Origin of the sequence: Stenotrophomonas maltophilia group sp. Smal17, from assembly GCF_030237045.1 — a bacterium.
In the GTDB taxonomy this organism is placed as follows: Bacteria; Pseudomonadota; Gammaproteobacteria; order Xanthomonadales; family Xanthomonadaceae; genus Stenotrophomonas; species Stenotrophomonas forensis.
Genome location: NZ_JASJSU010000039.1, coordinates 1 through 41,706 on the forward strand (window position 1 = coordinate 1; position 41,706 = coordinate 41,706).

32 protein-coding genes are annotated in these 41,706 nt (G+C 64.4%); 10 read left to right on the top strand and 22 right to left on the bottom strand.

Going from position 1 to position 41,706, the window contains the following annotated elements; genetic code table 11:
• The 5 genes from QRO93_RS12015 to rhlB all read right to left on the bottom strand — a co-directional run.
• The coding region (locus QRO93_RS12015; RefSeq protein ID WP_285304223.1) for a uracil-DNA glycosylase at positions 1-444 on the bottom strand (444 nt) is incomplete at its 3' end.
• Positions 441-1,283, bottom strand: a complete 843-nt coding sequence (locus QRO93_RS12020) for a response regulator (RefSeq protein ID WP_006473442.1) — start codon at positions 1,281-1,283, stop codon at positions 441-443. The genes QRO93_RS12020 and QRO93_RS12015, both read right to left, overlap by 4 nt.
• A 7-nt stretch (positions 1,284-1,290) precedes the next feature.
• A complete protein-coding gene (gene ftsX / locus QRO93_RS12025) occupies positions 1,291-2,238 on the bottom strand; it encodes a permease-like cell division protein FtsX (protein ID WP_180879897.1) in 948 nt (315 codons plus the stop codon).
• A 3-nt stretch (positions 2,239-2,241) separates the two neighbouring features.
• Positions 2,242-2,928, bottom strand: coding sequence for a cell division ATP-binding protein FtsE (ftsE, locus tag QRO93_RS12030; RefSeq protein ID WP_006473446.1), 687 nt, complete (start codon positions 2,926-2,928; stop codon positions 2,242-2,244).
• Between the two features lie 132 nt (positions 2,929-3,060).
• Positions 3,061-4,782, bottom strand: a complete 1,722-nt coding sequence (gene rhlB / locus QRO93_RS12035; RefSeq protein ID WP_053510650.1) for an ATP-dependent RNA helicase RhlB — start codon at positions 4,780-4,782, stop codon at positions 3,061-3,063.
• 511 nt (positions 4,783-5,293) lie between these two features.
• Between rhlB and trxA the strand changes: the two genes are divergently transcribed.
• The 3 genes from trxA to QRO93_RS12050 all read left to right on the top strand — a co-directional run bounded on the left by trxA (position 5,294) and on the right by QRO93_RS12050 (position 8,983).
• A complete protein-coding gene (gene trxA, locus QRO93_RS12040) occupies positions 5,294-5,623 on the top strand; it encodes a thioredoxin (RefSeq protein ID WP_285304224.1) in 330 nt (109 codons plus the stop codon).
• Positions 5,624-5,851: 228 nt separating this feature from the next.
• A complete protein-coding gene (gene rho, locus QRO93_RS12045; RefSeq protein WP_164086858.1) occupies positions 5,852-7,597 on the top strand; it encodes a transcription termination factor Rho in 1,746 nt (581 codons plus the stop codon).
• Between the two features lie 153 nt (positions 7,598-7,750).
• The gene (locus tag QRO93_RS12050; protein WP_285304225.1) at positions 7,751-8,983 is read left to right on the top strand and encodes a tyrosine-type recombinase/integrase; all 1,233 of its coding nucleotides are present in this window, start codon (positions 7,751-7,753) and stop codon (positions 8,981-8,983) included.
• An 870-nt stretch (positions 8,984-9,853) separates the two neighbouring features.
• Here the strand turns inward: QRO93_RS12050 and QRO93_RS12055 are convergent.
• The 5 genes from QRO93_RS12055 to QRO93_RS12075 are packed head-to-tail and all read right to left on the bottom strand — an operon-like array spanning position 9,854 to position 17,623.
• Positions 9,854-10,564 (bottom strand): SprT family zinc-dependent metalloprotease, encoded by a 711-nt coding sequence (locus QRO93_RS12055; protein ID WP_285304226.1) that lies wholly within the window; start codon positions 10,562-10,564, stop codon positions 9,854-9,856.
• Between the two features lie 2 nt (positions 10,565-10,566).
• Complete coding sequence (locus QRO93_RS12060; RefSeq protein ID WP_285304227.1) at positions 10,567-13,851, bottom strand: type I restriction endonuclease; 3,285 nt, start codon at positions 13,849-13,851, stop codon at positions 10,567-10,569.
• The gene (locus QRO93_RS12065; RefSeq protein ID WP_285304228.1) at positions 13,848-14,741 is read right to left on the bottom strand and encodes an OST-HTH/LOTUS domain-containing protein; all 894 of its coding nucleotides are present in this window, start codon (positions 14,739-14,741) and stop codon (positions 13,848-13,850) included. The genes QRO93_RS12060 and QRO93_RS12065 overlap by 4 nt, the downstream gene beginning before the upstream one ends.
• 9 nt (positions 14,742-14,750) lie before the next feature.
• Complete coding sequence (locus QRO93_RS12070) at positions 14,751-16,010, bottom strand: restriction endonuclease subunit S (protein ID WP_285304229.1); 1,260 nt, start codon at positions 16,008-16,010, stop codon at positions 14,751-14,753.
• The gene (locus QRO93_RS12075) at positions 16,007-17,623 is read right to left on the bottom strand and encodes a class I SAM-dependent DNA methyltransferase (RefSeq protein WP_285304230.1); all 1,617 of its coding nucleotides are present in this window, start codon (positions 17,621-17,623) and stop codon (positions 16,007-16,009) included. Before QRO93_RS12075 ends, QRO93_RS12070 begins: the two co-directional genes overlap by 4 nt.
• 292 nt (positions 17,624-17,915) lie before the next feature.
• Here QRO93_RS12075 and QRO93_RS12080 point away from each other — a divergent pair, with 292 nt between their 5' ends.
• Positions 17,916-18,482 (top strand): recombinase family protein, encoded by a 567-nt coding sequence (locus QRO93_RS12080; RefSeq protein ID WP_285304231.1) that lies wholly within the window; start codon positions 17,916-17,918, stop codon positions 18,480-18,482.
• Here QRO93_RS12080 and QRO93_RS12085 read toward each other — a convergent pair.
• Positions 18,472-18,903 carry a helix-turn-helix transcriptional regulator gene (locus tag QRO93_RS12085; RefSeq protein WP_285304232.1) on the bottom strand — a complete coding sequence of 144 codons (432 nt, stop codon included), beginning with the start codon at positions 18,901-18,903 and terminating at the stop codon, positions 18,472-18,474. The genes QRO93_RS12080 and QRO93_RS12085 overlap by 11 nt on opposite strands.
• 850 nt (positions 18,904-19,753) lie before the next feature.
• Here QRO93_RS12085 and QRO93_RS12090 point away from each other — a divergent pair.
• Positions 19,754-19,930 (top strand): hypothetical protein, encoded by a 177-nt coding sequence (locus QRO93_RS12090; protein WP_285304233.1) that lies wholly within the window; start codon positions 19,754-19,756, stop codon positions 19,928-19,930.
• Between the two features lie 168 nt (positions 19,931-20,098).
• A complete protein-coding gene (locus QRO93_RS12095) occupies positions 20,099-20,935 on the top strand; it encodes a hypothetical protein (protein ID WP_285304234.1) in 837 nt (278 codons plus the stop codon).
• A 386-nt stretch (positions 20,936-21,321) separates the two neighbouring features.
• On the opposite strand, the gene QRO93_RS12105 is transcribed toward QRO93_RS12095, so the two are convergent.
• Entirely contained in the window at positions 21,322-23,853 is a 2,532-nt protein-coding gene (locus QRO93_RS12105; protein ID WP_180879891.1) for a glycoside hydrolase family 3 protein, read from the bottom strand.
• A gap of 341 nt (positions 23,854-24,194) precedes the next feature.
• Here QRO93_RS12105 and QRO93_RS12110 point away from each other — a divergent pair, with 341 nt between their 5' ends.
• Positions 24,195-25,202 carry a LacI family DNA-binding transcriptional regulator gene (locus tag QRO93_RS12110; RefSeq protein WP_180879889.1) on the top strand — a complete coding sequence of 336 codons (1,008 nt, stop codon included), beginning with the start codon at positions 24,195-24,197 and terminating at the stop codon, positions 25,200-25,202.
• A gap of 17 nt (positions 25,203-25,219) precedes the next feature.
• Here the strand turns inward: QRO93_RS12110 and QRO93_RS12115 are convergent, their stop codons facing one another.
• The gene (locus QRO93_RS12115) at positions 25,220-26,416 is read right to left on the bottom strand and encodes a sugar MFS transporter (protein ID WP_285304235.1); all 1,197 of its coding nucleotides are present in this window, start codon (positions 26,414-26,416) and stop codon (positions 25,220-25,222) included.
• A gap of 488 nt (positions 26,417-26,904) precedes the next feature.
• On the opposite strand from QRO93_RS12115, the gene QRO93_RS12120 reads away from it, so the two are divergent.
• The 3 genes from QRO93_RS12120 (at position 26,905) to QRO93_RS12130 (ending at position 32,665) form a co-directional block, all read left to right on the top strand.
• The gene (locus QRO93_RS12120; protein WP_180879887.1) at positions 26,905-29,895 is read left to right on the top strand and encodes a TonB-dependent receptor; all 2,991 of its coding nucleotides are present in this window, start codon (positions 26,905-26,907) and stop codon (positions 29,893-29,895) included.
• A gap of 64 nt (positions 29,896-29,959) precedes the next feature.
• Entirely contained in the window at positions 29,960-30,976 is a 1,017-nt protein-coding gene (locus tag QRO93_RS12125) for a cupin-like domain-containing protein (protein ID WP_180879885.1), read from the top strand.
• Positions 30,977-31,090: 114 nt separating this feature from the next.
• Positions 31,091-32,665 carry a sensor domain-containing diguanylate cyclase gene (locus QRO93_RS12130; RefSeq protein ID WP_008265935.1) on the top strand — a complete coding sequence of 525 codons (1,575 nt, stop codon included), beginning with the start codon at positions 31,091-31,093 and terminating at the stop codon, positions 32,663-32,665.
• A 34-nt stretch (positions 32,666-32,699) separates the two neighbouring features.
• Here the strand turns inward: QRO93_RS12130 and QRO93_RS12135 are convergent, their stop codons facing one another.
• The 9 genes from QRO93_RS12135 to QRO93_RS12175 form a co-directional block, all read right to left on the bottom strand.
• A complete protein-coding gene (locus QRO93_RS12135; RefSeq protein ID WP_053450973.1) occupies positions 32,700-33,590 on the bottom strand; it encodes a TonB-dependent receptor in 891 nt (296 codons plus the stop codon).
• Between the two features lie 61 nt (positions 33,591-33,651).
• The gene (gene aceK / locus QRO93_RS12140) at positions 33,652-35,382 is read right to left on the bottom strand and encodes a bifunctional isocitrate dehydrogenase kinase/phosphatase (protein WP_180879883.1); all 1,731 of its coding nucleotides are present in this window, start codon (positions 35,380-35,382) and stop codon (positions 33,652-33,654) included.
• Positions 35,383-35,528: 146 nt separating this feature from the next.
• Positions 35,529-35,888, bottom strand: a complete 360-nt coding sequence (locus QRO93_RS12145; RefSeq protein WP_006473505.1) for a hypothetical protein — start codon at positions 35,886-35,888, stop codon at positions 35,529-35,531.
• Between the two features lie 54 nt (positions 35,889-35,942).
• Positions 35,943-36,359 carry a roadblock/LC7 domain-containing protein gene (locus tag QRO93_RS12150; protein WP_049456706.1) on the bottom strand — a complete coding sequence of 139 codons (417 nt, stop codon included), beginning with the start codon at positions 36,357-36,359 and terminating at the stop codon, positions 35,943-35,945.
• Positions 36,352-36,900: an ATP/GTP-binding protein gene (locus tag QRO93_RS12155; protein ID WP_180879881.1), complete on the bottom strand. Its 549-nt coding sequence runs from the start codon at positions 36,898-36,900 to the stop codon at positions 36,352-36,354. The genes QRO93_RS12150 and QRO93_RS12155 overlap by 8 nt, the downstream gene beginning before the upstream one ends.
• A complete protein-coding gene (locus tag QRO93_RS12160; protein ID WP_053450976.1) occupies positions 36,893-37,858 on the bottom strand; it encodes a hypothetical protein in 966 nt (321 codons plus the stop codon). Before QRO93_RS12160 ends, QRO93_RS12155 begins: the two co-directional genes overlap by 8 nt.
• 282 nt (positions 37,859-38,140) lie before the next feature.
• Positions 38,141-40,363 carry an NADP-dependent isocitrate dehydrogenase gene (locus QRO93_RS12165; RefSeq protein ID WP_180879878.1) on the bottom strand — a complete coding sequence of 741 codons (2,223 nt, stop codon included), beginning with the start codon at positions 40,361-40,363 and terminating at the stop codon, positions 38,141-38,143.
• A gap of 347 nt (positions 40,364-40,710) precedes the next feature.
• Positions 40,711-41,223, bottom strand: a complete 513-nt coding sequence (locus tag QRO93_RS12170) for a hypothetical protein (protein ID WP_006473548.1) — start codon at positions 41,221-41,223, stop codon at positions 40,711-40,713.
• 46 nt (positions 41,224-41,269) lie between these two features.
• Positions 41,270-41,563: a LysM peptidoglycan-binding domain-containing protein gene (locus QRO93_RS12175; RefSeq protein ID WP_006473550.1), complete on the bottom strand. Its 294-nt coding sequence runs from the start codon at positions 41,561-41,563 to the stop codon at positions 41,270-41,272.
• Positions 41,564-41,706 lie beyond the last annotated feature (143 nt).

Here is a 41,706-nt window from a genome sequence, read left to right on the forward strand (position 1 = left end):
CCGCCCCTGGTGCGCGCCGGCCTTGCCCTCTTCCACGGTCAGCACCGCATTGAGCAGCAACACGCCGCGCTGCGCCCACGGGATCAGGCAGCCGTGGTCCGGACGCGGGATACCGAGATCGCTCTCGATCTCCTTGTAGATGTTCAGCAGCGACGGCGGCACCGGCACGCCCGTCGGCACCGAGAAACTCAGGCCATGGGCCTGGCCACGGCCGTGATACGGGTCCTGGCCGAGGATGACCACCTTCACCTGCTCGAACGGCGTGGCGTCGAACGCAGCGAAGATCTGCGGGCCGGGCGGGAATACCGCGGCACCACTCGCCTTGCGCTGGCGCAGGAAGCTGGACAGCTCGCGCATCTGCGGTTGCAGCAGGTAATCACCGACGTGCTGCTTCCAGCTCGGTTCCAGCTGGATCGTCGGGGTGTCGGCTACTTCATCCATCATCGAATCAGGGGTCCATCGTTCAATCGGGCCAGCCGCAGCTGGAACAGCACCTTGGTAACCAGCAGCCGTTCTTCGATCGGCTTGAGCACCAGGTCGTTGGCGCCGGACTGCAGCAGCCCGGTCTGGTTGTGCGGATTGCCGTCACCGGTCATCACCAGCACCGGCAGGCGGCGCTTGCCGTAGCCGAAGTCCACGCGCACACGCTGCACCACGTCGCGGCCGCTCAGTTCACCCTTCAGGGTGACGTCGGTCAGCACCAGGTCGATGCGGTGGCGGCTGCGGCCCAGCGACTCGGCGGTGAGCAGGGTGAACGCCTCTTCCGCGCTGACCACGTGCAGCACGTTCAACTGCTGGCGTTCGAGCATGCGCTTGGTGGCCTCGGCCACCACGCGGCTGTCCTCGATGTAGAGGATGGTCGCGCCGGGAATGGTCTGCGGCTGCACGTAGCCGCGGATGAAGGTCGCCAGCGCCTCGTGGCCCAGCGCCTTGTCGAAATAGTCGGTGACGTATTCGGTGAAGCGGCGCTGCTCCAGGTGCTGCTGGGCATCACCGGACACCACGATCACCGGCACATAGGCCTGGCCCACGGCGTCGCGGACCATCCGCGCCAGGGCCAGGCCATCCCCGTCGCGCAGGGTCAGCGACGTGGTCACCAGGTCCACCGGGCCCTGCGCCAGCGCCTGCTGTGCATCCTCAATGCTGTCGCAGCCGATCACCTCCACGCCCGGCAGCTCACGGGTCAGGACGTCGGCAATCAGCTTGCGCACCAGCTTCGAGCCATCGACCACCATCACCCGCGTCGCGGGCCCATCAAGGTGCTTCAGCGCTTGCGGTTGCATGCCGGTCTCAGGTGTCGGTCGGACGGGTCTGGCGGAGGAAGTGGCCGGTGACCAGCCAGGCCCCCAGCCAGCCCAGCAGCAGCGTGCCGAGCAGGACCAGGCCCCCATGCAGCAGGTCCAGGCCATGCAGCACGAACGGGCTGCCGTAGCTGCGCGAGAGTTCGGCCAGCGGCATGCGCAGTGCGGCGCCGGCGGCGGCGATCAGGGCCAGCGCCACCACACCGGCACCGAGGCCGTACCAGGCGCCCAGGTACAGGAACGGACGGCGGATGAAGCCGTCGCTGGCACCAAGCAACTGCAGCACACCGATCTCTTCGCGGCGGGCCTGGATATCCAGGCGCACGGTGTTGCCGACCACCAGCGCGGCGCCGGCGCCGAGCAGCACCGACAGCACCTGTACCAGCCGTGCCCCGAACGCCAGCCAGGCATCCAGGCGCTGGCGCCACAGCGCATCGTGCTGCACCAGGTCGGCCTCGGGCAGGCTTTCCAGCGCACGTGCCAGGCGCGCATCGTCCATGCCCTGGCCCGGGGTGATCACCAGCAGCGAGGGCAGCGGGTTGTCGTTGAGCGCGTCGATCGCCTCGCCCAGGCCAGCATCGCGCAGTTCCTGCAGGCCCTGTTCGGGCGTGCGCACGTTCACTTCGGCGACGTCGTCGCGGTCGCGCAGCTGGCCGGCCAGGCGCAGCGCGCCGGGGCCATCGACATTGCCCTTCATGAACACATTGATATCGCGCGACTGCTGCACGCTGCCGGCGAACTGCTTGAGGTTGTCCAGCGCGATCGACAGGCCCAGTGGCAGGGCCAGCGCCAGCGCCATGACCATCACCGTCAGCAGCGTCGCCCACGGCTTGCGGCAGGCGCGGCCCAGGCTGAACACCACGCTGTGCACGTGGTGCTGGAACCAGACGCCCACCCGCGAGGGGGCGGCGGCTTCGCTGTTTTCGTTCTTCGCCATGCGTTACTCCGCCAGGTCCTGCGGCGAGATGTCGTCCGCCAGCCGGCCGTGGTCGAGGATCAGCACACGCTTGCGCATGCGACGCAGCAGCGGCAGGTCATGGCTGACCACCAGCACGCTGGTGCCGCGCGAGGGCAGCTCGGCGAACAGGGCCATGATCTCCGCCGCCAGGGTCGGGTCGAGGTTGCCGGTCGGCTCATCAGCCACCAGCAGTTTGGGCTCGCCGACGATGGCGCGGGCGATGCCGACGCGCTGCTGCTCGCCGGCCGACAGCTGCGAGGGCAGCGCCTTCTCGCGATGGCCCAGGCCCATCCGTTCGAGCACCGAGCGCACGCGCTTGCTGATGTCGCCGCGGCGGGTACCGCGCAGGATCAGCGGCAGCGCCACGTTCTCGGCGATCGAGCGGTCCATCAGCAGGCGATGGTCTTGGTAGACCGCCCCCACCGCGCGTCGGTGGCGCGGCACATCGCCGCCACGCACCTTCAGCAGGTTGCGCTCGTCGAACACCACCGCGCCACGGCTGGGCCGCTCGTCGAGGTGGATCAACTTGAGCAGGGTGCTCTTGCCCGCACCGGAATGGCCGGTGACGAACAGCATCTCGCCCGGCGCGACCTCGAAGCTGACGTCGATCAGCGCCTCGTGGCCACCGGCGTACTGTTTGCTGACATTGTCGAAGCGCAGGACACTCATGCCCCGATTATGCAGGAGCGGCGCGACGACGTGGAGATGGCCACATGATCGGTCGTGCCGGCCGCTGGCCGGCACGACCTTTAAGGCCACCCGACCAACGGTCGGGTGCTACCCGCTGGTCGGCAGCGCCGATCAGCTGCCCGACAGCATCCGGCGGATCTTGCGGCCGATGCGGGTCAGGAACGAATCGCCGGTATCGGCGGCGGTTCGCACCGGCTTGGCCACCACCTGCACCGGGGTGACCGGGCTGGCGCCGTTGCCGGCGGTGTTCTGCACGCCCTCGGCGCCTTCGACCGGACGGCCGTGGCGACGACGACGGCGCTTGCGCGGCTTGCGCTCGCCCTCCACCGCCCCTTCCGGTGCGCCTTCGGCACGCGGCGGGCGCGGCGGACGCGGGGCCTGTGCCACGGCGGCCTCGGCACCTTCAGCCGGCGCGGCGGACGCCTGCTCGCCTTCCACGCGCGGCTTGCGCGGGCCACGCGAACGGCGCTCGCCGCTGCGCTCACCGTCGCGACGCTCGCCACGACCACCGCCGGAGCGGCCGCCACTGCGGCCACCACCACGACGCTCTTCCTCGGCGGCGCGGGCTTCGCGCGCTTCACGGAAGATCTGGCCGACGCTCTCGTTCTCCTCGCCTTCCTCGCCAGCGGCCGGGGCCGGGCGTTCCGGGCGCGGCAGCGGGGTCAACAGTTCCTTGGTCACCGGCTCGGACGGAATCTTCTGCTCGATGTAGGCCTCGATGTCCGGCAGGCCCATGGCGTAGCGCTCACAGGCGAAGCTGATCGCATCACCCTCTTCGCCCAGGCGCGCGGTACGGCCGATGCGGTGCACGTAGTCTTCGGCATCGAACGGCAGGTCGTAGTTGTAGACGTACTTGATGCCGTCGATATGCAGGCCGCGGGCGGCCACATCGGTGGCCACCAGGATTTCCAGCTGGCCCTTCTGGAAGCGGTTGAGCAGGCTCTCACGCTTCTTCTGCGGCACGTCGCCAGACAGCACGCCGACGCGATAGCCGGCCTTTTCCAGCGAACGGGCGACGCGCTCGACGAACACCTTGGTATTGACGAACACCATGGTGCGCGCGCCTTCGCTGCGCGACAGCAGGCCCAGCAGCAGCGGGATCTTTTCGTCGTCGGCCGGGAAGTAGATGCGCTGGCGCACGCGCGCGGCGGTGATGGTCTCGGCTTCGACCACCAGCTTCTGCGGCTCGTTCATGTGCTCGTAGGCCAGCTCCAGCACGCGGTGGCTGAGGGTGGCGCTGAACAGCAGGGTCTGCCGGATGGTGCGCTCGGGCATGCGGCGCAGCAGGAAGCGGATGTCCTTGATGAAGCCCAGGTCGAACATGCGGTCGGCTTCGTCCAGCACGCAGATCTCGCAGGCGTGCAGCGAAACCACCTTGTGCTGCTTGACGTAGTCGATCAGGCGGCCCGGGGTGGCGATGATCACGTCCACGCCCTGCTGCAGCAGTTCGCGCTGCTTGTCGTAATCCACGCCGCCGTAGACCAGCGCGAAGCGCAGGCCCAGGTCGGAACCGAACTTCACCGCATCCTTGTGGATCTGGATGGCCAGTTCACGGGTCGGGGCGAGGATCAGCGCGCGCGGATCTTCCGGCTTGCGGTCGGCCAGGGCCGGGCGGGTCAGCAGGCGGTTCACGACAGCGACCAGGAAGGCCAGGGTCTTGCCGGTGCCGGTCTGCGCCTGGCCGGCGACATCACCACCGGGAAGCGCGACGGGCAGGGTCAGCGCCTGGATCGGCGTGCAGCGGGTGAATCCGGCTCCTTCAAGACCAGCCTGCAGGGCCGGATGCAGCTCGAAGGAGGAGAAGGTCAAATCGGTCAGCGGTTTGTCGCTCATGTGTCCGTCTTGGTATGGCCGCCGGCCCGTGGGGCGGCTGGCACTTCAGCGTCTAGGGGCACCGTCGCAAACTGCGGCCCCTGCGGCGGGTTGGCAGGCTGGGACCACCCGGTCCGCGCGCCGCACAATGCCCCAGTTTAACGCACTCGGGCGGGCAAACCGGAATGGGCAGTCTCAATAGACTGAGAGACGGCCGGCCTTCACCCAGCCACACCGGACTTGAACGGCCTGGCCAGGGTCGCTGGTGTCGCCCACTGCCAGCCCCATGTACAGGAAGACAGTGAAATCCGACACATACCGGGCATCGAACCGATCACGATACGCTGGGTTCCAGCCGGCGCCTGTCCCTGCCCTGCGATAGGGGTACACTGCCGGCCGTGAGCGTCCAGGCATTCCGCCGAACGCACCGCGGCAGTGCGCCGCGAGGCAACGACGAGGGTCGCGCCACCGGGCATGGCCCAGTTCACCCACCTCCGGCATGGCCGGGTGCAATCCAAGACGAGAAACCAAGATGAGCGACAAGGTTGTACATGTCGGCGACGCCGACTTTGATAGCGCAGTGCTGAATTCCAAGGAACCGGTGCTGGTCGATTTCTGGGCCGAGTGGTGTGGCCCGTGCAAGATGATCGCCCCGGCGCTGGACGAACTGGCCGATGCCTACCAGGGCCGCGCCAAGATCGCCAAGGTCAACGTCGACCACAATCGTGCGCTGGCCGCCAAGTACTACGTGCGTTCGATTCCGTACCTGGTCGTGTTCAAGGACGGCGAAAAGGTCGGCGAGCAGATCGGTGCGGTCGGCAAGGCCCAGCTGGCCGGCCTGCTGGACAAGGCCCTGGCCTGATCCTGTGGTTCCCCGGCAGCCGCCGCCCGCGGCTGCCGGCGGGCGCCACGCGCCCATGATGAATGCTGTTCCCGGCGACCCTTGCACGGCGCCGCTGGCCGATGATAGTGTCGGCACATCCGGCCGCGTTCGCGTGTCGCACCTTCTGGACGCAGTGTCTTCCAGACCCATTCCCAACGTTCGCCGCCCCAGCCGGGCGCTCGCACCTTCAAGCGAGGAATAACGCTCTTGTCCGATAACACTTCCGAAACCGGCAGCGCCGATGCGCCCGCCGAAAAGCGCGTGCGCAAGCCCCGCGTAGCCAAGGCTGCCGCTCCGGCCGCCGCCGAAACCAGCGCCGCGCCGGCGCAGCCGACCCTGCCGCTGGCCGCCGCGCCGGAAGCACCGGCGCCGGCAGCCCCTGCGCCGAGCGCGCCCGCCGCCGAGGCCCCTGCCAGCAGTGGCGGCGGCGAAGGTGGTGAGGGCCGCGAATCCGGCCAGCCGCGCCAGCAGAATCACCAGGGGGGTGGCCAGAACCAGGGCCAGAACCCGTACAACCAGAACGGCCAGCAGGGCCAGGGACAGGGTCAGGGCAACCGCCGCGACCGCTTCCGCAACCGCCGCGACCGTGACCGCAACAACCGCTTCCGCGACGATGGCATGCCCAACGACGGCGGCGAGCAGCAGCCCTTCGTGCCGCGCCCGCACGCCAACGTGCCCGAGGGCTTCCCGGTCTACTCGCTGAGCGACCTCAAGCGCATGCCGGCGCAGAAGCTGCTGGAAATCGCCGAGCAGCTGCAGATCTCCGAAGGCGTCGCCCGCGCCCGCAAGCAGGACGTCATCTTTGCCCTGCTGAAGGTGCTGACCCGCCACGGTGACGGCGTCGCCGCCGACGGCGTGCTGGAAATCCTGCCTGACGGCTTCGGCTTCCTGCGCGCGGCCGAAGCCAGCTACCTGGCCGGCCCGGACGACACCTACATCTCGCCCAGCCAGATCCGCCGCTTCAACCTGCGTACCGGCGACCACATCTCCGGCCGCATCCGCTTCCCGAAGGATGGCGAACGCTACTTCGCGCTGAACATCGTCGACACCATCAACGGTGAGCCGATCGAAGCATCGAAGAACAAGGTGCTGTTCGAGAACCTGACCGCGCTGTTCCCGCGCCGTCGCTTCACCCTGGAGCGCGGCAACGGTTCGTCGGAAGACATCACCGGCCGCATCCTCGACCTGATGGCACCGCAGGGCAAGGGCCAGCGCTCGCTCATCGTCTCCCAGCCGAAGGCGGGCAAGACGATGATGATGCAGCAGGTCGCCACCGCGATCACCACCAACCACCCGGACGTGCACCTGATCGTGCTGCTGATCGACGAGCGCCCGGAAGAAGTGACCGAAATGCAGCGCACCGTGCGCGGCGAAGTCATCAGTTCGACCTTCGACGAGCCGGCAGCGCGCCACGTGCAGGTGGCCGAGATGGTCATCGAGCGCGCCAAGCGCCTGGTCGAGCACAAGAAGGACGTGGTGATCCTGCTCGACTCGATCACCCGCCTGGCCCGCGCCTACAACAACGTGGTGCCGAGCTCGGGCAAGGTGCTGACCGGTGGTGTCGACGCCAACGCCCTGCACCGCCCGAAGCGCTTCTTCGGTGCCGCGCGCAACGTGGAAGAAGGCGGCAGCCTGACCATCATCGCCACCGCGCTGGTCGACACCGGCTCGAAGATGGACGAGGTGATCTACGAAGAGTTCAAGGGCACCGGCAACAGCGAAGTGCACCTGAGCCGTCGCATTGCTGAAAAGCGCGTGTTCCCGGCCATCGACATCAACCGTTCGGGCACCCGCCGCGAAGACCTGCTGATCGAACCGGAACTGCTGCAGAAGATCTGGATCCTGCGCAAGCTGCTGCATCCGATGGATGAAATGGCCGCGATGGAATTCCTGCTGGACAAGATGAAGAACACCAAGTCCAACGACGAGTTCTTCGGTTCGATGAAGCGGTAAACCATCGAAAAGCACGTGAGAACAGGGCCTTTGGATTTCCGGAGGCCCTTTTTCTTGGCGGAATGCACAGGGTTGAGGGCATGGCGAAATCCATGACTCTGACCACCAACCTTGACCACCAGACAGCTCAATGCCCCTCCATCAGGACGGGATATGAGCAAGAATCGCTATCTGCAACGCCTTGGGCACTCCTGGTACGTCCGTATCAAGGTTCCAACCGCACTACGCGGAATCGTAAAAGGCACACACATCCGGCGTGCGCTGAACACACGCGACCTGGATGAGGCAAACCGCAGGAAGTGGGTGGTCATCTCTCAGGTGCATGAGCACTTCCAAGCGCAGGCCAGTAATCCGAACCTTGGTCTGGCTCTTGTCGTATCTCCCTCTAGAGCTATTGAGCAAGACGCGGCCCCATCTCCCGCGCAGGCCAACTCGCAGAATCTCCGCCCCTCAGCCGGTCTGGATGCGCTTTCACAGGAATGGGCCGCAACTAGCAACCTCAAGACTGTTCGGTTTCAACGACAGCAGGCTTACAAAGAGTTGCGCTGCTACTTGGGTAACAACCGAAGCCCTACGGCTGTCACCGGCGTTTTGGCAGCCTCGTATGTCGATGAATGCCTACTTGAATCCAAGGACAGCCCCAGTACTCGTAGACGCAAGCTCAGCGCCCTAGCGGCATTCTGGGAATGGATGAGCAGTCGATGCTATCTGCCCAAGGGTACGAATCCTTGGAAGGGCTTCCGCATCCGCGCGGAGGGCGCATCAAACACGCCCAAGAAGCGTCCGTACACAATGCCAGAGCTGGTCCAGCTCTTTTCAGGAGAACCTAGCTACCCTGCACTGCGGGAGGTGATGGTACTCGGCCTGTATACGGGCGCCCGAATTGATGAAATCTGCTCAATCAAACGCGGGGATGTTCGTGTGGAAGATGGCTTCGTATACATCCATATCGGCAAGAGCAAAACAGCCGCCGGTACACGCACGCTGGCAATCTGGCATCCCATTGCCAAAGGACTGCTGATGCGACGCCTTAAGCGAAAGGAAGCAAAGGCAGCCCAGCTATTTCCTGAACTGAAGGGTGGAGGCTATGACAACAAGCTCTCTTGGCGTGTGGGTCAAGCTTTCCGCTATCACCGTAACGGACGCGGATTAACCGGGGCAACCGATTTCCACTCGCTACGCAGAACCTTCATCACTCGCCTGGAGAACCTCGGCATAGACCAGGTCCGCATTGCGAGGTACGTGGGACACTCGCTACCTACCCTCGCCTTCCAGCTCTATAGCGGAGGCGCTACGGAGGCCACACAGGCAGCGACAGGGCAAATGATTGCGTATCCCGAGGAAGTCGAACAGGCAATTGCAGCCTTCATCGATGGCCTTGAGTAGGGCCGAGTTGTCTACATTGAATACCAATGAATCTACACGCTCCGCAAACAGCCCTACATACTCTAAGGCGAGATGCTTTTCTGCCTCCTGCAGTCATGGCCTTTGGCGTGGTTCTTGTACATCGAATCCTATGCGAATCAGCAACATGGGATTCTTTTACCGTGTCCAATGTTCCCAGCCACACCTGAACAACAATAGCAAAATCACTTAACGGGAAACATATTTTGAACATTGAACAACGCACGCGACTAGCTGATGGATACATTGCACACCTCTCGAACATGAAACCCGAGTACTTCGTCACTTTGACCTATCGACAGCCCCAAAAAGACCAAGCTGCCGAGATAGGCATGAGAGGATTCGTGCTCAAGCTGCTCAATAGATTGCCGAAACGCGTTCGAAAGAACTTTGGAGGACTGGTCTGTGCTGAGCGCCATACCGATACCAAGTTCGAGGGCACGTACCACTTCCACTTCCTACTCTGGGGCCTGGACGATGCGATGACCGAACCACTTGATTGGCTCCAAGAGAACGTGCGAAGAGCTGCCTCAGAGCTCTATCCAAGACTTCCAGGTCCAAAGTGCGATTGCGAGGAAGCGGCAAGGAACAAGCGCCCCAAGACATGCGGAGGAGGACTGAGTTGCCGTGGGCCTCAGTTGTCAGGACCCAACTGGGTCAATGTCCAACGAATCGAATCCACACCTGAAAACGCGCATGCATACGTCATTGCAGACATCCTTAGAGTGGACAGGCCCGTTGGCGCTCAGCTCCTAGACATCGGCCCAAGCGGGGTCACGGGAACTCTTCTTCCATATGAGTGAAAGCACCCAAGCAAGAAGCAAGAAGCAAGTTTGCCACCCACTGACGTAATCACCGGCGGCCCTTCGACCAGCCAAGCTCTAGCGCCCCATGATGGCGCTCCCAGTCCGGCATATGCAGACCCACGAGTGCCCAGAATGCCTTTGTATGGCCTTTTTCGACTGTGTGGCACAGCTCGTGAACGATGACGTAATCCTGCAAGCTGCCGGGCAACTCCATCACCCGGGGATGGAACTCGAGAGTGTTATTCGCATCGCAGCTAGCCCAACGGCTCCGGAACATCCGAACACGAGCACCCTTAGCCTGCAAGCCTATTTTGCGCTCCCAAAAGCGCACCCGGACCAATAGCCTTTCATTTGCACGCTCCCAGTAGAATCGCTCGATAAGGGGAACGAGAGCGTCCTGCTGGATGCTCAAGCCCTCAGGACTCTCAATGATGAAGCGCGACGCAGTGAAGGTGAGCCGAGGATTGTCCAAGCCTGGGTGGTGCCTGACCTCGGTAAAATAGCTCCTGCCGCAGTAGCGCAAGCGACTGCCGGTAACAATGACGTCATTGGCCTGCGACTGATTGACCAACAACAGCTTCTCGCGAATCCAGCGTGCACGACGCCGGACTAGAGCCTCTTGCTCCGCTACAGCCACTACCGGCCCACGTAACAACACCGGCCGCGCTCGCTCGACGGTGACGTAGTGCCGTTTCAGCTTGGCATCGGGCTGAAACTTCCATTCAATGATGGTTTGACCGTACTGGAGCAGCGGCATCGTCAGTTCTTCAGGAGAATGTCCAGGATGCGCTTGGCATGGTCGCGGGCTACCGAGCGCTCCCAACCCGCCAGCGGAATCAGCAGCTTGTGCAGCAGTGCGCGCAACTCGGGATGCAGGTCGTGCATCTGCTTCCAGTTGGCTGCGGCCATGGTCCGGCTCAGGTCGGCATCCTCGAACAGCTTGGTCGTCGCAATGCGGCCCGTCTCCTCACTGAGCAGCGAAGCCAGATAGTGATAGACCGCCGAATGGGCCGGGTGCTCGAAACCGGTCTTGTCCTTGTCCGCGATGCGTTGCCCGAACAGGTCGAGTTGCTCCAAGAATTGTGCCTGACTGATGCGTCCCGCAGCCTCCTCAGCAAGCAGCTTTTCAAGCTCATCAGCCAGCTTGTCGAAGAAGGCTGGGTCCTTGTCTCTGCCGGTCGCAATCGTGTGCTTCAACTGGTTCTTCATGACCAACGCCTGACTTCCGGGACTGGCCAGCTTTTTCAGACGAGCCATGTCGCTGGCGTCCAGAATGGACACCTCTTTGCCCAGTAGGCTCTTGGCCGGGCTGGCGTCGATGTACTCGTCCAGCAATTGCTGCAGCAGCGCTGATTCCAGTCGCGTGATGCGCTCGCGATGGGTCGCACCGGGCAGCTTATCGCGCAGCATCAGCCGGATTTCCGCGAACAGCGTGAAGTAGGGCTTGAAGGGCACACCCCGCACATCCGGCAAGATGATGTCGATGCTCCGGTTGAATCGCTTCACCAAGTCGAGGAAGTCCTCTACTGCATCCAACCGCGTGGCGGGGTCGAGGAAACGCTCGGCATCGTCCTTATAGTCCTCGCGCTGGCTGACCGGGTCGTGCTTCTTGGGTAGCAGGGTCAGGATGCGGTCGAGGGTAGCCTGCAGCTTGGGCAACTCGCTTTCCACCCCCTCCCACACTTGGGCCGATTGAACCTCGCCACCGTAAATCTTCAGCGCGTGGTCAAGGTGCTCCACCACACCGTGGTAGTCAACGATGTAGCCCGCGTTCTTGCCTGCCATCGTCCGGTTCACCCGTGCAATGGCCTGCAGCAGCGTGTGCTCCTTCAGCGGCTTGTCGAGGTACAGGGTGCCCACGATGGGGGCGTCCCATCCCGTTAAGAGCATGTCGGACACTATACAAAGGCCGATGTTGTTCGCATGCGGCTGCCCGTCCTTGCCCTTGGACTCGTCGCCGTAGGGCAGCGGGAACAGCTTGGAAACGAAGTTGGCAATCTGCTCCGAAGGCAGCGCGACGGGTTGTTTGCCTGCCTTGATTTCAGCCTTGACCCGCTCCTCGATGGACTGAATTTGTTCTGGGCCGAGCTTGTACTCGGCCGCCGCCTCCAGTACCGAAGCTCCGGTGCGTGATACCGTGGCACTAGCCAGCGAGATGACGACGCGGCTCTCGAAAGTCGGCAAGCCCTTGGCCTTTCGCTCCTGCATCAGCCCATCCAGCAGGTCCTTGTACCGAATCGCCATGTCGCGGCCGTCGCAAACCAGCATGGCTTTCAGGCCCTTCGCTTGCACGTTAGTGATGAAGTGCTCCACCAGATGCGCCGCCACCTGCTCCATGCGGTCCCCGGCCTGCCGCCACCGGGCCAGCAGTTCCTTCTTCAGCGCCTGCTGTCTGGCCTCGTCTTCCTGCGCGAACTGGTCCTTGAAGGCTTGGTCCAGCTTGCTGCTGGGCGCGAGCTTCACCCATGCGTCTTGGTACTTGATGGGCAGCGTGGCGCCGTCAGCGACAGCCTCGTGCAGGCGGTATTCGTCGATGTAGGTGTCGCCACCGAACTCGGCCAGAGTGTGCTTGTCGTCGTTCAGCAGCGGCGTGCCGGTGAAGGCGATGAACTTGGCATTGGGCAGGCTGGCCCGCATGAAGGCCGCTAAGAAGTCGTACTGGCTTCGGTGCGCCTCATCCACCAGCACATAGAAGTTCGGCTTGGCGCTCAGTACCCGGAAGCTCACCTTCTCCCTGCTGACCTCCTCCCACTTGGTGTCCAGCAGCACGCCGTCCTCATCGTGCAGGCCATAGTTGGCGTTGCGCTCTTCCAGCATGAAGAAGTCCTTGCCCTCGCGCACCCGCCTGTGCCGGGTGGCTTGCAGGAGGTCATCTTCCTCATCCGCTGCGCTCTCGCTGGCATCAGCAGCAGGTTCGTTCTCTTGGAACTTCTGCACCGTGCTGGTGAACACGCTGCCGTAGTCATTGCCCAGCAGCTTCACCAAGCCATCCACCGACACTGCCTGAATGGCCTTGATGCCCACCGCATGAAAGGTGTCGAAGATTTGCTTGTCTAGGTCTTTGCGGTCGGTCAGCACCAACACGGTCGGGTTGTTCAGGCCCGTGCTGTCGGCCCGCAGCATCCGGGCCAGAAGTGCCATGGTGAGCGACTTACCACTGCCCTGCGTGTGCCACACCACCCCGCCAATGGGCTGGGCTGCCGTCAGCCGGGCGATGGTCTTACGCACCGCCCGCCACTGCTGATAGCGCGGCAGCTTCTTGACTGTCCTGCCGTCGCGGGTCTCAAACAGGACGAAGTGCGTAATGAGTTCCAAAAACCGGCCCGGCTCGAACAAGGCCCACAGCAGTTGGTCCTGCTCACTCGAGTCAGCACCCAGCACGGCAGTCACCGCAGCCAGTTCCGCGTCCTGCAGCCGGTAACGTGCATAGAAGGCGGGCTTGGTCAGGATGGCGCCATACAAACCCTGCCTGCGGTTGAGACCCACGCAGACTTGATTGAACACAAACTGAGCCGGGAAGCTAGCTTGGTAGCCATCGAGTTGTGCCAGCGCTTCATCCAGCCGGTGATGGCTGGCTTTGCATTCGATGGTCGCCAGCGGCAGGCCGTTGACGAACAGCAGCAAGTCCGGCCGGAACAAGTCGCCATCGGCGTTCCTGCCGACGTACTGGTCCACCACAAGGAAATCGTTGTGGGTGACCGTGCCCGCGTCGAAGAAGCGCACACTGCGCAGTTTGCCCTCGGCATCCTTCACCTGAATGTCCGAACGGTGCACCACCTGCTCCCAGAACGCCTTGTTGGCCGGGAGCAGTTCGTCGTTGACCCGCTTGCGCAGTTCAATCAAGGCCGCATCCACCCCACCGGGCGCCGTGGCCAGCCACGGGTTCAGAGCCAGCAGCCGGGGCCGCAGCACATCCTCAAGCACCGGGGCGAGGTGGCGGTGCTCCACCTGCACCGCATGGCCCGGCAAATGGGTGTAACCCAGCTTGAGCAGCGACTCGATGGCAGGCGTTTCGACGCCAGTCTTTTCAGGTGACTGGCTCATGAGCTTTTCTTCCCTTGCATGCTGGCTTCCTCCTGACGGCTGCGATACCAGACCTCGCCGCAGCCTAGTTCTATGTCCACCGTCCTGCGAATCTCGAATTGCCGAGACTCGTGAATCACTTGCCGCCAACTGCCGCAGCCGTAGCGCTGGGGATACTGGTCAGGGTGTTGTGCTCGAATCCATGGGGTCGCGGTGTTGAGCAGGGTCCAACCCTCGGTAGCGAAACGGGTCTCGGCTTCGCGCAGGCAGCGCACGGCCCCGCTGGCAGGCCAGTCCACCGTGCCGTCCGGTGCAATGCCATTGACCAGCAGGTCCTCAAACGCCGCCGTACTCATGAACGAGGCCATCGCCGCACGGGCCTCATCCATGCCCTGCACCCAGCCGCGCAAGGTCAGGTAGTGGCCATCGGTGGTCTCGTAGCTGGCGTCCAGATAGGCATCGGCGGCCATGCAACCCTGCGGCTCCCAGATGTTGAAGCGCTGCAGGAAGTGGTGAACCAACTCATTGCGCAAGTCCACCAACTCCTTCAATGCCGCCGTGGTGGCTTGATGCTGGCTGGCACCCAGCCCCACTTGAAAGCGGAAGCGGAACCACATGCCGCCATCACCCTGCGGCTCATCGGTGCCGTCATCCTCTTCGGCCGGGGTTAGATGACGCTCGGTCAACATGCCGACCAAGTTGCCCAAGGTCTTCTTCTGTGCGCAGGCCACCTGTGCGCCCCGGACTGCCTGCAACGCCGAAGGCGGCCCGGCAATGTCACCATGGGCTACCAATGCCTTGAGCAGGATTTCGTATTGCTGCAGACGAAGCAGGCACCGCCCCAGCTTGCGCTGCACATCGCGCTGCAGTTCAAGCGGTGGGCCTGGGGGGAGCAATGCCTGCGACGCCATGTCTGACCCTTACGTTCCGGTCGCGCTAGCGACCACGTTGACCCGCCATTCGCCCGTGAGGAGCTTCTGCATCAGGCCGCGTTTGAGTGTCTGATACCGCTCTTGCTTGGCCGTCAGAACACCCACCTTTTCATCAACGCTGCCAAGAACAGAAGCAATCTCATCCTGCTCTGGGACAGGCGGCAGCGGCACATCAAAGCTACGAATCTGCTGATAGTTCAACCCCTCGCGATTTCCCCCCGCCTGAAACTTGTCTACCTGTTTCTGTCCCATTTCAGAGTTGAGGTACTGACACAAGAAATGAGGACTCAGGGTTAATTCCGTTCTGATGATGCAGACGTGCTGGTTGACATTGCCGACCTCAAAGTCCGCCGGAAGCACGGCGCTTCGTCCGATGGATGCTCCAGTGATGTTCAACAGCACATCATTCGGACTCAGTGCCGAGTTGCGCATTTTCTCGTGCTGCTCGTCCGAAATGAAGACCACATCGTCCAGCGACAGTCGCCCGACCAAGACGTTTTGGCTTCGAATCAGCGGTATGCCTGAGCTGAGATACGAATCGCTCCCGCCTTTGGGGGTGACCCCGCTACCAACTTTGGCGACATGCGAGTTCAATTTGGCTGCTTCCCACCCCACCGGAATCTCCCCCAGCTCGCTGACCTTGAGCTCGGCGTGCGGCACCCAGTGGCCATCGGCATCTTGGGTGCCTACTCCCCGGCTGAACAGGGTCTGCATCAGCCCCTGCTTGAGGGTCAGGGTAGCGTCAATCTGGCGTGCAATCACGTCCAGCTTGTCGTCCACGGCCGTCAGGATGGCAGCGATTTTTTGTTGCTCGGGGAGAGGGGGAAATGCCACCATCTCTTTGTGCGCAACGTTCCTGTTTAGCGTCGGAACGCCTGTGCCGGTCGAAAACCGCTCAAGGCCAATAGCACCCAGTTTGTAGTAGACGAACTTAGGTAAGTTGCCCTTGAAGTTCTTCACATACAGCGCGGTATTGAGGGGCCAGTACTTCCCCTCCGTATAGAACACCTTTCCGATTGTTCCAGAGCGACCGGTAATAACGCCGGGGCCATCAGAAACGCTAGTGTCGTGAAACCCTAGCAGACCGTTAGAACCAAAAATTGACACGTCGCCACCCCGCCTGTCTTGCAAGGGGAGGTCTACGCCACGCTGAAGTTCTAAGAAGGTAAGCAGCTCGTCGGATTGCCAATCGGATGGGGAGGGCACGTCTACCGTGGTCGCCGGGCTGAACTCCGCTGTTTGATTCATTCCGACTCAACCTCCAGCAGCCCTAACTCAGCTAGGTAGCCATTCAGACGCGCATCAATCCGCGCCTCCGCTTCCGCCAGCGCGGCCAGTTGCGTCAACGTGGCCGCAACATCAACGGTCTCTTCGGTCTCACCGTTGTCGATGTACCGGGTAATATTGAGATTGCCGTCGTTGCTGCGGATTTCGTCCAGCGTCACCACACGGCAGTAGTTCTCCACCTCGGTCTGGTGCTCAAAGGCTGCTTTGTGCGTACTGGCGATGTGGGTGATGTCCTCGGGGCGCAGGCTGTTCTGGGCCTTGCCTTCGAGGTAGTCGCGGCTGGCGTCGATGATGATGACCTTGCCCTTGAGCGCAGCGGGCTTGCGCTTGTTCAGGACGAGCACACAGGCCGGAATGCCGGTGTTATAAAATAAGGCCGATGGCAGGCCGATGACGGCCTCGATGAGGTCACCGGGTTGGTTGCCGCTGGCAGCGTCGGTGCCGAACAGCAGACCATCGCGAATCTTGCCTTCCTCGCCACTGCGGAACAGCACCCCGTGCGGCAGGATGATGCCCATGCGGCCATCGGCCTTGAGGCTGGCCAGCATGTGCTGGGCGAAGGCGAGGTCGGCATAGCCACGTGGCGGGGTGCCATAGACAAAGCGACCGTAGGGGTCGTTGACCTGCTTGTAGTTGGGTGCCTTGGGCTTCTTGTTGCCTTCTTGCTGCGCCTCGTTGGCCAACTCCAGCGGCGGCCACCATTGCTTCGCCGAGAACGGCGGGTTGGCAATGACCCGGTCAAACGTCCTCAGGTAATCGCCGTCAAGGTGCTTGGGTTCGACCAAGGTGTCGCCGCGCTCAATTTCGGCCCGTATGTTGTGCAGGTAGAGGTTCAGCTTGGCGATGGCCCATGTGCCGAGGTTCTTCTCCTGCCCGAAGAGCAGCACATAGGGCTTGTCGCCCAAGAGCAGGCCACCCGGCAGCTTGGCAATGTGGTGGGCGCTTTCCACCAACATGCCGCCGCTGCCGCATGTGGGGTCGTAGACGCTGTGGCCGGGCTGCGGGTCGATGAGTTCCACCACCAGTTGCACCACCGCCTTGGGCGTATAGAACTCCCCTCCCTTCTTACCGGCGTCGTCGGCGAACTGCTTGATGAGGTACTCGTAGGCGTCACCCAGCATGTCCGCCTTGTACAGGTCGGCATTGCCCAGCTTGTACTGGTTAAAGTGACGCAGTAGCCGCTGCAGGGTGGCATCGGACAGCACTCGCTTGTCACCGTACTGGGTGGCAGTCAGGACGTGCTGCAGTTCGGGGGTGTTGGCTTCGATGGTGGCGAATGCCTTGTCCAGCGCCTCGCCGATGTTCTCCGTGCGGGCAATCAGATGGGGCCAACGGGCACTCTCAGGAAAGTAGCCCCACCTGTCCTGCACCTCTTCCTCAGCCTCAGCTGCCGTAAGAGGCTCGGCATGCAACAAATGAGCGACACGCTCTTCAAAGACATCGTTGAAGCGCTTAAGGAAGAGCAGGCCGAAGATGTAGTTCTTGAAGTCGGATGAATCGATTGAGCCACGAAGAATATTGGCAGACTCCCAAAGCCATGATTCGAGGGCCTCGAGACTAAGTTGGTTGCGCATGTATGCTGAACTTCTTTTCGGAAAGAGCCTGCGCAGCCTCCGCCAACTGGCGCCCGGCAGCTACAGGGTGACGATGCCGATAGAGTAGCCCAACAAGGCTCCGGAGCGCGGGGCGACGCCCCATGGGCGGCCACCGGCTCTGATAGTTGGCCCACCTCTTCTTCTGCATTGACGAGGATTGGTCTTCTGCCATGTCGGTTCAAAATGTATACATCTTGGGACGACCTCCCGCCCGTTCCAAAATCCATGCCAGAATGATATTCTCACAACATCTAAACGTTATGAGACGCCGATGGAAATGATTGGCTATGCCCGTGTCAGCTCAGCGGGCCAATCGCTCGACGTTCAGTTGGACAAGCTTGGCAAGGCTGGGTGCAGCAAGGTCTACCAGGAGAAGCGCTCTGGTCGCCAGGCCGAGAACCGCCCTGAGTTGCAGGCAGCCTTGGAGTATCTGCGCGATGGGGACGTGCTGGTCGTATGCCGCCTGGACCGCATGGCCCGGTCAGTACTGGACCTTGCAAAGATTGCTGACCGTCTGAGGCAGAAGGGGGTCAGCCTACGAGTGCTCGACCAAGGTTTGGATACGACCACCTCAGAGGGCAAGCTTATGTTCAACCTTCTTGGAGCCTTTGCAGAGTTCGAGGCCGATATCCGAGCTGAGCGCCAACGAGATGGCATCGCGCTCGCTCAGCAGAAGGGCACCCAGTTCGGCCGCAAGAAGGCACTCACGAGTGCACAGGAGGAACGCATTCGTAGGCTGCGGGCGGAAGAAGGATTCAGTATTGAGCAACTGGCTGAGCGCTTCTCCATCAGCCGTAGCAGCGTGTACCGTGCCCTACAGGCCGGTACTACGGCTTAAGGAATTCAAGAAGAGCTTCGCGCTTCCTGGCTCGGAGGGCTCGAAAGCGGACCAGCAAGGCCTCTTCCTGCGCATTGGTGGCGCGTAGCTCGCCTTCCTTGGTAGCCGCAGGCTCGGCTACGGCACTCACTCTGCCGCAAATAAGTTCGTCCAAAGACCTGTTCAAGGCGTCGCGCAGGTCAACCAGGACACGGAAGCTAGGCGTTTCGCGCCCATTCTCCCAGGCCGAAATCGAAGCCTTGGTGACACCAATAGCAAAGCCCAGTTGCTCCTGTGTCAGGCCGGAAGCTGCACGCGCTTCCCGCAATCTATCGCCAAAGCTCTTCATATCGATTGCCTGCTGAACTAGGCAACCAAAATATGGAGAGTCCACACCGCTGTCGTTCGGACACGCTTGACTCCACATGTTCGGAATATCCATACTTCCGAGGTGTGGCCGCCCCAGACAAGCTGACCCGGTTGGAGCATTTAATTGTTCGCGCGGGAAGGTGTGCCCGGTTGTGTCCCCAAGCCCTTGCCCAGGAGGAATTAGAGGCGGCTGACTAGACCGTAAGGTGCTTGTGAGTCAATCGAAGCTTGCTAGGGCGGGATGCAGTCATCATTCGATTAGGGGACATCTGTGAACAGGAATGAGTCGCCCTCTGACAGTAACGCAACGTACGCGCTGCCCGACCACATACGTAAGAACCTAAAGAGGCACCGACGGCACGCACCGGGCATGACATGCCTGGAGTGCGGATACACCGGTCTCATGGGCATCAAATCCAGTTGGAAGCCGTGGTACGCGACTTGGTGGGGAAGCACGCTTCTCTCAACCGCAGCAGCATGCGCCGCATTTGTCCTGTTCGGTGGCATAGGAATAGCGGCTGCATTCATTGTTGGTGCCGTGGTGAGCGGACTGGCAATGTCTGGAAGCCGTGACATCTACTCGTGCCCGAACTGCGAGGCAGACCTTCAACACCGCTAGGCAAGTCTCTCTTCTCTTAGAACATCCTCTGCGCCAAAGGAGAACCATGCGCCCCGCTCTCCCCATCTGCATCGCCCTACTTCCCATCCTCCTCGCTGGTTGTGACCAGCTCACGGCAATGGGTGGTCCAAGCAAAATGGTCTCATTCGGATTCGTCAGACCCACGTCATGCGAGCGGCGTGGCCCTGTCAGCTTCAACTGCGTGATGCGCAATCACATGAGCGCCCCTAGAGAGGCCAACATGGAGTGCGTAGGTTTCGACGGTCAGAAACGCATGGTCGGTAGACCCAAGAATGTGCACGCAATGATGGGCGTCACCTTGATGCCAGGAGAAGAGCGAGTTGCCACCATCTTCTATGAGAAGGGGGTCACCAGCTTGGTGTGCGTAGACGTGAAGGACAGCATCCCAACGTTCAACCGGGTGGAAGAGCTGATTGCCGACCCGAAGGCCAAGGCCATCACCTCAGTTCTTGCTCTATAGCGGGCAAGTGAGGCAGCGGAGACCAAAGCAGCGTCCGAGCTAAAGGCTCAACAAGTTTGGCTTTTCGCGGGTTCGCGTAGAGAGGGACCCCTTTCATCGGGGAGCGTAACTGCTCAGCGAAGCCCAAAAGCCATGTTCTTACATTCATTGCACTCAAGGACAACTCATATGCTGACCCGGCTCGCCATTGCGGCTTCCCTCGCAATTGTCCCCATATCCTCCCCAGCACAAGGGCTTCTTACCGTCACCGGACAGTGGGAGTACCACGACGCATCCCGTATGGAAACGGACGAAGGACTCAACATCTGCTTTCAGTTGGATGCCGCCTCGGTGGCGCGGAATCCGCAGTTGCAGCAGTTGGGAGGTGCCTTGTGCCTGTCAAACCCCTCGGAAGCGGCCAAGCTTCTTGGGGTCGTACCGACCGCGCAGAAGTCAGGATGCAAATACATAGCAAAGGGAACGGCCAGCGTTGTGCTAGCCAATGTGAAGTTGCTGCCCGAAGATGAGATGTATGACGAGCGCATTGAGGCCCGTCTCATGCAGGTACGGGTGAATCGAGTGACCTTCCCACTTGGCAGTGACTGTGACCGCCTTGCAGATGCATCGAAAGGGTTCACCTCAATCCACGATGCCATCGCTGCACTGAGGACTCATCCAAGCTATGCAGGGACATCATCAACGGACTTCGTGCGCATAGATGCTAGCAACGGGTTCGCCGAGCTCGATGCAAGCACTCAGATGTGGCTACCGCCTGGTTCTTCGAACACTCTGGTGACCCACTACGAAGGCAACTCAGGTTTGCATGAGTTGAACGTCTATCGGTATGAGGACGGCAAGTGGCGCAACGTGAGCAGAGATGCCCTGCCTGGCTATACCGAGAACGCCAGCCAGTTCAAGGGGACGAACTTCTATTTGGAGAACCGAGGCGGCAAGCCTGTAGTGAGGAGTCTGCCAGGGAAAAAGGCTTGGCGCTTCTCTGAGGGCAGGTTCGTACTGGAGGGTTGACCCCCTACAGAGCTTGAACCCGGACCTTGCACCCCAACAGGGACTCATCTCGCCATTGCCCGCTGGGCCAGCCGACCCCCACACGAAGCTTCAAAACCGTACTAGACCCTCAAAAAAGACTACGAAATCATGGGCTTGACTGTCTGAGAAGATGCGAAATCCTAAAGAAGCTCAGTGCTGCATCCGATGGATGAAATGGCCGCGATGGAGTTCCTGCTGGACAAGATGAAGAACACCAAGTCCAACGACGAGTTCTTCGGTTCCATGAAGCGCTAAGAGAAAAGCCCCGCACTGCGGGGCTTTTTTTTGCCGTCGGGATAGGCGGCATCCACGCATGGCGTGGATCTACCGGCCGCACCGGGCGTCGCCCGGCGCGGCCGCGCGGCTTACGGGCAGGCCACCGCTCCCTCGGCATTGGCCGTGTTGGCGGTCAGCTTGATCTGGGTGAAGGCCGCAGCGAACGGCGTGTCGGCGGTCACCACGAACGGGGCTTCCACCGCGCCCAGTGCCACGCCCTGCTTGGCGAAGCACGCCAGCGGCACGGTCACCGTCTGCTTCTGGCCTGGCGAGAGCTTGCCCAGCAGCGGGGCGATATCCACCCCACCCTCGCAGCCACTGCCGCACTGCATCGTCACCTTTACCGGCGAGGCCGGGCGCTTCACCAGCTGCACATCGAACTGCAGCGCGCCGTTGCTGCGCGCCAGTGCGCCCAGGTTGCGGCGCGAGGTGCTGCGCGCGATCAGCTGCGCGGGGGCCAGCCAGGTCACCTCCTTGGCGTCCTGCTGGGTGTTCACCTGCACGGTGCGCACCTGCACCACCGGCTTGGCAGCCGGCCAGCGCAGCGTGGCATTCAGATCATTGCCCAGCGGTTGCGTTGCGCCAGCGGCGGCCACGTGCAGGGCGAACGGCGGCGTGTCGGCGCGGTTGAAGATCGGCAGCACCGTCACTTCGCCGCAGCTGTCCGGATTGGCTTCGTCCAGACGCGCGACCTTGCCACCCTTGGCGTAGCTCAGGCCATAACCCCGCGCGAACAGGGCCGGCTTCTTCGCATCGGGCTGGTCGATCGGCGCCGGGCATGGCACGCCCGGCCACGGGAAGCTGAGGCGGCCGCGGAAGTCGTGCGCGGGCTTGCCAACCTTGCCGGCCACCAGCACATCGGTGACGCCCTTGCCTTCGGTGCCCGGCAGCCACGCCGCAACGAACGCGCTGGACAGATTGAGCAGGTCGTTGGTGTACATCGGCCGACCGGACAGGTAGACCGTCACCACCGGCTTGCCGCTCGCTGTGGCGGCCTTCAGCACGGCCAGGTCCTGCGGGTAGGCGCGGCTGTGGCTGACCGTGTCCGAAGCAAGGATGTCGCCGTTGGTTTCCGCATACGGCGTTTCCCCGATCACCGCCAGCACCACATCGAAGGTGTTCGGGTCGATGCCCTGGCCATCTGCGCTGAAGCCGACCTTGTCCGCGCCCAGTTCGGCGCGCAGCGCGCCCAGCACCGAGTCGGCGTTGGGGAAGTCGGCATTGCTGTTCTCAGTGCCCTGCCAGGTCAGCGACCAGCCACCGGACTGGTCACCGATGTTGTCGGCGCCCTTGCCGACCACCAGCACGCGCGCATCTCTGCGCAACGGCAGCGCATGGCCTTCGTTCTTCAGCAGCACCAGCGATTCACGCACCGCGCGGCGCGCCAGGTCGCGGTGCTGCACGGCGTTGGCATCACCGGCGTAGCGGCTGTCGGACGGTTTATGCTCGAACAGCCCCGCGCGCAGCTTCACCCGCAGGATGCGCGTCACTGCGTCATCAATGCGCGCCATCGGGATCTCGCCCTTCTGCACCTGCGCGGTGGTGTTGTCGATGAAGGCCTTCCAGTCATCGGGCACCATCACCATGTCGATGCCGGCGTTGATGGCCTGCGCGCAGCTGTCGTTGCGGCAGCCCGGCACCTGGGCGATGCCGTTCCAGTCGGAGACCACGAAGCCGTCGAAGCCCATCCTGTCCTTCAGCGCATCGGTCAGTAGCGCCTTGCTGCCGTGCATCTTGCCGTAGTCGACTCCACCCGCGCGGTCGTTCCAGCTGTTGAACGAGGCCATCACCGTCTGCGCACCTTCGGCCAGCGCACCGTAATAGCCCTGCGCGTGGACGTTGATCATGCTGGCCTTGTCGACCAGCGCCTCACCCTGGTCACGGCCGTTGTCGGTAGCGCCATCGCCCAGGTAATGCTTGGCGGTGGTGACCACGTTGCCGTCATCCTTGAACGCCCCCTGCGCGCCCTTGACGTAGGCGTGGGCGAAGCTGCGGATCACCGCCGGGTCGGACGAATAGCTTTCGTAGGTGCGGCCCCAGCGCGGGTCGTGGGCCACGGCGAGGGTGGGCGCGAACACCCAGCCGATGCCGGTGGCACGCACCGAGCGTGCGGTCGCCTCGCCAATGCGCTCGATCAGTTCGGCATCACCGGCCGCGCCCAGGCCGATGTTGTGCGGGAACAGCGTGGCGCCCAGCACATTGTTGTGGCCATGCACCGCGTCGGTACCCCAGATCACCGGCACCGGCGTCTTCGCATCGGTCGCCAATGAAGCCACGTGGTAGGCATCGGCCAGTTTCAGCCAGGCCTGAACGCTGGCGTGCTTGTCCATGCCCGGCCAGGAGCCGCCGCCGTTGAGCACCGAGCCGATGTAGTACTGGCGCACCTGCTCCGGCGTGATCGTCTTGATCTCGGCCTGGGTCATCTGCCCGATCTTCTGCGCCAGCGTCATCTGCGAAAGGATCTGCTGCACGCGGCGTTCGATGCCTGCGTCGGTGGCGATCGCGCTGTGCACACGCGGCCAGTCCTGCAGGCGTTCACCCTCGGCCTGCGCGGCACCGACCGGTGCGGCAAGTACAGCCAGCAGGCAGCTGGCAAGAAGGGTCTGGGTGGGGCGATTCACTGGGCTCTACCTCCGTGGATGAAGTTCCTGGCATGCGCGACGGCGATGGCACGCCGGCATGGGTGCCTGCGCACCGCTCCTGACAGCGCTGTCATATAAGTCCGCTCACGTGCTGTCAATCGTTGTTCGTGCGCAATGTGGTGGTGGCCGCGCAACGACGGGCTCCGCCGCGCTGGTGGCGCACCGCGGTCACGCCCGGGTGCTGCATCGCGACAAGGAATCCGGACGTGCCAGCGGGCCTCCTGTCGTGGCAACATCCGCCTGCTTCGGCAACATCGACCGGGCCAGCACGCTCTACCATCGCCGCGTGCCCGCCGCCTTCCAGGAGGATCCATCGCACCATGCGCAGTCGAATCGAGGATGTCGCCGCCGTCGCCGGGGTTTCGATCAAGACCGTGTCCCGCGTACTCAACCACGAGCCGAACGTGCGCGAGCAGACGCGCGAACGCGTGCTGGCGGCAGTGGCGCGGCTGGGCTACAAGCCCAACCTGTCGGCGCGCAGCCTGGCCGGCCAGCGCTCGTATGCACTGGCGCTGGTCTACAACAATCCTTCGCGCAACTATCTGATGGAAATCCAGAGCGGCATGCTGGAAGCCTGTCATGCGCAGCACTACAACCTGATCCTGGGGCCGGTCGGCACCGGCCGCCGCACCCAGCCCGACCTGGCCGCGCTGTTCGAGAACTCGCGCCCGGACGGCGTCGTGCTGATTCCACCGCTGACCGACGATGAGGTGGTGCTGTCCTACCTGGAAGAGCAGGACATTCCCTTCGCCTGCATCGCGCCACGCCACCCGGAAGGCCGCATCGGCGTGCGCATGGACGAGACCACCGCGGTGGTCGAACTGATCGGCCACTTGGTCGCGCAGGGCCATCGCCGCATCGGCCACATCAAGGGGCCCCGCGCACACGGTGCCTGCCAGTGGCGCCACGCCGGATATCGCCAGGCGCTGCGCGGCGCCGGTATCGCCTACGACCCGCAGCTGGTGGTCAACGGTCAGTTCTCGTTCGAATCGGGCGTGGATGCCGCCAACATCCTGCTGGACCTGGACGATCCGCCAACGGCAATCTTCGCGGCCAACGATGACATGGCCGCGGCGGTATACCGCGTGGCCGGCGAACGTGGCCTGCGTGTCCCGCGCGATCTTTCGGTGTGCGGCTTCGACGATACCCCGATCGCCGGGCACATCTATCCGGCGCTGACCACGGTGCGCCAGCCGACCGCGTACATGGGCCGGCTGGCGACCGAGCAGTTGATCGAGCACATCCGCACCGAGACCGCAGGACGCATGATCACGGTCGAGCATGCGGTGCTGGATCGCGAGTCGACCGCCGCACCCCGGCTGCGCTGACGACGGCAGAACCGGGCTCATGCCGCCGGCAGCCGTGAGCCCTTCCACGCATAGAAGGCGATGTAGACGTAGCACAGCACCGGCAGCAGGAAGGACAGCTGCAGGCCATGGCGGTCGGCCAGCCAGCCCATTGCCAGCGGAATCACCGCGCCACCGACGATGGCCATCACCAGCAGGCTCGACGCCTTTCCGGTGAGTGCACCAAGGCGGGCGATGGCCAGGGCGAAGATGGTCGGGAACATGATGGAGTTGAACAGGCCGATGCTGACCACGGCCCACTTGGCCAGGCCGCCGCTGGCGGTGACCGTGATGCCCAGCAGGATCATCACCGCTACCGCGAACAGGCCCAGCAGATGGCGTGCGTCCAGCCGTGCCAGCAGCGCCGCCCCCACCAGGCGGCCGGCCAGCGCGCCGCCCCAGTACAGCGAAACATAGCCGGTGGCCTCCTGCTCGGTCAGGCCCTGGCCGATGCCCGGCGAGGACAGGAAATTGACCAGCACGCTGCCGATGGACACCTCGGCCCCGACGTAGCAGAAGATGGCCAGCACGCCCAGGCGCACGTGGCGATGGCGCAGCACGTCCCATACGCGGCCTTCGCTGCTGGCGCGCCCCTCCACGCCCGGAATGGTGGGCAGGCGGAACATCCAGATCGCGACGGCCAGCAGCAACAGCGCCACTGCCAGGCCGAAGTACGGCAGCTGCACCGACTGCGCTTCGGCCGCGCGATAGGCCAGTGCTTCGGCCTGCGGCAGCAGGGCCAGCTCATCCTCGCTGCGTGGCTTCGCCGAGAGGATCAGCAGGCCGCCGAACAGCGGCGCCAGCGTGGTGCCCAGCGAGTTCATCGCCTGCGCCAGGGTCAGCCGGCTGGAGCTGGTGCGCTCGTCACCGAGCAGCGCGACATAGGGATTGGCCGCCACCTGCAGCACGGTGATGCCGGTGGCCAGCACGAACAGCGCCGCCAGGAACAGGCCGTACACATGCGCGGCAGCGGCCGGCCAGAACATCAGCGCGCCCACGCAGGCGATGGCCAGGCCGGCGACGATGCCGCGCTTGTAGCCGAGCGCCGCGACCAGCCGTCCGGCCGGCAGTGACATCAGGAAGTACGCACCGAAGAAGGTGAACTGGATCAGCATCGCCTGCACCCAGGTGAGCGCGAAGGCGGCCTTCAGGTGGGGAATGAGGATGTCGTTGAGGCAGGTGAGAAAGCCCCACATGAAGAAGATCGCGGTCACCACGGCCAACGCGCGGGTATTGCCCTGCACGTGTTGTCCGCTGACGGTCGTTGCTGTGTCCAAAGCCTGTCCTCCCGGTCAGTGTTTCAAGCCATCCATCGGTCATGCGCGGCACGCCAAGGCCCACGGCATTGTCCAGCGCTGTCAACATGCCGCACAGCCTCCCCGGCACGCCCCCGCACCGTCATCCGCGCAGTTTCGTTCTGCACCGCACAACGCTTTTCCGCATCCGGATTGGCAGCGCTGTCATACCTGAAAAACCGCTGCAAACGCCTTCAATAAAGGCAATTCGCCGATGCGAGCGGGTTCCTGGCAACGGTTACATCCCGACCTGCACGGTCGCTGGTCAGGCGCACTTGATGGCAGTTTGTTGACAACGCTGTCAACCGTCGCTCCAATCCGGCCACGTGCAGTAACCGCGATCAGAACAACGCAACAACACCACCGGATTCCCTGGGGAGGGAGCTTGCATGAAGACGTACAGGGCAGTACCTCGCAAGACGATGCTCACTTCCGCGCTGCTGGCAGCGCTGGCTGCACCGGCCTGGGCACAGGACGCACCCGCCGCCGGCACCGCCGATCCGGCCACGCTGGATACCGTGCAGGTCACCGGTATCCGCGGCAGCCTGCAGTCTTCAATGAACCTCAAGCGCGACAGCCAGGGCGTGGTCGATGGCATCGTCGCCGAGGACATCGGCAAATTCCCGGATACCAACCTGGCCGAATCGCTGCAGCGCATCAGCGGCGTGTCGATCGACCGTACCTCCAGCGGCGAAGGCTCCAAGGTGACCGTGCGCGGCATCGGCCCGGACTACAACCTGGTGTTGTTGAACGGTCGCCAGATGCCCGCCTCCAACCTTGGCAACGGTGGTGGCGGCCTGAATGGCTCGCGCTCGTTCGATTTCGCCAACCTTGCCTCCGAATCGGTTTCGGCGGTGGAGGTGTACAAGACCAGCCGTGCCGACAACCCGGCTGGCGGTATCGGCGCCACCATCAACATCAGGACGATGCGCCCGCTGGAGTCGGAGCCGGTGATCAGCCTGGGCCTGAAGGCGGTCAATGATTCGTCCAACGACAACCTGCCGCGCACGCTGCAGGGCTCGAACATCACCGGCGAGCTGTCGGGCATCTTCAGCCAGCGCTACGCCGATGACCGCTTCGGCGTGACCCTCAGTGCCAGCCATCAGGAACGCGATTCGGGCTTCAACCAGGCCACGGTGGCCGAAGGCTGGGCGACGCTGTACGGCAACAACACCACCGACTGGCGCGCGCTGCCGCAGCCGGGCCAGGGCTATGCCGACCGCATCACCAACCGGCCCGGGCCGAACGATGTGTACGCACGCCCGCAGAACACCGCGTACAACGTCAACGGCGTGCAGCGCCAGCGCACCAATGCGCAGGCCACGTTCCAGTGGAAGCCGGCCGACAACGTGACGACCACGCTGGACTACACCTATGTCGAGAACAAGGTGCAGCAGCAACGCAGTGAACTGTCCGTGTGGTTCAACTACGGACCCGGCGACAGCACCTGGACCAACGGGCCGGTGGCCGCGCCGATCATCTACAGCGAGGACATGACCAATTCGGACGTGTCGATGGGCGGCGCCAAGCTGGCCACCAGGACCGGCATGCACTCGCTGGGCTTCAACGTGGACTGGGAAGTGAACGACGCGCTGGACCTCTCGTTCGATGCCCACAACTCCACCGCCGAATCGAAGCCGGACAGTCCGTATGGCTCGGCCGGCGTGCTGGGCGTGGCCGCCTTCGTGCGTGGCAAGACCACGGTGGACTACAGCGGCGACCTGCCGATCATCAACATCGCGCTGCCGCCCGGCGGCGTGCAGGCGTCCGATGCGCTGGTGACCGGTTCGGTGTTCCAGAACAGCTACAACAAGTCGAAAGTGCAGCAGTACCAGGGTCGCGGTACGTTCCGCTTTGCCGACTACTCGGCGCTGGACTTCGGCATCGGCCATGCCCAGGTGGAGAATCGTTCGGCGTCGGCGATCATGCAGCGCAATACCTGGGGTGGCCTGGGAACACCGTCCGACTACGCCGATGACATCTGGTATGCGGACAACATGGCCAAGTACTTCAAGGCGTTCTCCGGCCACAGTGATCCGCGCCTGACCGGCCAGTTCCTGGTCTTCGACTTCGACCGCCTGATCGACCGTGCTGCGCAGGTCGGCAGCGCCTCCGATCCGGCCTGCCCCAGCTGCTACTACGCGCCCAGCCAGTATTCAGAGGACATCCGCACCACCGAGAAGACCCGTAGCGCCTACCTGCAGTACCGCACCAGCTTCGACTGGTCGATGCCGCTGCACGTGGCCGCCGGCGTGCGCTACGAGCGCACCGAGGTGGAATCCAACGCGATGGTGCGCGTACCCACCGGCATCAGCTGGGGCTCGGCCAACGAGCTGAACATCGTCTACGCGGCCGACAGCAGTTTCATCGGTGGCCGTGGCAAGTACGACTACATGCTGCCCAACGTCGACCTGAAGCTGGACCTGAGCGAATCGCTGGCGCTGCGCGGCAGCTACAGCCGCACGCTGGGCCGCCCCAGCTGGACCCAGATCCAGAGCGGCCAGTCGCTGGCCGACATCGTGCGCACCCAGGGCGGCACCGCCAGTCGTGGCAACCCGGGGCTGGAGCCGCTGATCTCGGACAACTTCGACCTGTCGCTGGAGTGGTACTACGGCGAGGCCAGCTATGCCTCGGTCGGCTTCTTCCGCAAGAACATCAAGAACTTCATCAGCGACACCATCGTGCGCGAGAACACCGGCACGCTGCACACCCCGGTGGGAGGTGCGTACTGGAACGAGGCACTGGCCTCCGGCTGCGGCACCACCGACATGCCCTGCATCCGCGACTACATCTTCACCAACCATGCCGGCGATCCGGGCGTGACCTACACCGGCACCAATTCGGCCGGGCAGAAGACCGGCACCATCACCGGCCTGCCGGGAGACCCGATCGCCGGCTTCGACGTCACCGTGCCCGCCAACCAGCACTCGGACCATCTCGATGGCTGGGAAGTGGCGGTACAGCACCTGTTCGGCCAGTCCGGCTTCGGCGTCGCGGCCAACTACACCAAGGTGAAGTCGGGGCTGACCTTCAACAACCTGAGCCTGGGTGACCAGTACCCGATGATCGGCCTGAGCGACTCGGCCAACGTTGTCGCCTTCTATGACAAGCACGCCTGGCAGATCCGTGCGGCCTACAACTGGCGCGACAAGTTCCTCAACGGCATCGGCGGCCAGGGTCCCAATCCGAACTACACCGCCGCCTACGGCCAGCTTGATCTGAACATCAGCTACGCGGTGAGCGAACAGCTGACCCTGAGCCTGGAAGCGATCAACCTCACCGACGAGACCATGCGCACGTACTCGCGCCATACCAACATGCTGCGCTACGCGACCCAGACCGGCCCACGCTACATGTTCGGCGTGCGCTACAAGTTCTGACCGGCCACGGTATCGTGGAGCCGGGCGCAGGCCCGGCTCCACACACCCCACCGGACATCCGCGCATGCTGCAGCCTCTCCGCCCCATCGATGAAATACATGGCCTGGACCCGGCACAGCTGCACCAGCAGCTGCCGGGATGGACCACGCCGAAGGTGATCCGCGGGCTGGTCTCGCATTGGCCGCTGGTGGCCGCCGCACGCACCTCCGATGCCGCTGCAGTCGCTCATCTGGCCACCTTCGATCCCGGCCGGATGCCGGTGACCGCCACCACCGCAGCGCCCGAAGCACAGGGGCGGTTGTTCTACAACGAGGACATGAGCGGCTTCAACTTCCGCCGCGAACAGGTGCCGCTGAAGGTCGTGCTGGCCACGCTGCTGAAGTACGCACGCGACCCGTCGCCGCCGTCGATCTACGTCGCCTCGACCACGCTGGACAGCTTCCTGCCCGGCCTGGCCGAAGCGAATCCGCTGCAGCTGGGCGTGGCCGACCCGCTGACCAGCATCTGGATCGGCAATCGCTCGCGCATCGCCGCCCACCAGGATGTACCGGACAACCTTGCCTGCGTGGCTGCGGGGCGTCGCCGGGTCACCCTGTTCGCCCCCGACCAGGTGCGCAATCTTTATGTCGGCCCGCTGGATCTGACCCCGGCCGGCCAGGCGATCAGCCTGGTTGACTTCCACGCACCGGATTTCGAGCGCTTCCCACGCTTCCGCGAGGCGCTGGCGCAGGCGCAGGTGGCAGAACTGGCGCCGGGCGATGCCGTCTTCATTCCTTCGCTCTGGTGGCACCACATGGAAGGACTGGACGCGTTCAACGTGCTGATCAACAGCTGGTGGCGCCCGGTGCCGGCCTGGATGGATTCGCCGATGAACGCACTGATGCTGGCGATCCTGGCGGTGCGCGACCTTCCCGAACCCCAGCGCGCGCACTGGCGCGCGATGTTCGATCACTACGTGTTCGACGCCGATACGGCGACCAGCGCACAAATTCCTGCGCATGCGCGTGGCGTGCTGGCCCCGCTGCACGCCGACGGCGCCGCGCAGATACGGCAGATCCTGCGCCAGCGACTGCAACGGTGAATCCCGTGGCGGGCGCGTGCTTCACCCGCGCCCGGCCCTTTTGTGGCGATAATGCAGCCCCGCCTCCGCCGGTACCTGACCGCGCCGAGCGCCCTCTGCCCTCGTTTGCCCCGCATGCGCCTGATTTCGCCCCGCCTCAACCTGGGCAAGCTGATCCTCGCCCTGGCCCTGCTCAGCGCCATCATCGCGCTGGCCAATACCCTGCTGGCCAGCTACCGGGTGCAGCGCGACCAGCTGGTCGGCAATACCCTGGAAGCCAACCGCGTCTATGCCACCAAGCTGGCCGAGACCACCCAGAACTTCCTGCTGGCCGCACAGCAGGAGCTTGCCTATGCGGCCACCCGGCTCGGCCAGGACGATCTGGATCCGCAGCGGGCGCAGGATGAGGCCAGCCGCCTGCAGCTGCAGACCAACAGCTTCAACTCCTCGCTGGTGGTGGATGCCGATGGCCTGGTGATCGCCACTTCGCCGCAGACCCTGCAGCTGCAGGGTGAGGTGCTGCACAGCGTCGGCAACAACGCGGCACTGGCGGCGCGCCAGCCGATGATCAGCGATCCGTACCAATCGGCCACCGGTAAGCTGCTGGTGTCGCTGTCGCACCCGATCTTCAACCGTCAGGGCCACTACCGCGGCTACGTCAGCGGGACCCTGTACCTGCGCCAGCGCAGCGCACTGCATACGCTGCTGGGCAAGCACTACTACCGCGACGGTTCCTACCTGTACGTGGTCGACCGTCATGGTCGCCTGCTCTATCACGCCGATGGCAAGCGGGTCGGTGACTACGTGGTCGGCAATCCGGCGGTGAAGGCGGTGGTGCGTGGCGAGCGCGGCGCCCAGCAGGTGCGCAACAACCTGGGCGTGTCGATGCTGGCCGGGTATGCACCGGTACCGGCGACCGGCTGGGGCATCATCGCCCAGCGTCCGACCGAGGCCACCCTGCAACCGCTGTCGCGGTTGATGACCGCAGTGATCTGGAACGCGATTCCGCTCGGCCTGCTGTCGCTGCTGGTCACCTGGTGGTTCGCCCGCCGCATTTCGATGCCGCTGTGGCAGCTGGCGCGCAACGTGCAGGGCGGCGAAGATACCGGCAATGCGATCAACCATGTCAGCGGCATCCGTGCGTGGTACTTCGAGGTCGCGCAGCTGAAACACGCGGTGCTACACAGCTTCAACGCACTGCAGGACCGGATCGGCACGCTCAACCGGGCCAGCCGCACCGACCCGCTGACCGGCCTGCTCAATCGTCGTGGCCTGCAGCAGGCCCTGGATGCGCTGCAGGTGCAGGGCATCCCGTTCGCGATCCTGGCGCTGGACATCGATCGCTTCAAATCGATCAACGATGCCCACGGCCACGACGTCGGCGACGCCGCCATCGTCCATATCGCCGATCAGATGCGCCGCTATTCGCGCGACAGCGACATCCTCTGCCGCGCCGGCGGCGAGGAATTCCTGCTGCTGTTGCCGGGCATCAACGCCGAGCCGGCACGCCAGGCCGGCGAACGCCTGCGCCAGCATATCGCCGACCACCCGTTCGAGCCGGTGGGCACCATCACCGTGTCACTGGGCGTGGCCCATTTCCCGAGCTTCCATGTCGATGCCGAGCAGGCGTTGCGGCTGGCCGACAAGGCGCTGTACATGGCCAAGGAACAGGGCCGCAACCGGGTCGTGGTCTACCCCTACGCCGACTGATGCGGAGCCGGCCCGGCCAGCTCCGCCATCCTGCTCAGCCCTGTTCCAGCGGGGTCAGCAGGCGCACGCCGCGCCGGGCGCCATCCACCATGTAGACGCCGCCCTCCTGCAGCAGGTCACTACCGGCCTGCTCGATCGGGTCCGCCCTGCGCCACGGCACGGCCTGCCGCGGCCCCGGAATGAAGACGCGCCAGCGCCCCAGACGCTCCGGCCCGGCATTGCGATCATTGTTCAGGGCGAAGTTCACCGGCACGCGTACCGTCCAGCTGTCCCGGGTGCTGTCCTCGCCAGTGGTCGGCGGGGTGAAGGTCCATTTGCGGGCGCTGCTGACGCTGGCCTTGGCCAGGCTGTCGCGCATCTTGGCCAGGGTTCGCTCGGGCCCGATCACGGCCATGTTGACCTGCTCGGCAACGACATCGGCCACCGTACCGTCGCGGGCCACCTTGACCATCAGCACCACCTCGCCCTGGCCACCGTTCCGATAGACCTCTTCCGGGTAACGCGGCGGCGTCATGCGCCGGTCAGTCACCGAGTCGGTCGCCTTCGGATCGTATTCGCTGAAGTTGACGCTGGTCATGCTGACTTCGTAACCGCCATCTGCCATCGACTTGCCGCGCAGGCGCACGTGCAGCGGAGCACGCGTCGCCACCGCCTTGCCATCACGCAGCGTCGGCTCGAAGCGCCAACCTGCAATGGTGCCCTCGACGAAGGATGCGATGCTCGGAGACAGCATCGACTTCTGGTCCAGTACCAGCGTGCTGACCGAACCATCGGCAGTGATCTCGATATGGCCGGAAAGCACCATGCTCATTTCCGCCGTGGCGCGCACGGCGCGTGCGGTCTGTGCACTGGCATCGCCGGCCAGCAAGGGGGCGCCGCAGCCTACGGCCAGCGCGAGGGCGAGAAACAGGGGGGAACGCATCATTGCCTGGTCCTTGGTGATGAATACCGAGCGTACCCCAGTCGGCGCCGCCACGGCAGCCCGTTCACGCCAGCCGGTGGGCGCCCGCGTACGGCGGGGTGTCGGGGTAGTCACCACGCGCGAACCGCTCCTGCAGCTGCTGCCACCACTGCGGATCGAACAAGTGCCGGAAATGCTCGCGCACCGCGGCCAGTTCAGCGGCTGGCAGGCCCATGAACGGGCCGAAGCGCTCAGGGAAGACATCGCGCGGGCCTACATGGAACCACGGCTCATCGGCCATTGCCTCTTCCGGGCTGCGCGGTTGCGGCCAGGCGCGGAACACGCAGTCGCTGACCAGGCACAGCTCGTCATAGTCGTAGAACACGGCACGCCCATGCCGCGACACACCGAAATTCTTCGGCAGCATGTCACCGGGAAAAATGTTGTTGCGCGCCATGTCGGTGATGGCCTGCGCATAGTCGAGCACCGCCGCCCGCACCGCCTCCCCACCCTGCTCGCGCAGGTACAGATTCAACGGGCGGAAGCGACGCTGCACATAGCACAGCGCGACTTCCACCTGGTCGCCATCGACGCGAACGCTCTGCGCGCACTGCTGCAGCAGCTCGTCCAGCAGCGCCGGCGCGAAGCGGTCACGCGGGAAGCGCAGATGGCGATACGGCTGTGCGTCGAGCAGGCGGCCGACACGGTCGAGGTTGAACACCAGCGCGTACTTCTCTTCCACCTGCTGCCGCGACATTGCCTTGGGCCAGGCAAAGCGGTCGCGGATCAGCTTGAACACCAGCGGATAGCTGGGCAGGGTGAACACCGCCATGACCATGCCCGGCGTGCCTTCGGCAGGCACCAGCCGCTCCTGCGGATGCTCGTTGAAGTGGCGGAAGAAGGTGCGGTAGCGCTCGGTCTTGCCCTGCTTGGCGCGGCCCAGCACGGTGTAGATCTCGTCGATCGGCTTGCCCGGCAGCAGGCTGCGCAGGAACACCACCGCATCCCCCACCGTGGCAAGGTCGGCCTGGAAGTAGCTGCGCGACACGCCGAACAGGTGGGCGACATCGCGGCGCCGGGTCAGCACGGCATCGGCGCGCAGCCCGCGCTCATCGTTGACCAGGGCGATCACGCACGGCGAGAAGCGATGCTCGCCGAACACGCGGCCGACCAGATAGGCGCGGCGCTCGCGATAGAACACGGTGTCGAGCAGCTCGATGCTGCGTACCGGCGTGTCACCCCAATGGGCCAGATCGTCCTGCAGGCGCACTGCGATCGCCGCCGCGCAGCGCAACTGGTGGGCATAGGGAATGTCGAAGCGGTAGTCGGCCAGCACCCGCTGCAGCGCCTCCACCGGCCGCGTGGGCGAGACCGCGTAGGTATGCCGTGCGACCGGATGGGTGATGGCATCGGAAGGTTCAACGTCGAAGGCGATGAACTCCAGCGCCGGATCCACGCCACGGGTGGCGAACAGGCGCCGCGACAAGGTGTTGTAGAAGGTCTTGTACAGCTCGGCATCGATCAGCTCCTGCAGCAGGGCGCTGTAGCGCGCGTGCACCTGCAGCCACAGCGCGCGCGCGCCGATCGCCTCACCGGCGAGGCGACGCAGGGCATCCATCTGCTCGGCGATGCACAGGTCGTACAGGGCGATGCGCTCGACGGCATCCTCGCGGGCGCCGGCCCAGTCGCGCTGCTCGAAGCGCTGCCGCGCACGCGCGGTGATCGCCGCGAAGCGGGCGTGATACTGCTCGAAACCATCACGGATGGCGCCCGCAATGCGCGACGCCAGCTCGGCGGCGATGTCAGGCTCGGACATGCAGGGCTCACCGGAGAGGACCGGCTTCACCATACGCTGGCGTGTGTGGCGCCGTCGAGCGCGCAGGTAGTGCCGGCCGCTGGCCGGCAGCCCCTGGACCTCCGGTGGATCCATGCAGATGCCGGCCAGCGGCCGGCACTACCGGCTCAGATTGCCAGTTCGGCCTCCACGTCCTGCACCTTGCGCCGCGCCAGTGCCAGGTTGGACTTGGTGCGGTCCAGCACGATGTAGAAGAACAGCCCCTTCTTCTTCGCCACCGGACGCATGATGTGGTACGCCTTGCCCAGCGAGATCAGGATGTCCTCGATGGTGTCGTTGAGGTTCAGCGACGCGGCAGTCTTCATCTTGGCGCGGATCACTTCGGTGTTGCCGGCCGCGGCCACTTCCATGTCCATGCCGGCACCGGCTTCGCCCAGCAGCATGCCGCTTTCATAGTCGACCAGCGCCACCGCCTGTGCGCCATCGATGCCCATCAGTGCGTTCAACGATTCAGTCAATCCAGCCACGTCGTATCCCCTTGTCAGTGTTGGTTCGAGCCCCTTGTTCCCCTGCGGCCGGGCTCACGATCCGCTGAGTTCGGCCAGGATCGCCTGGCCACATTCCCTGCTCTGCCACAGCACCTGGCCGATCACGCTGCGCTGGTCGCAGGCTGCCATCAGCAGCAGCGGCGCGCGCCCTTCGGCCTGGATCGCCAGCATCAGCACCTTGCCCCCCGCGGCTTCCAGCATCAGCGTCTGCAGATCGCCCAGCACCAGCTCGCGCCCCACCGCAGCGGCCAGCGCCAGCATCGCGCTGGTCATCGCCGCCAACCGTTCGCCGCGACCGTCAGCACCGGCGCTGACCAGCGCGAAACCATCCACGCTGGCCAGCACGACCGTGCGCACACCTTCGACCCGCTGCTGCAGGTCGTGCAGCAGGGGCTGCAGGCGCTCGCGCTGACCGGCATCGGGCAGGACCGCCACCTGCCCGTCAGCCATGCGCGGCCACCAGTGCATGCGCTTCCATTTCGCCCATCAACACATCCATCAGCAGCAGTCCCTGCTCGCGGTCGCGGGCATCGACTGCCAGCAGCGGCAGTGGCTGGTCGTCGAGGCAGGCGCGCGTGGCCCAGTCGTCCAGCGCGGCATGGGGCGCCTGGTCGAGATGGGTGACCGCCACCACCAGCGCCAGCGCCGGTGCAAACGGCCGCAGCACCTGCAGGTAGTCCTGCAGCTCGGCGGCCATGCCGGCGCGACGCGCATCCAGCAGCAACACCGCACCGCGCGCACCCTGCAGCAGGATCGGCCACAGGAAGTCGAAGCGCTGCTGGCCCGGGGTGCCGTACAGGCGCAGCCGTTCGCCGTTGGGCAGGTCGATGTCGGCGTAGTCCAGCGCGACGGTGGTGGAGGCCTTGTCGGCGCCAAGGCGATCACTGTTGGCCACATCCGTATCGATCACCGCGCCGGCCGCGATGCTGCGCACCAGGGTCGACTTGCCACTGCCCATCCCGCCCAGCACCACCACCTTGTGCTCACGCATTGCGCTCGCTCCCGCGCAGGTGCCGCCACAGGCGGGCGAGCAGGCCGTGATCGGCACCCACGCTGCGCGCCGTCGCTACCGACGACGTCGGTGCAGCCTGCAGCTGCGCATAGCCACACAGATAGGCGGCATGGATGAAGTCGCGCACCGCCGCCGCCGGCAGTTCCAGCAGCATCGCGCACTCGTCCACCGTGCAGGCCCGCTTGAGCAGCAGCGAGCACAGGCGGAAGCCATCGTGATCGTGGCCCAGCACGCGGAAATCGGGCCAGCGCAGCAGCTTCACCGAAGCACCGCGCAGGCGCTCGTCCAGCGCCTGCCAGTGACGACTGCGCTGCGCCCACTGCCACAGCAACGGCCGCAGTGGCTGGCGTGCACGGTCGCCGGCCAACGCCTGCAGTCGTGCCGGTGTCAGCGCATCCAGCTGCAGTCGCTCGAAGGCGTCGGCCAGGCGCTCTACCAGTGCGGCGGAAGGCTCCTGCAGCAGCACCGCCTGGTCATGCTCCAGATCCATCAGCAGCAACGGCTCGCCCGCATCACTCAACAGGGCCTGGCCCTGGCGCAGCGGCAGCCGTTCGCGCAGCAGTCGGGTGATGGCGTGCGCACCATCGGCCAAGCGGATCGGAGCGGGTGCGTGCATGGCCAGGGGCTCCCCTGCCACCTGCATGCCGCGCAAGGCGCGGGCGATGGCACCGTCATCCAGTACGTCCTGATGGCCATCGCCATCACGCAGCTGGCCTCCCAGGTCCTCGATCCAGCAGTGCAGTCGCGGGCGTTGCTGGCGCATGCGCTGGGCCGCATTGCGCAGCGCCGGGGTATCACGGATGACCAGCAGGTCGCAGTCGTCCAGGTCCTGGCTGCGCCGCACTTGCCCATCGGGCAGTGCAGAGGCCAGGCGCAGCCGTTGCAGCAGGGCCTGCTCGCCCTGGATGTCGGTTCCCACTACCAGCACGCGTGCCATCGGTGTTCCCCGTGCGACCACCTCCCCGGTGGCCTCGCGTCGCCAAGGCTAGGGCATCGCCTGCGGCGACCGTCGTGATCGATTGCTCAGATTGGAAGTGATCGCGAACGCAGCCCGTTCCGTTCTGCGACAACCATCGTGGGCAAGTTTCATGCCCTCTTGACGGCGTTACGACAGCCGACGGATTTCACGGTTCTGGCCGCAGATCGGACGCGGCCGGCCACGCAAAAAGAAACCCGCGCCGAAGCGCGGGTTCCGGGGTCGCAACGGGACGGCGATGGATCAGCCGCGCAGCTGCTCCAGTGCGGCATTGAAGGTCGCGCTCGGGCGCATCGCCTTGCTGGCCTTGGCCACGTCCGGGCGGTAGTAGCCGCCGATATCCACGGCCTTGCCCTGCACGGCGATCAGCTCGTCGACGATCTTCTGCTCGTTGTCGGTCAGCGCCTTGGCCAGCGGGGCGAAGCGTGCCTTCAGCGCGGCATCTTCATTCTGCGCGGCCAGGGCCTGGGCCCAGTACAGCGCGATGTAGAAGTGGCTGCCGCGATTGTCGATGCCACCCAGCTTGCGCGACGGCGACTTGTCGTTGTCCAGGAACTGGCCGTTGGCCTCGTCCAAGGCCTTGGCCAGCACGCGGGCGGCGGCGTTGTCGTAACGGTTGCCCAGGTGTTCCAGCGACGCGGCCAGCGCCAGGAATTCACCCAGCGAATCCCAGCGCAGGTAGTCCTCTTCGACGAACTGCTGTACGTGCTTCGGGGCCGAGCCGCCGGCGCCGGTCTCGAACAGGCCGCCACCGGCCATCAGCGGCACGATCGACAGCATCTTGGCGCTGGTGCCCAGCTCCATGATAGGGAACAGGTCGGTCAGGTAGTCGCGCAGCACGTTGCCGGTCACCGAGATGGTGTCCTCACCCTTGCGGATGCGGTCCAGCGAGAACGCGGTGGCTTCCACCGGCGGCAGGATGCGGATGTCCAGGCCGGCGGTGTCGTGGTTCTTCAGATAGGTCTCAACTTTGGCGATGACCTGCGCATCGTGGGCACGGGCGGCGTCCAGCCAGAACACGGCCGGGGTGCTGCTCAGGCGGGCACGTTCGACGGCCAGCTTCACCCAGTCCTGGATCGGCGCATCCTTGGTCTGGCACATGCGCCAGATGTCACCGGCTTCCACGGCGTGCTCGAACACCACGTTGCCGGCGTCGTCGGTGACCTTGACCACGCCATCGGCGGCGATCTGGAAGGTCTTGTCGTGCGAGCCGTACTCTTCGGCCTTCTGCGCCATCAGGCCGACATTCGGCACCGAGCCCATGGTGGCCGGGTCGAAGGCGCCGTGCGCCTTGCAGTCGTCGATGACGGCCTGGTACACGCCGGCGTAGCAGCGGTCCGGAATGACCGCCTTGGTGTCCTGCAGCTTGCCTTCGGCGTTCCACATCTTGCCGGAGTCGCGGATCATCGCCGGCATCGAGGCATCGACGATGACGTCGCTGGGCACGTGCAGGTTGGTGATGCCCTTGTCCGAGTTGACCATGGCCACGCCCGGACGCTGCGCGTACTCGGCAACCAGGTCGGCTTCGATCGCGGCACGGGTGGCTTCGGGCAGCGAAGGCAGGCGCGCGGCCAGGTCGCCGATGCCGTTGTTGGCATCGAAACCGGCCTGCTTGAGCACGTCGGCATGCTTGGCCAGCACGTCCTTGTAGAACTCGTTGACCGCCACGCCGAACATGATCGGGTCGGAGACCTTCATCATGGTTGCCTTCAGGTGCAGCGAGAACAGCACGCCCTGGGCCTTGGCATCGGCGATCTGCTCGCCGATGAACGCGGCCAGCGCCTTGCGGCTCATCACCGCGGCATCGACGATCTCGCCGGCCTTGACCGCGGTCTTTTCCTTCAGCACGACGGCGCTGCCGTCCTTGCCGTGGAAGGTGATCTTCAGCGAACCGGCGTTGGCCAGGGTGGCCGACTTCTCGCTGCCGTAGAAGTCACCGGCAGCCATGTGCGCGACGTGCGACTTCGAATCGGCGGCCCAGGCGCCCATGCGGTGCGGATGCTTGCGCGCGTAGTTCTTCACCGACAGCGGTGCGCGGCGGTCGGAGTTGCCTTCGCGCAGCACCGGGTTCACCGCGCTGCCCTTGACCTTGTCATAGCGCGCCTTGTAGTCGCGCTGCTGGTCGTCGGCCGGGGTTTCCGGGTAGTCCGGCAGCGGATAGCCCTGGTCCTGCAGTTCCTTGATGGCCGCCTTCAGCTGCGGCACCGACGCCGAAATGTTCGGCAGCTTGATGATGTTGGCGTCCGGGGTGGTCGCCAGCTGGCCCAGTTCGGCCAGGTCGTCACTGACCTTCTGTGCATCGGACAGCAGTTCCGGGAACTGCGACAGGATGCGACCGGACAGCGAGATGTCACGGGTTTCGACCACGATGCCGGCAGTGGCGGTGTAGGCATCGACGATCGGCAGCAGCGACTGGGTGGCCAGGAACGGGGCTTCGTCGGTCAGCGTGTAGAGGATCTTGGACATGGGGGACTTGGACTCTGTAGCAGTGCTCAGGGGAAGGCCGGCGCCAGCGCCGGGCCACGTGCAACCGTGTCGCTTTTCCCGGCCGCCGTCAGGGTGGGCGCGCGGTGGGGAAACCCCTGCATTGTCGCGTTTTCAGCCGCGCGGGGCAAAGCCGCGCCATACGCGGCGGTACTGCACGCGGGCAACGCTGTGATCCATCCACGCAAGGCACGGCGCTACGAAAACATCGGCACGCACCCGTAGATCCACGCCATGCGTGGATGAGGCCTGGCCATCGCCCAATAAAAAAGGACGCAGCCTCGCGGCTGCGCCCATCGTGAGTCCTGCCGGGAGAGAGTCGGCAGGACTTACTTGACCTCGAACTCCTGCGGCGTTCCGGCCGCCTTGCCATCGACCATGACCTCGGCGCGGTACTTGCCGGCCGGCCAGCCCTTTGCATTCTTGAACGTGACGTTGGTGGTTTCCGCGCCGCTGGCGTTCAGGGTCGCGGTCTGTTCGCCGGCCACCTGGCCGTCCTGGTAGGTCAGCTTGGCGCCGACATTGACATTGTTGGCGGCGCCGTCGGTCTTGATCGAGACGATGACGTCATCCTTCGGTGCGAACAGGGCAGCTGGTGCAACCGACTTGTCGGCGGCGGCCGTCTTGCCCACGGTAACGGTGGAGACGCTGACCGCAGCGGCTTCGGCCATCGGCGGCGGTGCGCCGGTCATCGGCGCCGGCGCTGCCGGTTCAGCCGGCGCGGTTGCTGCCGGTGCGGCGTTGCTGTCGGTCGACTCTTCCTTCTTCTTGCAACCGACCAAGGCAACGCTGCCCAGCAGGGCGGCGATCAGGGCGGTCTGGAGCGGGGTGGTCTTGATCATTCGGGGTTCCTCCCAGGGGATTGTCGGACGGCGTTCGATCGCCGGCTTACTTCGGCGGCAGCTTCAGGGTCTGGCCCGGGAAGATCTTGTCCGGGTCGTCGAGCACATCGCGGTTGGCTTCGAAGATCTTCTTCCAGGCATTGGCGTCGCCCAGGTGCTGCTTGGCGATCTTCGACAGCGAATCTCCCTTCTGCACGGTGTAGGTGCCGCCGCTGACAACCTCGGCGGTGCTGTCCACCGAAGCGCTGACGCCGGAGAAGTCCGCCTTCGGCACCTGCTCGGCGGTACTGTCGACGCTGGCACTGACGCCGGAGAAATCGGCTTTCTTCTCGGTACTCATCCACAACTCCCGTCTGCATGACTACGTGGTTCGCACGTTGCCATGGAGGTTGTTAAATGGGGATGGTGCAGATGTGAAGCCGCCCCCCGGGGCGGCTGAACAATCGGGAGAGCGGGTGCCTGGTCGTGGGGGGGGGGGGGCGG

What these genes read in the sequence shown, in the direction of transcription:
- QRO93_RS12020 (WP_006473442.1), bottom strand. Translation starts at nt 1,283, where the DNA reads ATGCAACCGCAAGCGCTGAAGCACCTTGATGGGCCCGCGACGCGGGTG.
- ftsX (WP_180879897.1), bottom strand. Translation starts at nt 2,238, where the DNA reads ATGGCGAAGAACGAAAACAGCGAAGCCGCCGCCCCCTCGCGGGTGGGC.
- ftsE (WP_006473446.1), bottom strand. Translation starts at nt 2,928, where the DNA reads ATGAGTGTCCTGCGCTTCGACAATGTCAGCAAACAGTACGCCGGTGGC.
- rhlB (WP_053510650.1), bottom strand. Translation starts at nt 4,782, where the DNA reads ATGAGCGACAAACCGCTGACCGATTTGACCTTCTCCTCCTTCGAGCTG.
- trxA (WP_285304224.1), top strand. Translation starts at nt 5,294, where the DNA reads ATGAGCGACAAGGTTGTACATGTCGGCGACGCCGACTTTGATAGCGCA.
- QRO93_RS12050 (WP_285304225.1), top strand. Translation starts at nt 7,751, where the DNA reads ATGAGCAAGAATCGCTATCTGCAACGCCTTGGGCACTCCTGGTACGTC.
- QRO93_RS12055 (WP_285304226.1), bottom strand. Translation starts at nt 10,564, where the DNA reads ATGCCGCTGCTCCAGTACGGTCAAACCATCATTGAATGGAAGTTTCAG.
- QRO93_RS12060 (WP_285304227.1), bottom strand. Translation starts at nt 13,851, where the DNA reads ATGAGCCAGTCACCTGAAAAGACTGGCGTCGAAACGCCTGCCATCGAG.
- QRO93_RS12065 (WP_285304228.1), bottom strand. Translation starts at nt 14,741, where the DNA reads ATGGCGTCGCAGGCATTGCTCCCCCCAGGCCCACCGCTTGAACTGCAG.
- QRO93_RS12070 (WP_285304229.1), bottom strand. Translation starts at nt 16,010, where the DNA reads ATGAATCAAACAGCGGAGTTCAGCCCGGCGACCACGGTAGACGTGCCC.
- QRO93_RS12075 (WP_285304230.1), bottom strand. Translation starts at nt 17,623, where the DNA reads ATGCGCAACCAACTTAGTCTCGAGGCCCTCGAATCATGGCTTTGGGAG.
- QRO93_RS12080 (WP_285304231.1), top strand. Translation starts at nt 17,916, where the DNA reads ATGGAAATGATTGGCTATGCCCGTGTCAGCTCAGCGGGCCAATCGCTC.
- QRO93_RS12085 (WP_285304232.1), bottom strand. Translation starts at nt 18,903, where the DNA reads ATGGATATTCCGAACATGTGGAGTCAAGCGTGTCCGAACGACAGCGGT.
- QRO93_RS12090 (WP_285304233.1), top strand. Translation starts at nt 19,754, where the DNA reads ATGATGGGCGTCACCTTGATGCCAGGAGAAGAGCGAGTTGCCACCATC.
- QRO93_RS12095 (WP_285304234.1), top strand. Translation starts at nt 20,099, where the DNA reads ATGCTGACCCGGCTCGCCATTGCGGCTTCCCTCGCAATTGTCCCCATA.
- QRO93_RS12110 (WP_180879889.1), top strand. Translation starts at nt 24,195, where the DNA reads ATGCGCAGTCGAATCGAGGATGTCGCCGCCGTCGCCGGGGTTTCGATC.
- QRO93_RS12115 (WP_285304235.1), bottom strand. Translation starts at nt 26,416, where the DNA reads ATGTGGGGCTTTCTCACCTGCCTCAACGACATCCTCATTCCCCACCTG.
- QRO93_RS12120 (WP_180879887.1), top strand. Translation starts at nt 26,905, where the DNA reads ATGAAGACGTACAGGGCAGTACCTCGCAAGACGATGCTCACTTCCGCG.
- QRO93_RS12125 (WP_180879885.1), top strand. Translation starts at nt 29,960, where the DNA reads ATGCTGCAGCCTCTCCGCCCCATCGATGAAATACATGGCCTGGACCCG.
- QRO93_RS12130 (WP_008265935.1), top strand. Translation starts at nt 31,091, where the DNA reads ATGCGCCTGATTTCGCCCCGCCTCAACCTGGGCAAGCTGATCCTCGCC.
- QRO93_RS12135 (WP_053450973.1), bottom strand. Translation starts at nt 33,590, where the DNA reads ATGATGCGTTCCCCCCTGTTTCTCGCCCTCGCGCTGGCCGTAGGCTGC.
- aceK (WP_180879883.1), bottom strand. Translation starts at nt 35,382, where the DNA reads ATGTCCGAGCCTGACATCGCCGCCGAGCTGGCGTCGCGCATTGCGGGC.
- QRO93_RS12150 (WP_049456706.1), bottom strand. Translation starts at nt 36,359, where the DNA reads ATGGCTGACGGGCAGGTGGCGGTCCTGCCCGATGCCGGTCAGCGCGAG.
- QRO93_RS12155 (WP_180879881.1), bottom strand. Translation starts at nt 36,900, where the DNA reads ATGCGTGAGCACAAGGTGGTGGTGCTGGGCGGGATGGGCAGTGGCAAG.
- QRO93_RS12160 (WP_053450976.1), bottom strand. Translation starts at nt 37,858, where the DNA reads ATGGCACGCGTGCTGGTAGTGGGAACCGACATCCAGGGCGAGCAGGCC.
- QRO93_RS12165 (WP_180879878.1), bottom strand. Translation starts at nt 40,363, where the DNA reads ATGTCCAAGATCCTCTACACGCTGACCGACGAAGCCCCGTTCCTGGCC.
- QRO93_RS12170 (WP_006473548.1), bottom strand. Translation starts at nt 41,223, where the DNA reads ATGATCAAGACCACCCCGCTCCAGACCGCCCTGATCGCCGCCCTGCTG.
- QRO93_RS12175 (WP_006473550.1), bottom strand. Translation starts at nt 41,563, where the DNA reads ATGAGTACCGAGAAGAAAGCCGATTTCTCCGGCGTCAGTGCCAGCGTC.